Below are 46,488 nucleotides of genomic sequence, written 5' to 3' on the forward strand. Positions count from 1 at the left end.
AGAAAAAGATAAATCCGGCAAGGGATAATCATCTATAAGTTTTATCTCGCGGGAGCTCTGTACTGGCCTGAGATAACACCAATCGCGAACAATTGTTAGTAAGATTTACGTCCGGAGCAAATAAGAGCAAAAGAGGTAAATCCGCCAACCGGAAATCCTGAGCAGGTTTTATCTCCAGACCAAATGAGGCCTAAAGAGATAAATCTGCCAAGCCAAAAACCCTAGTAGGATTTACCCCAGAGCAAGTTAAGTGTAAACAAGAGCAAATCGAGATCCAGCCAGAGCAATAGAGATTCAACGAGACCAAACTCAAATCAAACCAGACAAAATCAAGCTTAAATCAAACACCATCAAGAGAAAAAGCCTTATTCATCCCACCATCACATCAAATAATGGTCAATTATCCTCATAACCTTCTTAATATTCAGCGGTGTCGCAGCCGTTTCCCTGGTTATAATCAACCCATCACCCAGGAAAATTCCACTCTCTTCATACTCATCAATCTTCTTAAGCAAATTCCTCTCAACATAACCCGGATCATCAAGCCGCCCCAGATGCTCCCAGTAAACAACCTTCCTCGAAGGCATCTTCAGAATAGTAAAATCAGGATGCACCTTCACATCACCAAGAAATAGCGGACACTCATACTTGTAGGGAATCCCTGCTTTCATAAGCGCGTTGGCAATCATAACCTCAGACTTTGAGCGCACTTCCTCGCCCAAGTCCGTGTAATGCTTAGCCACACCGGGCTCAATCTCATAGGGCTCATAAGGCTCCTCCAGCCAACCCTTCACAAACTCTGAATCTGGTAAAAAATGCGGAGTGATCAGAACCTTCCTACCCGGATTTAAAGCATCATAAGTTTGCTCGTAAGTCTTGGCCGGCATCTTCTTTTGATAGCTGTGAATTGCCGAAAGCTCTCTGTTGACCGCGTCCAACGTGCGCGCATCGTAGTCGCGCTGAGCAAGCTGCTTAGCCTTGTCGTACTCACTGTTCCGAAGGTACTTTAGACGAGAATCTGCGCCGCCCCCACTAACATAATAGTAAGACTTCCCCTTATAATTTCTCACCTTGAGCCTCCCCGAAGGCGCCTTCTTAAGCTTGCTTTCGCAGACCTTCATAACCTTGCTAAGTTCTGCCTCTCTCCTTGAAAATTCCTTGTTAATATCAACCTCAGACATAAAATCTCCTTTCACTTAAACAACTTATAAATTGAGGAAAATCGCATTTTGAGTACAAAAATCAAACCTTAATGGGCGCAAAAAGGCCGCAAAAAGGGACAGATAAAAGCAAAACACATGCCAATATCTGAAAAAACCATATGTAACGGAATGGAATTTGTGGAATGGAATCCGTTGTCAAAATTTTTAAATGTTTTCAAAATGGAAAACGCAAGATGAAAAATCTTGCAAAAAGACATTCTCTCCGATAGAGATTGCATATTAACATAGAATCATAACAAATGTCAAGCGTGCAAAATTAATGCGCAATATGAGTCAAAATAACTAAATCTCATCACTACAATTCAAACTTCAAGCAGCCTAAGACAAGCTCCATAATCTAATATCCCCAGTATCCTCAATACAATGCCCGGCATCTAATATCACTACAACACCTAACATCACTACAGCCCCTAACATAATCCTCCACAATACTTCACGCCCCTCACACAGAAAAAATCCCACAACCCCGATTTTTCAGTTATTATAGATACAGAAAAAATAAAAAGGGAACCAAGTCAAATCATGACGACAAGTACTATCAACAATAGTAATAACGATAAAAAATCCATACAGCCCAAGCTGCCCATACCGGCAAGGATCACGGAATTCATCCTCACCCTCTACCCGGTCATCGGACTCATTATCGCGGTGACGCTCAGGCTCTGCTCCGTACAGCGCCCGTACTATGCCCTGATGACCATGGCGCTTGCCTTCGTGCTGCTGACCTTTCTGACAAACAAAATCCCGCCGCTCAGGCACCGAAAAACCCCGGAGTCCGGCACCAACCTGCACCTTCGCGAATTCGTAGTAAGGTACTGGATGCTCACCCTGACCGCGATTCTGTGCCTGCTCTACCAGGCCCTGCACCTCGGACGCTCGGCCAGAACCCTGATCAGCGGCCTCACACTCTACCTACTCGTCTACTCCGGCTTTTTATATGGAAAAAAGTATGCTAAAAGACCCGGCAGAACCCTGCAAATACTCGCAGTCCTTCTGGCGGTAACCTCAATCGTCGGCATCATCTGGTGGGTGCAGTGCACCTTCCCGCCCATCGCCATCAGCGAGGAAGCGGCCAAATACTTCATCTCGGCACCGCACCGCATGGTATCGGTGTACATACACCCAATAATAGCGGCCACCTTCATGCTGCTGCTGGTATCCATCGTGATCTTTTCTTTGGGGGAAAAATTCAATAGGTCAATCCCGGATAACATAATAAGGTTCATCCTGCTTTTCATTGGAATCGCCGGAATCTACGCAAGCTTCACAAGATCAGCATATCTTGTCCTCGCTGCGCTCCCGATATTACTGTTACTCAGACTCCGCAACAACAAAAACAGGACAACCAACGCAATCGGAACCACAGCAAACTTATCAATCAACCAGAATACAACCAACCAATCAGGCAAAAAGCCCCTACCCACCGTCACCAAGATCCTCCTGATCGCCATCACCGTAATCCTCGTCCTGACCCTCCTCTACATCACCGGAGTGGCAGGCACGATCTACGAGAGATTCTTCGGAACTAACTGGCGCGAGGACCCCTCCTACACCTTCCGCATCGACACATTAAAAGTCACAGCGGACAGCATGCGCGAAGAGGGAATAGGACGATTCCTCTTTGGAAGAGGCCAGGGCAAAGGCGACAACATCCTGAAGGAAACTACCTGGCTTATTGAAAAATACGAAGTAATACCCGCCATCGACAACTCCTTTAGCACCATGCTGCTGGACCATGGAATCTTCGCCTTCATCCTGTTTGCAGCGCAGCTCCTGATAGTCCTGAAAAACAGCCTGAAATCCAGAAATCTTATCTACTACCTGCTCCTTCCCCAGCTCGTCATGGCCATCACATTTGATGCGCAGACCTGGCCAGGGACGGAATTCATGCTCTTTGTCATGATAGGAATTGAGATGGCAGGCCGCCGCTACCCCCACCCAGGCTTTAGCAAAGATCGCCCGCTCATTATAAGCGGCAGAATCTTCGCGCAGCCTGTCACCGGCGTTCAGCGCTACGGCATCGAGATCATCAAGCAGATCGACAAAATGGTGGAGCCCGGCGAAGCCATCCTCGCGCTCCCGCAAGGCGAACTGGTGACGACGCCTGACTTTAAGAACATTGAGCTGGCAGTCATAGGAAAAGGCAACGGCAACAAGTGGACCCAGATATATCTGCCGCTTTTTGCCTATAAAAAGAGAGGAACCATCCTCACACTCGCCGGAATAGCGCCCGCGATTAAGCCGGATTACGTGGCAACTCACGACATATCCTTCATGCGCTACCCCGACTCCTACGGAAAAGCCTTCCGCCTCATGTACCGTTGGGGCTACCTCATCACCCTCTATAGATGCAAGGGCATCATCACGATCTCGGAATTTAGCCGCGATGAGCTCATAGCTTTCTACGAACTCGATGAGGATAGATTCACAATAGCCGGGAACTCCGCGGAGCAAATACTTGAGAACAGCAGATTACAAAGTACACCTGAAAATAGAGAATCAGACAATTCTCATGAAAATAGCAAGTCACAAAATACTATAGAAGAAAATGCTACAACCCCAATTACCACTGATGATATCAACACCCTCGCAAAATGGGGCCTATCCCCTACTGACCCCTACTACCTCAGCGTCGGCAGCAAGAACCTTCACAAGAACCAGAAATTCATTAAGAAGCTTGCGAAAAAATACCCCGACAGAAAATTCGTGGTAGCAGGCGGCAGCGCAGCAAGATCCTTCGGCTCATCGGGAGATATGACCATAGACGACACAGAAAACAGCGTACCGGCAGGAACAACACCCGGCAAGGTTCCCCACAACCTCATCCTCACCGGTTACATCTCTGACGAAGACCTGCTCACTCTGTATGCCTACGCCCACGCCTTCATCTTCCCTTCATTATATGAAGGCTTCGGCATACCACCCATGGAGGCCATCCTCTCAGGCGTAAAGCACATCGCGTTAGCGGACATACCGGTCCTTCGCGAGATATACACCAAGGGCTGCTACTTCTTTGACCCTAAGAACATCAATGCATTTGACATAGACACACTAAATAATGAAAAAGATTGCATCACAGAAGAGGACAGAAACTTCTATATAAAAACATACTCGTGGAAGAATTCTGCAAAGAGAATTCTTGGGGCAATCAAATAGTTTTTCCAATATCAGGCTGCCTTTACCAGCAGCCTGATATTTTATAGGAATGTAGGGGAATACCTTAGGCACCTCTTTTCAAATTCGTGAAAATGCGCTATGATATTAAATTGTCTAACTATGTAAATTAAGAAGTATCAAAAAACAAAGGAGATAAATAATGAAAAAGGCACTTATCACAGGTATCAACGGTCAGGATGGTTCATATCTTGCAGAGTTCCTTCTTGAGAAGGGCTATGAAGTACACGGCACAGTTCGTCGTTCTTCCATATCTAATACAGCCAAGATCGACCACCTCCTCGCAGAGAACAAGATCAAGGTACATGACGCAGATATGTCTGATTCTTCATCACTTTTCAGACTTATCCACGAGATAGAGCCTGACGAAATATACAACCTTGCTGCTCAGTCTCACGTACAGGTATCATTTGACGCACCTGAGTACACAGGAGAGGTTGACGCTATCGGCGTCCTCAGAATCCTTGAGGCAGTAAGAGCACTCGGACTCACTAAGAAAACAAAGGTATATCAGGCATCCACATCTGAGCTCTATGGTAAAGTTGAGGAGCTTCCTCAGAAGGAGACCACACCTTTCCATCCCTACAGCCCTTACGCTGTAGCTAAGCAGTACGGCTTCTGGATGATCAAGGAGTATCGTGAAGCTTATGACATGTTCGCAGTAAACGGAATCCTCTTCAACCACGAGTCAGAGCGCCGCGGTGAGAACTTCGTTACAAGAAAAATCACACTGGCAGCAGGCCGCATCGCAGAGGGACTTCAGGATCACCTTGAACTCGGCAACCTTGATTCCAAGCGTGACTGGGGCTATGCTAAGGACTATGTAGAGTGCATGTGGCTCATCATGCAGCAGGATACACCTGATGACTTCGTAATCGCAACAGGCGTACAGCACACAGTACGCGACTTCACAGAGAAGGCATTCGCAGCAAACGGCATCAAGCTTCGCTGGGAAGGCACAGGCGCTGATGAGAAGGGCTACGACGCAGAGACAGGCAAAATGCTTGTATGCGTAAACGCAGAGTGGCTCCGTCCCACAGACGTTGACGACCTTTGGGGAGATCCCACTAAGGCTAAGACAACACTTGGTTGGAACCCTCAGAAGACAAGCTACGAGCAGCTCGTAGAGATCATGGCTAAACACGACAGAGAACTCGCTAAGCAGGAAAAGAAAGCAAGGGCGTAATGAGAGTAGCAATCGTACACGACTGGCTTCCCTTCATGGGCGGTGCGGAAAACGTAATAATAAATATGCATGAAGTGTTTCCGGACGCTCCCATCTTCACATCCATGTGCAACAGGATGAACATGACGGGAGCCCTTCGTGACGCCGATATTCGCACAACTCATCTTCAGAAGACGGAGAAAAAGCCGTTAAATCACAGGAAACTCTTCCCGTTCATGCCCACCGCAATGGAGAGCATCAACTTAAACGGCTATGACGTAGTCATAAGCAGCAGCACAAGTGTTGGCAAGAGCGTAATCACAGGTCCCGACACACTTCACATCTGCTACTGCAACACACCCATGAGATACGCTTGGGAGCAGAGATTCAACTACATCGGTCCCCTGACGGGCAAGGGCGCATTCAAACAGAAAATGATCTCATATTTCATGACCTTCATGAGAATGTGGGACTACGTAACGGAAGCGCGCGTTGACGTATTTGTTGCAAACTCCGTCAATGTCGCAAGGCGAATCCACAAACACTACAGAAGAGACGCCTACGTTATCCATTGCCCTGTGCGCATGAGAATGTTCCACACCTCCGAGGAGGACGGCAACTTCTACCTCTGCGTATCAAGACTTCAGGAGTACAAGGGAATCGAGCTCGCAGTCAGAGCGGCTACTAAGGAAAACCTGCCCCTCTACGTAATAGGAACAGGCCCCATGCGTGAGAAACTTGAACAGATGGCAGGACCCACCGTTAAATTCCTCGGCTTCGTTCCGGATGAGGAGCTCCTTGATTACTATGCAAAATGCAAAGCTCTCATATTCCCCGGAGTAGAGGACTTCGGAATCACTCCTCTTGAAGCTCAGGCCAGCGGCAGACCCGTAATAGCCCTTGGTAAGGGCGGAATCCTTGAAACCGTAATCGAGAACGAAACAGGTGTATTCTTCGACGAACCCACACCCGAATCCCTCCTCGATGCGATTCACAGATTCGAGAAGATGAGCTTTGATAAGGAAAAACTCCGCGCCCACGCTATGGAATTCGATGAGAGCGTGTTCAAGGAGAGACTTAAGAGATTTGTCGACGAACAGTACGCTATATTTGTAACCAAGCAGCTCGAAGGTGTTACAGTATATAAATAACATGATGCTATACGGAATAATCAGGATCAATAAATGATTCTGATTATTTTTACATAATTGCATTGCAACGGATGTATAGAGATGAATAAGTTTATAGAGAATATAAATATTTATTTGAAGGAAAGAAAAATTAAAAATGCTTACATTACTCTGGTTACAGGTTGGGAGAAGAGTAAGGTTAGTAGAGTGTTAAGCGGCAAAGCAGATCTTAAAATGGATGATGAATCGCTATTGGCAACATCTCTTGGAAAAGATATGAATTTCTTTCTTGGCTCGCCGGATGATATGGTACTATCAAATGCAAGATGTGAAAGCCTGGCATTTGATGCAGGGAAGTTGGGAAAGAACGATAAAGAGATTGCACACAGTCTGTTCGACATGTTTATGTTTTACGATGCACTTACCAATTTGGAAATATGAGAATACACTACTAATCGGTAGTGGTTTATTTATCACACTTTCCAAAAATTACAAAATAAGTTACAATAGTGTGTCGAACCAAATTTATTACTCGTGAGAGTGTGGAAAATACTCATTGCCTTCCCCTTGGGGGGAAGGTGGCGCGAAGCGCCGGATGAGGGGAAGAAGGTAACTATGAAAAAGGTTCTAATCTTCGGCGTCGGTGGTTTTGTAGGAAGCTACCTCGCAGCAGAATTCAAAAAGAATGGCTATGACGTATACGGAAGCGACCGCATCGGCATACAGGATTCGCCCGACATGGACGGAACCTTTGTTGCGGACCTTTCCGATTCAGACAGAGTTAAATCTATAGTTGCGTCAGTAAGACCTACACATATTGTAAACCTTGCAGCTATCAGTAATGTTGGACTATCCTGGAAGATACCGCGCACTACAGTTGAAGTAAACGTCAGCGGTGCCCTAAATATCCTTGAGGCAGTTCGCGACAACGACCTTGATACCAAGGTCCTTCTTATTGGTTCCAGTGAAGAGTACGACATCACAGATAAACCCATGGATGAGAACACCAAGCTCAATGCATCCAACCCTTATGGAATATCCAAGGTAATGCTTGAACAGTTCTCAGCAGTATACCGTGACTACTATGGTATGAAGGTATACCACGTCCGCGCGTTCAATCACACAGGCGTTGGACAGAGCGATAACTTCGTAATTCCTTCCTGGTGCAAGCAGGCAGCAGAGATATCCTGCAGTGGTAAACCCGGAACCATGAGAGTCGGTAACCTTGAAGTAAGCCGCGACTTCAGTAACGTCAAGGACGTAGTCAGAGCTTACCGTATGATAATAGAGAGTGAGAATTGCAAGGAGATCTACAACGTCGGTAACGGAGAATCCGTTCCGCTTAGAAAACTCCTTGAGTACATAACGAGCCTTTCAGACCAGCCTATCACAATAGAGACTGATCCCAAGCTCGTACGTCCCGTTGAGAACCCCGTTATCTGGTGCGATCACTCCAAGATCACCAGAGATCTCGGCTGGGAACCCGAATACAACATATTCGACACAGCAAAAGAACTTTTCGACTATTATGTTGAGATCGAAAACAACAGAAAATAAAAAAATCCCATCTAGCCTTCCCCTTGGGGGGAAGGTGGCGCGAAGCGCCGGATGAGGGGAAAAAGAGGTACAATTTTGGCAAAAACAATCGACCGTGTCCAGGAATTATATGACTACAGACAGATGATTTTCAGTACTGTCCACAGAGACTTGCGTGGAAGATACAAGGGTTCAGTACTCGGATTTATGTGGACCTTCCTAAACCCGCTGTTCCAGCTCCTTGTATATACCCTCCTCTTCTCAGTAATCATGAGAAGTAACATAGAGGACTATTACCTCCATCTGTTTGTGGCACTTGTTCCGTGGATCTTCTTTAGTACATGTATGAACGAAGGAAGCGGATGCATCCGCGATTCAGAGGGAATAGTTAAGAAAATCTACTTCCCCAGAGAAGTCATACCGATATCCTACGTTACCAGCCAGTTTGTAAACATGCTATTCTGCTTCATAATTGTGTTTCTGGCACTGTGGGTAGACGGACGCTTTACAAACCCCATTGTTTACGTGTATCTTCCCCTTATTATGATAATCGAATACGCCATGGCGCTTGGACTCACATTTATTCTCTGCGCATGGAACGTATACCTTAGAGACGTAAAGTACATCATGGGTATTCTCTGCATGGCATGGCAGTTCATGACTCCTATTATGTATTCCGTAGATCAGTTGCCGCCCAAGCTTATTAAGATCTTTTACTTTAATCCTATGACCTCTGTCATAGTTGCTTACAGAGATATACTGTTCTACCAGCAGACACCTGAACTTGACACCCTGGGAATTGCCTGCTTTATGGGTATCTTTTCTCTGATAGTCGGATGGTTCCTGTTTGACAGACTTCAGCGCGGATTCGCTGAGCAGATGTAATTATAGAAAAGTGGTAAGGATAAAATGAGCGAACAATACGCAATTGAAGTAGAAAACGTAAAAAAGGAATTCAAAATATATCATGACAGAGGACAGACATTAAAGGAGATGTCTCTTTTCAAAAAGAGAAGAGCCTATGATAAAAGAACTGTCCTAAAGAATATCAGCTTTAAAGTCAAAAAGGGCGAGGCCATCGCACTTATCGGACATAACGGCTGCGGTAAGAGTACTACACTAAAGCTATTGACCAAAATCCTCTATCCCGATGAAGGAAGCATCACCATGAGAGGACGTGTATCCAGTCTTCTGGAGCTTGGTGCCGGCTTCCATCCCGACATGACCGGCCGTGAGAACATCTATAACAACGCATCAATCTACGGACTTACGAAGAAGGAGATTGATGAGCGTGTTGATAGTATAATCGCATTTTCAGAGCTTGGAGAATTCATTGACCAGCCGGTAAGATCCTATTCATCAGGTATGTACACAAGACTTGCTTTCGCGGTTTCTGTTAATGTGGATGCCGAGATTCTTCTAGTGGATGAGATTCTGGCGGTAGGTGATGCCAATTTCCAGGCCAAGTGCTATGACTACATGCGCGGACTTAAAGAAAAGGGCGTAACAATAGTAATTGTTACACATGCGCTTGGAACTGTTAGAAGCTTTTGCGAGAGAGCTATCTGGATTCATGGTGGAGAAATTCGTGCAGAAGGTGAGTCCAACCCCGTTGTAGATGAGTATCTTGCTTACATGAATGCTGAGAGGGCCAAGGCAGAGGGCAGACCCGTTGAGCAGTCCGCCGACTCCAATCATTATGGAAGCGGAGAAGTGGCTATAGAAGCCTGCGAGATTATTAATTCCAAGGGTGAGGTTACCAGAGCACTTGATGCAAACGAGAACTACACCATGAGGGTAAAATACAACGTGGTTAAGCCTGTTAAAGGCTTCATCTTTGCCTACAGTATCTTTGACGGTGATCAGAGATGCATTTTTGGTATAGAGTCAACCAACAAGAATCTTCACCTGAATGGAGATAAGGTTGGCAAGGGCACAATTGAGATTGACTGTGCGCCCCTGAACCTCCTTACAGGAAAATACAGGCTTCAGGTTTCCATAACGGACCTTAGCAGAAGTCCCCTTGATTACTATAGGGAGTATTGCAAGATAGATGTGACTAATCCTGTCAGCGAGACCGGAATTATCCACTATGACACCACTTGGAGGATTGTCTGATAGCCGGATATTAGTACCAATGATGATCCGGTCATATCGGATTTATTGAAAGAGATAACTCAATCGGAGAGAACATGAGTCATAAGAAAATAAGCATGGAACAGCTCATACAGGAGCTTGAAAAAAGCGAAGAGCAGCGCGGTTATTCAGATAACATACCCGATTTTAGTGACGTGGTAGTTGATGACATGGTAGTGCTTGATGAAAATTACAGTTTCGACCGTCTCAGACAGCTCATGGAGGATTTGAAGAGAGGCTATAACGTATCTGTGGATACGCCTATTCCCGGAGGTGGAGCAAAGGGTTTTGTGAAAAAAGCTTTGAGAAAGCTCTTTCTTCCCGTTATAAGACCTATGAACGAGCAGCAGGTTGCTTTCAACCTGGCAGTTGTTCAGTGCCTCAATCAGATATTCCTCTACATAGAGCAGAATGGCGGAAGTCTTGCCCCTAATGATGAGAATGTTGTTAATAGCAGGGCAGAGCTTTACAAGAGACTTGATACGATTGAAAAAGCTGAAGAAGAGCTTGCTACCAGATTGCTGGTATTGGAAGAGAATAATAAATGAAAAAGATTTGTTTTGTAATACAAAGATACGGTACAGAGGTCAACGGCGGTGCTGAGACGCTTTGCAAGCAGCTTGCGGAGCGCATGACTGACAGATACGAGGTTCATGTTCTCACCACCAAGGCCATTGACTACATGACCTGGAAGGATGAATATAAGGCGGATGAAGAAGACATAAACGGCGTTAAGGTTCGCCGTTTTTCTGTAAAGAAGTGTAGAAACATCCGCATTTTTAATGCAATAAACTGGGTGTTCCTTCACAGGATGCTCTCTCCTGCTCTGGAGAACAGATGGATAACCGAGCAGGGGCCTTATGTTCCCGAGTTATTAGACTACATAAGGGATCACAAGGATGACTATGAGGCATTCATCTTTATGACCTACCTCTATTATCCTATCGTTAAGGGAATAAGCATTGTACCTGAGAAATCAATAGTGCTTCCCCTTGCTCACGATGAGCCTTTCCTTAGGATGAGGATATTCGATGACGTATTTAAACTTCCTAAGGCATTCCTCTTCGAGACAGATGAAGAGAGAGACCTTGTAAGAAGAAAATATAACAACTACCACATTCCCTACAGACTTGGCGGAGCTGGAGTCGAGGTTCCGGATAGAGTATGCGGGGAGGATTTTAAGAAGAAGTACGGCCTTGATAACTACATAATCTATGCCGGAAGAATTGATGAAGGCAAGAATTGTAAGGAACTATTTGACTTCTTCTTAAAATATAAGAAGGCTCATCCCGATGACTTAAAGCTCGTGCTTATAGGGAAGCCGGTTATAGAGATCCCTAATCACCCGGATATAGTGCCTCTTGGCTTTGTCAGCGAGCAGGATAAATTCGACGGAATGGCAGGCTCCAAATTCCTCGTTCTTCCTTCGAAGTTCGAGAGCTTATCTATAGTTGTGCTTGAGGCATTTAGCCTTGGCAAGCCCGTACTGGTAAACGGTGAGTGCGAAGTACTTAAGGGTCACTGCGACAAGTGCGGTGGCGGCTTCTACTACACCAACTATTATGGCTTTGAATCCAAGAGCCTACAGCTCCTTAGAAATCCTGAACTTCGCGACGAGATGGGCGAAAAGGGCAAAGAATACGTCAACACAAGATTCAGATGGAACATCATCTGCGGCAAACTTGCAGAACTCATCGAGTATGTAGATACTGACATATTGAATGAGGGTGAAGAAAAATAATCTGCCTTCCCCTTGGGGGGAGGTGGCGCGCAGCGCCGGATGAGGGGTCCGGAAATTAAGCATACGGAGAAACGGAATGAGAATAGTACAAATTCTTCCTACAATAACCATGGGTGACGCGGTAAGCAACGAGACCCTTGCTTTCTACCATGCCTTAAAGGAGGCAGGTTACGACACCGCCATCTACGCCCAGAATATAGGAGATAAACTCCCTAAAGGATTCATATATCGAATTGACGAGTACAAGGATGATGCTGACTTTATCATCTATCACCTCTCTATCGGCGGCGAGATCAACAACAGACTCATGGGCTACAAGGCAAAGTGTCTTATCGTCTATCACAACGTCACTCCAGAGGAATTCTTTGCTCCCTACAGCATGCAGAGCCAGATGCTCTGCAGAGAGGGCATAGAAGCGGTCAAAATGCTTTCTCAGACTCCGGTTATGTGTATCGCTGACTCCGAGTTTAACAAGCAGGACCTCATCAGATTGGGTTACACCTGTGACATCAAGGTTCTGCCCATTCTCATGCAGTTCGATGACTACGACAAGAAGCCAAGCCAGAACGTGCTTAAGAGATTTAAGGATGATGGCTATGTGAATATCCTGTTCACCGGCCGTATTGCACCTAATAAGAAGCAGGAGGACATCATCAGATCCTTCTACTACTACAAGACTTACATCAATCCCAAGTCAAGACTTATACTTGCAGGTTCCTACCAGGAACAGGATATCTATGCGAGGAAGCTTCGCAAATATATTAAGCAGCTTGAGCTTGATGATGTGATAATGACAGGCCACATTCCATTCGATGAGATTCTGGCCTACTATCACCTGGCAGATGTATTCCTTGTTCTCAGTGAACATGAGGGCTTCTGTGTACCACTTGTTGAAGCTATGTACTTCGGCAAGCCTATCGTAGCTTACGATTCCACTGCTGTCGGCGAAACCCTTGGCGACGCCGGAATCCTCCTTAAGGACAAGGATTCTAAGCTTGTCGCAGAAGCAATCGACAGAATTGTCAAAGACACCGACCTTCGCGACTACTTCATCCAGGCCGGCAAAGACAGACTTGCTACTTTCGCTCCTGAGAAGGTTAAGAAACAGTTTATCCAGATCGTGGAAGAAGCAATAAAAGCGCTATAATAGGCGCTTTTATTGCTTCTTCTTTACTTTAAGACACTATTTTTCTCATTCTTTGCTTCGCGGAAGCCTTGTTCCGCCCGGAGATAACTCCAATCGTGAAGAATTGTTTCTGAGATTTACGCATGAAAGCAAGTAAAAGAGAAAAGATAAATCCACATAGCTGAAACAATCCATAAGTTTTACCTCGCGGGAATATTGTACGGTCAGATATAAATCTGATTGCGAAGAATTGTTTCCGAGATTTACGCATGGAAGCAAGTAAAAGAAAAATGATAAAACTTCCGCAGGAATTTTCTCTTGTGGATTTACGAATTGAATTAAGTGAAAGAAAAAGGGTAAATCCAGCTAAGCAATAGTCCCCAAAAGTTTTATCCGTGGGATATAGTCATCCAGATAGAGATATATGTCCAATATACTCGACAGAAAGTAAGGATATTTGTCTAATATACTCGACAAAAAGTAAGAATATTTGTACAACATATTAGACAAAATATATGTATTTTTGTCTAATATGTTGTACAAGCGATGAGGCCATTCAGTTCATCGTCAGTCAAGGGACTTTCGCGGCATAAATCCTCGCACATAGGATGTGCCACGGTTTATTCCACGGTTCCCTTGATTGACTTGCTTTCCTGCGTATACAGGCTGTGCCGATAACGGGGAACTGGATATGAGCCATGGATATCCGTTATCGGACATTCATTGTACGCAGGAAAGTCACTTCATTATGTCATCAGAATCCGGAAGGATTATTATGGGGCACGGCCCCATACCCCGGCCTCCTCCAAGGAACTGAATATATGTTTCTACCTGAATCAAAATATACCCGAAAAAGTCAAAATGAAATTGCCGAAAAAAAAATAATAACGCCGAAAAATCTAAAATGAAATTGGGGTAAGGCCAGTAAATATGCGGAAACATGTATTAGAAAAATAAGATAAAAAATAGACCGAAATATAGTAATGAAATTACAAAAATACATATACAAATATACTCTAAAACGGGAACCATCACTCGATGGTTCCCGTTCTCTTAGCAATATATAATCTTACAGAGGCTCTTGAAGCACCCTTACTTGCATCAGGAGCAGCTTTATGTACTTGGTAGTTAGTATCAAGATCCCCATACCTGAATTCAAGATATCTTGTTGTATCTTCCTCTACAACACTGTAATCATCATAGAATCTGACAGCCTTAACTTCGAAGAAGCCGTGCTCGTGGAGTGTGAATCTGATGGCCCTGTCACTCATAAGATGATTATAGTAGCCATCTCCGTGGGTCATGGCATCAAGTTTGTAGACGTCGACACCACTGAGAGTCCAGGAATTGGTTGTAACCTCCAGATCCCTTATAGCAAATCTCACAGGTTCACCTCCTGTGACTTCAGACCTATAAGGCACTCCTATATAGGAGAAGGTAATAGGGTTATAACCGGGCAGCAGGATCATATCAAGACTCATCTCAACGGATGGTTTATCGAGCATTACATCAACCTTATTCTGTGCCTGAGCTATCACAAGCTCAGCATCAATATAGCTTATAATCTTAAAGCTAACACGAGTCCTTACAGTATCGTCAGTATTATTCATTAGATAAATGGCAGCAGTCTCTCCGCCTGTCGAATATCTCTCACAATACATTCCTGTGGGATCAAATCCCCTCCAGTGCTTGTCAAATACTACAGAAACAGGAGCATCTGACCCGGGTAACACAGGCATAGTGAAGAGAAGAGAGTCGCGGATAGACTTAGCTGTTCTGGTCAGTTCCTCTTCGTAAAGTGTAAAGTGTATATCTGAAGGAGATGTAATGAGCACATTCTCATAAGTATCAACCTCATCAACATCGGAGAGGATATCATACATTGCTTTGGAACCTGGCATCATCTCTTCGGCAAAATCCCCGATATGAGCATTCACAGGAGCGGTAGAATCTTCATCATCAGAAGCATTACCAGAGCCATTATCATCACCTGCACCACCACATTTATATTTCCCCTCAAGATACTGTCTCAAAGCATCCATCTGGCAATTATTCAATGAAGAAAACTCTGCATCAAAAGGTGATATCTCCGGTACAGGATACTCTGCATCGCAGGGATATTCAAAACGGAATTCTAAAGGTTTAGAAACAGGTTTCGAATCCTCTTCCGGCGAAATTTTCCTGCCAAGACGCTCAATAAAGCCGGGCGCCTTATGAAGATCACGAAATTCCTCTATATTTGCGATCTGTAGCCCAATACTCTCGCAGCGTTCCTGGCATTCGGGAGAGAGCGCAACAGAGGAAAGATATAGTTTCCTTGCCATTCCTTCTGATAGCAGATTGTCAGCATGAAACAGCTCATTAAGACCAGGTACTCTGCCAAGTAAATCCTTGTAACATGCAACAACAAAATCAGAATCGCTTGAATATATATCAGTATTTAATAGATAATTGAAATCCTTTGTCTCGGACATCTCTAAACTCCTTCAATTAATTATTCAGCATCTCCCACACTCTCTCAAACTCAAATGGAATAAGCACATTGGGGCCTGCATGAAGCTCCTGCTCACCTGCATCAACCGCACGGATAAATTCCTTCAGCTCCTCAGGGTGAAGCGGATAAACACCGGGAATACCCTTTAATTCCTTTAAGTTCTCCTCATCCGGCATAATGCCGTCAAGCAATGCCACCGTAGGAATGCCGCTGTAAGCAGATTCGAAGATAATGGAAGAATTCCCGCTACCAATAACCATATTGTGGGAAGAAATTGCATCATACACAGTGACTGAGGAATCCAGGAAGGTATAGCCCTCCTGAGACAGAATCGGCAAAATGCCATTATCGCCAAAGGCCATCTTGATAGGAATATCAGGCCCTATATTATCCCTGAACCACTGTGCAAACCCTTCCGTACCAAGCTTGTTATAGAAATTAGGCACATTACTTGGGAAAAATACAGGCTTACACCTGCCAAGTCCTGTGGGTACTTTAGTTTCCTGTCGCTTCTTTATCCAGCCCACAACCTCTACCTGCTTGCAGGTCTTACGAAGTTTGTAATACATATTATTCCTATAGGGAACCAGCACCAGATCGAACCTGTCGATAAAAGGAATCTCGCTCTCATGCATGAAAACACCCATATCATGAGGATAATAAACCGTCATGTCAGGGTGGAACTTATCAAGAAACTCCAGGGGAGCAATAATATTCGGATCCGCATGGTGGTTGGAAAACTCATAGGTCCTGGAATCAAACCACAGATGGGATGATGTGATAAGAGTGATGGAATACACCTTGGAGAGCTCCTCCAGGCGAGAAACCATCTCACCTCTCTCATAAGGAATCCTGTGATCATCCACCAAAATAGCAGAAGCACCCTTACTCACAAAATAATCAAAAAGGGGATGGATGGAGTTCTCTCCGCCATATCCCAGAAAAACAAAGTATTTAGGCTTTGTACTCATAAAAGCTCCCTTCAGACCCCACCTCAAAGGTGAAAATCAATAAGTACCTAAGTACTGAAATAATCTAATAATCTATGATATAATATAATGCACAAAAATGACAAGGTTTGGAGAGATTACATCCCAATGGCAGAGATGGAAAATATAAATTCCGAAGAAATTGAAGAGACAGAAGAATACATCATAACCGACAGAGTCAGAGGCATCTGGGCTGCAGAGCTTAATATGCTCCGCATATTCATTGACATATGTGACAGACATGGCCTCACCTATTATATCTGGGCAGGAACCCTTCTTGGAGCAGTAAGGCATAAGGGCTTCATCCCCTGGGATGACGACATCGACGTAGCGATGCCCAGAGCTGACTATGATAAATTCATGGAAATAGCCCAGTCAGAACTTGATAAAGCTGAGAAGGGCAGATACTTCTTACAGAATGACCACACGGATTTAGGTACCTTCATGGGCGGCAAGATGAGAATCCGTGATAATAACACTACGGGAGCTGAGGTCTTAGATCTTACGAGGCGAAGTAACTGGGGGATTTGGATTGACATCCTGTGCCTTGACTACGTATTTGAGGATGAAGCAAGGCGCCGCGAGCAGATCCGCCTCATCGCCAGATATAAGAGACTGTGCAAGACACAGACCTACGGTGAGACAGTTCTAGAATTCCAACAACTAACAAATAAACAGAAACTAATTTATCACTTTTATGTAAAGAAGCAGGGCAGAGACGGACTTCTTAAGGGCTACCGGGATGCATGTACCATGTGCCCCGGGGAAGAGGGTAGACTCCTCTTCCCATTCACAAACGCATTCAATCCTAACTTCTACAGAGTCTACTTTGCGGAGGACTTCAAAGAGACAGTAGAACTGGAATTTGAGGACCTCAAGGTGAAGGCCCCTATAGGCTACGACAGGATCCTTCAGATGTACTACGGAGATTACAACGAGCTTATCCCTGAGAGTCAGAGAAAGCCCAAGCACCTCGGGGTTTTTGACCCGGAGGTACCTTTCTGTGAATACCAACACAGAATGATGGATATGTTCAAGGGCGTTGAGGATAAGACGCTGGTACTATTTGGCGCTGGAAATATGGCCGGGACTTACTTAGGAAGACATAGTAACCACAGACCCGCATTCCTGGTGGACAATGGCGTTAAGACCTGGGGAAGATTTGTAGACGGACTACTTGTCTGTGGCCCCGATAAGCTCCTTGAAATCCCTAAGGATAAGCTACGAGTTATCATTTGTAATATCTACTACCCGGAGATTGCCAAGCAGCTTCAGGAGATGGGAATAGATGACTACTACCTCTTTGCAGAGGACTTAAGCGTTGTCAATCAGACACTTTTTGCTGAAGAGCGAATAAACGCGCAGATCTGGTCCAAATCCAGAAATAATCAATGAGAGGACTGACAAATTGAAAAAAGTTATTACATACGGATCATTTGACCTGTTCCATGAAGGACACTACCGCATACTTCAGAGAGCCAAGGCGCTTGGAGACTACCTTATCGTGGGTGTTACCACAGAGAGCTACGACGCCACAAGAGGAAAGCTCAACATAGTAAACTCACTCATGGAGCGCATAGATGACGTCAGAAAAACCGGCTTTGCCGATGAAATTATAGTTGAGGATCACGTCGGCCAGAAAATAGAAGACATCCAGAAATACCACATAGACGTCTTCGCCATCGGAAGCGACTGGCTCGGCCAGTTCGACCATCTCAAAAAATACTGCGATGTCGTATACCTTGAGAGAACAAAAGGCGTATCCAGCACCCAGAAAAGGGCAAGGAACTACGAAATCGTCCACATGGGAATAATGGGCACCGGAAGAATCGCTGACAGATTTATCCCCGAAGCCAAGTATGTAAGCGGACTCGATGTCAACGCCGTATATAATCCGCATATCGACAGCGCCAGATCCTATGCAGAGCGCCATGAACTCGGAATTTTCACGGATGACGAAGAAGAGTTTTACAAAAACGTAGATGCGGTCAATATTGCGACACCGCATGAGACCCACTATCAATATATCAAAAATGCTTTAGAGCATGGTAAACATGTCCTTTGTGAGAAGCCCATGGTTCTTGAGAAGGCACAGGCAGAGGAACTCTATAACCTTGCAGCAGAAAAGCATCTCATCCTCATGGAAGCCATAAAAACAGCCTATGCACCGGGATTCATAAGACTCCTTAGCCTTGTAGAGACAGGAGTAATAGGTGAGATCAGAGACGTTGAATCCTGCTTTACAAGACTCACACCGGATAATCTCCGTGAGATGAAGGACACAGAATACGGCGGAAGCTTTACCGAATTCGGAAGCTACACACTCCTTCCTATCGTAAAAATCCTCGGATCTAACTACAAAGGCGTGAGATTCGAATACTACTCTGCTCCTAATGGAGTGGATGTATATGCCAAGGCTTTTTTCCGCTATGACAACGCCATGGCGACTTCCAAGACAGGACTTAAGGTCAAATCCGACGGGCACCTTCTCATCTCAGGAACCAAGGGCTACATCTTTGTTCCGGCACCCTGGTGGAAGACCACAGAATTCGAGATCTGTTATGAGGACTTCCAGCAAAACGAGAAGGTCTACACCAAGTTCCTCGGAGACGGGCTTCGCTACGAACTCAGCGACTTCGTATCCGCCATAAACGGATTTGATAAGGGCGAATTCAAACTCACCAAGGAAGACTCCGAAGCTATTGCGGATATCATGGACAGATTCCTCAAGTGGAGAAAAAGAGTCGGAGCGATTAAGAAGAGCGAGATGTAAATACTGCAGATACCACTAATTATCATCATGTTGATATTTTATGGTTGGGAGAAAGAGTATGTTTAATAACATTGAAATTGAAAGCTATAGAGGCTTAAAGAATATAAAACTGGATAATCTTGATAGGGTCAATGTTATTATTGGCGAGAATAATAGTGGTAAAACCTCGGTTCTGGAAGCTATCCAGCTATTTGAGGAGGAAGATGTTATATATAATCTTTCAAGTATTGCGTATAAAAGACAGGTTATGAACAGAGCAGCACTTCGGGTAACGTTAACTAAGTATGAAATGCTGTATTATTCACTACCGATGAATGAATCAGAACCAATGATTAGTATTAGAGGTCAGGGTCACTTCGGTGAATACGATGTTGGAGTAAGAGCGAAGAAACAATATATAGATATAGACAGGCTCGAATTCCGTCGATCAGAAGAGCAGTATATACCATATTATGTTGAAGATAACGGAACAGTACCGATTCTTGTAGGCGAATATTATTATAATTCGAATGGACATCATGATATACGGGAAGGCTTTGAAGTTCCTGTTATAGGTTCATTGCGAGGAGAGGAAGAAAAATACATAGATCGCGGGATCAAGGTGGTGGTTAAAACAAGGTACATTTCGCCAAGAGATATTTATTCCGGCACCTTTGAAGTTGCTTACTATAAAGGGATTTTGATGAATGAGAAACAAGAGCTAATAGAGTTACTTAAACTCTTTGATCCTACAATAGTAAATGTAGAGGCTTCTCTAGAGGGACAAAGTAAAAAAATAATGATAGAAGATGAAACCGGCTCAGTAAGACCCTTATCAGTGTATGGGGAGGGAATGAGAAGAGCCTTTTCTATAGCTAATGCACTTAGAACGATAGGAGAGGGCGTTCTTCTTATCGACGAATTTGAAGTTGGAATTCATAAGAATGCACTTTCAAAATTTGTGGATTTTTTATGTTATATGGCTAAAAAGAATAGAACCCAGCTGTTTCTTACCACCCACAGTGGTGATGCCATTGATGCGCTTATTGATGCACATGAAGCCGGAAATGGGTTTAATGTATATAGGCTGGAAAGCTATGATCATAACATATATTCCAGAAAATACGATGGAAGAGACCTATACAAAATGAGAAGTGAGCAGGGATATGGACTTCTATGAATAAAAAGCATTATTTAATGATAGTTGAAGGTGCACATGACACTTCAATAGTCGGAAATATTTTAAAGTATAAAAAATGGGCAAAAAGGAAAGAGGCGCCTTCAAAAATATCAGATGTATGGAACAGTATAATTCCAGACAAATTTCCATTTAATTCAGACAGATATGACAGAATAACTCCGGTTCCGGATTTCTATGAGAGTGATAACTTATCAATAGCCATAAAAACAGCGGGCGGAGATTCATCGCTTGCAAGTACCTTAGCACAGACAATTTCTGTCATGGAGATAAAGGAGCAAGCGCAGATAGATGGGATTCTTGTTTTGATGGATGCGGATACCTTTTTTGCCAGTAAAAAGACGGAGGCGTTTATTGATGAATTATCTAAAGAAACTACTATTGAGATGCTAGACAACAGTGTTTCTGTGGTAGGATCGCCTGTCAAAATTGAGGTAAAGGAGTTTTGCTTCCCTGACAATAAAAATGTCGGAAATCTCGAGAACCTCTTGATTGATTGTGGTAAGATTCAATATACCGACTTACTGGATTTATCAAATGAATATGTCTCAAAGGCGGATTCGCTTGGGCTCGAAGAGTCCAAGATAGATAAGATTCAGTATAAGAAAAAGGCAATAATCGGATGTATGACAAATATACTTAAACCAGGTAAAGCAAATCAATCATCTATTCTGGATAACAAATGGGTTACGGATGAAACAGCAGAAAATGTTGAGGGGCTAAAGCAATTGATTAATTGCTTGGAAAGCTTTTTGGGGATGTAATGGCTGAGAGTAATTTAAACCAAATAGCAAATATAATTGAAAATGTGTTTGCTGAAGAATTAGATACATTTCTTAGAGACTGTGTTGAGGAAATGGAAGAATATGACTTTCAGATATACTTTCCTGAGAATGTAGTTGAGTTTGCACAGATGGACTATCTTGATTCTATTGAGATTACATCTTGTGATGTGGACGAACAAGAGGATGATTTGCTATATTCCGGTGAAGGGACAGCACAAGTATATGCAGATGGTTCTGTGTATTTTGACAAAGAGTACCATATCGTCGATTCTGCGATTATACCGATAGAGTTTTCATTTAGTTTTATTAAGAGTGAAAATGGACAATATAGTGACGTGGAATTTGGTTGGGAAGAATAAAAAGCACTGGACTGGAATTATTTGATGATAAAAGAATTTCTGAGAAGAATAACAAAAAATTCTCATGACAACCATGCACCTATAACGCCATCTATAACAGCCGACATCACTTCCGCCTACACCCTCATCCCCATCGATTTCCACGGTGGCGGAATAGGAAAGAGAATAAACAGCGAAGACGGAACTCTTGAGGCAGCAGATGGAACTACCATGACAACCTTCAAGGTGTATCACATACAGGAAGGCGATATTGTAGAAGTCATAAATAAAAACTACGAGTTCAAGCTTGCAACTTATAGAGAAGGCCCAGCTGATCATCTAATCTACACCTACTGCTATCAGAGCGAGGAGAACTGGACCATTTACAACAATGACTTTATTGAAGATGATAACTACCTTCAGACATACACATCTAAGAAAGATACCTACATCCGCATCCAACTAAGAAGATGTGACAAGGGCACAATCAATATAAATCTTGATACAGAGCCTGTAATCCATATAAAAAGTCCTAAAACAGCCAGGATAACTAAGGCAGCAGTGCCCTACCCATGTAAAACCTTCTTCGCAGATGAGATAAGAAAAACCGCAACCGCGATATTAAAAGAAAAAGAGGCAATTAGAGCTGAGGGAAAAGATACAATAACCCTTGCACTTCTCGCTGATACTCATTATGTAATGGGTGGTACCTTCGAGGATACTCTAAGTAATCTCAAAGCAGTGCATAGCCAGGCGCCCTTCGATGCGGTACTTCACTTGGGAGACCTCACAGATGGCATGAGTACGAAGGCTGTCGCAAGAGACTTCTCTCAAATCGTTCTTGACGGTTTACGGGAGCTCGGAACACCCGTATATCCTGTAATAGGTAATCATGACACCAATTATTTCAAGGGTAATCCTGATGTCCTCACTGAGGAGGAACAGGCTGCAATGTATTTGCAGGATATAGGGCAGGCTAATCCAAGATATTATGTTGACTTCGAAGATATAGGACTACGCCTTATTATTTTCAATTCCTTTGATTCCAAGGAAAAAGTCAGATATGGCTTTAACGACAGAGATGTCTCATTCCTTGAAGATACCTTGAGCAAAACACCAAAGACCACTAAGGTCCTCGTATGTGCCCATGTGCCTCTTCTTCCGAAGATGCACTACTGGAGTAAGGAAATCAGGAATCATGAGAAGATTTTGGCACTCATTCAAAAGCACAATGAGAAACATGGTACCATTCTTGGATACGTCCATGGTCACAACCACTCAGACCAGATAAACACAGAATATGGCTTCCCGATAGTATCAATCGGCTGCAACAAGTTAGAGTACTTCACCGACTACAAGCCGGAGGGATCTGTGACCTATGAGAGAAAGATGTGCGACGAGACACAGGATCTGTGGGATGCACTTATCATAACCCCTTCAAGGAACAGATTGGCGTTTATTCGCTTTGGAGCAGGTGAGGACAGGGTAGTAGAAAACCCACTATGACACAACATTAAAAACGGAGCATATACATGAAAATATGGGCACATCGCGGAGCATCGGGCTATGCGCCGGAAAATACAATACCTGCCTTCAAAATGGCAGTAGACATGAAAGCAGACGGAGTGGAACTGGACGTCCAGATGACACGCGACGGACACCTCGTAGTCATCCATGATGAGAAGATAGACAGGACCAGCAACGGAACCGGTTTTGTGAGGGATTACACCCTCGAGGAACTTAGGCAGTTCGACTTTAGTAAGACACATCCAGAATGTGGCAGAGCAGATATTCCCTTACTTGAAGAAGTCTACGACCTTCTAAAGGACACAGGGATGACAATAAATGTAGAGTTCAAAACCGGAATAATATTCTACGAAGGCATAGAGGAACGTGTCCTTGAACTTACAGAGCGCATGGGCATGCAGGACAGAGTATGGTACTCATCTTTCAACCACTACACAATAAAGCGCCTGAATCAGATGAGAAACAACCTCAAGACCGGAATTCTGTATGTTGACGGCATATATGAACCATACAATTATGCAGAGACAGTAGGCGCAATAGCGCTTCACCCTTCAGTCAATAACCTTAAATACCCAGAAGTAGTGCAGAAAGCTCACGAAAAAGGGCAGAAAGTTCATGTTTGGACGGTAAACACAGAGGATCAGATGAAACTATGTGCTGAGCTTGGGGTAGACGCGGTTATAGGTAATTATCCGAATAAGGCAAGGGAGTATTTTGCAGAATAGGACATATACAATCAATCCTGAAAAAGCGAAGGAGTTTCTTTGAGAAGCTTTCAAAAAGTGCGCCAAGCAAAAGCGATTGGGAACGAATCAAAAATAATAGATAAGCAAAAGCTGGATGCCTTATTTGAAAAAATAAGCAAATAATATTTTATGATGATTAGAATCCAGAAATGACAGATTATAAATTTTAAGTCAAGCAATTTGCGCATTTTATGCAAATCGTTTGGCTTAAATTTGGTTATATGATATTAAGAGGGGGGGCGATGATTATGAAGGATAATAATCTTTTGAGTCAATATAAAGAATCCAAACGAATTATCAGACAGGCTATGAATGATAATCAGCTTGTGCTGTTTGTGGGAGCTGGAGCTTCTATTGCATCAGGAATGCCATCTTGGTCAGAGGCCATAGAAAAAATAGCTGAAAGGCTTTCTATAACTGATACGCCATTAGACTATCTGCGTATACCGCAAAATTACTACAATGCCCGAGGGAAAAAAGAATATACGCAGTTGATGCGAAACATATTTAAACATGGAGATTTTCTTAAACCGAACGAAATACATAATAAAATTGTTGAGTTTAATGCAGAGACAATAATAACAACTAATTATGATCATTTGATAGAACAGGCAGCAGAGGATAACAGTCAAGTTATTTCAGTTGTTAGCAAAGATGCGGATTTGCCATATCGCAAAGCTGGAAAAGAATTAATAAAAATGCACGGTGATTTCGAAAATGACAATTTCGTACTCAAAGAAGAGGATTATCTGGACTATAGCAAAAACTTCAAACTGATAGAGAATTACGTTAAGTCATTGATTGGTACCAAAGTGGTTCTATTTATTGGATATTCATTCAATGATCCGGATATGAAACTTATTTTTTCTTGGGTTAAAGATATTTTGGGAGGCGATTTTCAACGTGCATATCTTATAGAAGCGGTGAAATCTTACGACATTAATGAAGCAGAGTATTTTAAGAACTTTGGGATTAATATATTGTATGCATCTGTTGAGCTTTCTCTTAATCCTAAAAAGGGGATCGATCCTGCGTACAACTTGTTATCTATGCTTAAATGGCTACTTGTGCCAGACGATACAAACAAGATAGATTATTTATTAAATAATCTTAAGCCATTTAAGGGGATGTATTATGCAAGTCAGAAGTATTTAAAGGGAATTTTTGGTGACGCTGGTATAAGGCTAGAGAATGGTGTTCTAAGTATTATTGATACAATAAAAGAAGCTGACGTAGATACACAGTTAATTTTTAACTCTTTAGCGTATGAACAGTGGATAAGAATAGAGAAGCATATTGAGCTTCCTGAAGAATTGTTTTTTACTTGGGAAGATTCTGTTAAAAATGATGAAAAAAGGATTAGAGAAATTCAGGATAATAATAATAGATGGGCGGAAGAGTATTTCAAGGACTTTAAACCAATGAAACTGAAACAGAAAGAAATTTCAGACATCCTTGATATTATTAGCAAATCAAATATTCTTTGCTTTGAATGCCATTTGGTAAGTAATAAAAGTCAAACTACATGGAATGTAGTAAGAATACCAATAAAAAAATCCAATAATCCAGAATGGATGTCATATGTCAATTCTTTCGATTTTGGTAAATTGGAAGAAATAGCTAATACAAATAGAACTCAACTCGCAGAGACGAGACCTGATTTGTTTATGGAACAAGGGTATATTCACTTTGTGTTGGGAGAATTTCTTTTATCATATAATTGCTATAAGAATGCAAAAAGTATTTTTTATAAGCAACAAAAATATATACAGTTCTTTATCGCGGAATTTAATAGATATATCGTAGGTAATATGATATCGAAGGGACTAATATACGGTATAGATTCATCAAATGCAAAAAAGGTTAAAGAAGAATGTGATGCTATTGTTTTAGATAAAATGTTTAATAGTTTACCGGATTTGGGTGAATCAAATAAGGCGCTTAAGGATATTTATACCTTTAATGTAGCTTATACGTTGTTTCAGGATGCATATAAAACGTCGGAAAAAGTAGATGAGCAGGCGAAAACAAAATATTTATTGTTCAGTGGAACATATGCTTTTGCCAGTATGAGGGAGAGTATATCAGATTATTATGATTATATTACTCTTAATTATCTTCCGGTAAATCATTATAGTGAGCATGTGAGTATTTTTAGAATGTATTTTCAGAGTATTGTTAATTCTGCTTCGATCCGAGATGATAATAATGTTGATGAGCTATACTCAGGTAAGAGGGTTCATGCTAGTGAATTGGTGCCATTCGACGTAATGGTTGCGTTGAGGTTTGTAGACACCAAAAATATTGAGAAACTTTTAATGGGTAATACGATAACTCTCAATATGTCTGCGGTAAATTATTTATGTTTAGTTATTAATAACTACAACAAAAGGACGATGTCTAGACCGCTTGTGAATGAAGATATATTCTGGAAATGTATAGTTATTCTAGGGCATTGTACTCTTTCTGAGGAACTGGTAACAGTTGCTATAAAGAAAATGGTTAGTACTATATGCACAAGTGATTACGGATTCCAGGCCAATAGAATAATAAGCTTTTTAAATAATGCCAACAGACAAAAGGTTATTTCTGCAGATGTCATCACTAATATGGAACTATTATTGGAAGGAGAACTTGAAACTTTAGCACAAAATAAAGGAGAGGCTCAATTCCACAGGGATATTGTTTATTCACAATTGTGGATTATGCAAGAAAATGGGGGCATCTTTGATAAACCTAAATTAATAACTCCATTATTGATTGATGATTCACGATTATTATGCGCATACATATATAAACTGTTAGGAAAAAAGAGTCAGAAGGTTATTTATGATGCGTATTGCAATTGGACATTTGAAATGAGTGATTTTGGATTTGAGTTTTATTATTTATTAGTTAATTCCAAAATAATTCAGCCGAATAACGATGCCGAAAAAAGTATTATTGAATATTATGGTAAAATAAAAACAAATGAGATACAGGCAAAAGGAATCATTGTTGTGCCAGCCCAAGATGAAGATCGATTTTTATACAACTTATTGGATTTGTACATGAAGGATTTAATCATAAATAAAGATGCATGTAAGAAGCTTATATTGGAACATGATCTTCCCGGAGTGGAATGGCTAATCGATTATAGAAATTATGATTATGATAAATTTGATCCTAATTGGCTGAGGCTATGCACTAAAGGTCTTATTACGGAAATATGTAGAGAAGCAGATGTTAGAAAAAAGATAAGAAGAGCAGTTGAAAACCAATATAGGAAGGGGAAGGTGATCCCGGAGATCATAGATATTTATTTCAATACATTGGTTTCGTAAAAGGTGATAAGAGAAAAAGTTGGGAGCAGACATTATGGTAACGTTGGATAGTTCGCAGTGCAAGTGCGGAAGATGTGGCAAAATACTGGATATAAGTTGGGAAATAGATTCTGTAGACTCACGAGAAAAGAATATGGGAAGTGAGTCGTATTATTCTGCAAGTACAAATGTGATATGTCCTGAATGTGGGAACGAGATAAATTGTTCTATTCAGTTTGTTGAATATCCGGATGGCGTGCTGGAGGTACCTCCTAAAGTAATAGAGATAAGCGATGACAGATCAGAATTGGAAACTCCCAGGGTTAGCTTCGGAGATTATTGAGGTGACAAGCTATGATTATAACTATTGATAATTGGGGACCTATTGCCCATTGTGAATATGATTTATCTAAGAGGCTCATAGTAACATATGGTGATAATAATATAGGAAAATCATATGCTATGCAGGTAATGTATTTGCTATTAAAAAGTGTCCTTTCGGTAGAGCCATACTATAAAATTATGTATTTGTATGGAGGGCAACGAGACGACATTGCTCAAAAGATCCGTAAGCTTGTGTTGTCGTTTGCCGATGGATCAGATCAGGATGTAGATATAACAGATGACGTTACTGAGATTTCAGGAGAATATTTGCGGGAACTGATATTACCGCAATTTAACGAATCGCTAAGAAATTCTTTTGGGCAATATGAGAACTTAGTTGATAAGAATCCCATAATAAGGCTCAGTGTTAATGAAGGGTATTTTGAAATACGACTTAAAGATTATATTGTAAATTACAAGTTTACAAATAAGAAAATCTGTTTAAAAAGGACACAATCTTCATATCATAAATCCAGAGAATTAAAGAACGAATATGATATATATGTTGTTGAAAATACTGATGGATCCAAATTAACTGATAGTGCAGCAAGGTTGGTAATGGATAAAATATATGAGTCGGCACATCAGTTTATTAAAGAGATTACAACACAGATTACAGAAGTTCATTACTTACCGGCATCAAAAGCCGGATTGGCAATTGGCATGAATTCGCTTGGACCCATTATGGCTCAGCTTTCCAGGAATAGAGAGCGGTTTACGAAGGGATTCCAAATATCAAGTATTCCTGAGCCGTTTTCGGATTATTATTTGGAACTTTGCTCAATAGAATCAAGAAAAAGGGGAAAATATAACGATTCTGCAGAGGCGATTGAAAATAATATTCTTGGAGGAAAAGTTATTTTTGATGCAAAGACCAAGGAACTTTTATATAACAGGCAGGGAACCGATGAGAAAATATCCATGACGGATGCATCATCTATGGTAGCGGAAGTTTCCCCACTGGCAGCATTTTTTAAGTATATTGTTTCTGGTACAGCAATTAAGCAGGATAGTAAGGCTTTGATTTTTATAGAGGAGCCGGAAGCACATTTACACCCGCGCAATCAGGTTAAGCTTGCTAGAGAATTGGTCGAGATTGCAAAAAATGGTGCAACTTTAGTAGTAGCTTCACACAGTAACTATATGTTTTATGCTTATAATAATATGGTTCTGGGTGGCAGCTTATCAGGTGAGGTATATTGTCCTGTTTTAATGAGGATTATTGGAAATTATAGTTCTGCCATCAAAATGCCAATGGATGAATTTGGAGTCGATGATTTGAACTTTATTGAGACAGCAGACTCACTTTCAGAAGAGCGAGAAGAATATATTATCAAGGCTATGGAAGAATTAGATGATAAAACGAATTGAAAATGATAAGATACTTTCTAGCTACGCCACAAGGACAATAGAGGACGAAGGTATTAGTGCGGAGGTATCACCGAAGTTATCAAAGGATCAGTATATAGGTGTAAAAGTAGATGATTACTTTAATAATAAGAAGTCAAATGAACCATGTCCTAAATCAGTGGATTTTGTGGTGTCCGTTGACTGTTCATGTGATACATATGTTTTATATATATTGGAAATGAAAAGCGAACAAGCTGTTCCGGAAGAAGTTAACAAAAAGTTTGAAAATACGATAAGTATTTTTCTAGAGCAAGATTTTCGAGATATATATTGCAATCCGTCATATAAATATGATGATATAAGACTATACCTTATTTCGAAGAAACCAAAACAGGCTTTACGATATGAGAACTATGAGAAATATGTATATGTATTCAATAGACTTAAAGAAAAGGATGGTTTACATAAGGATATTACTCTATCCGGAAAACTTTTTAAATTCAGAAATAAAATATGTCAGATAAAAAAAGAGATACCTGGTGCACTGGTAATTGATAAGTGATATTTTCTGTGACATTGAATTATATAGATAATTTAGGATATGAAAAAAGCAGGTGAAACACCTGCTAATATGGACGACGGGATTCGAACCCGCAAGTCATAAGACAATGGATTGGCAATCCACAGCGTTTACCATTTTGCCACATGATTATATATTACTGGTTTTGAAAAATATAGTCAATAGAGTACAAATTGATATATACTATTATAATGATATGCTGTAAGGATTTATTCCACCACGTTAAACAATAATGAGGAAATAATGATCGAAGTAACAACGGAAGATTTAAAAAAACTTCAGGCATTTGAACTGGAAATGTTAGAAGAAGTAGATAGAATTTGTAAAAAACACAATATTAATTATACAATAATAGGAGGCACGCTATTAGGTGCAGTCAGACATGGTGGCTTTATACCATGGGATGATGATGCCGATGTGGCGATGCTTAGACCTGAGTATGATAGATTCTGCGAAGTATGTCAGAAAGAACTTGATCAGGACAGATTCTACTTCCAAAATATGGACATAACCCCCGGTTACAGATGGGGATATGCTAAGATAAGAAGAAAAGGAACCATTTTTTTACGTGAGAACCAGGAAAAGATGCCCTACGAACAGGGCATTTTTCTTGATGTCTTCCCACAGGATGCAGTTCCGGATAACAAGATATTAAGAGATATCCATTCCTTCAGATGCTTTCTAGTAAGAAAGTTCCTGTGGTCTGAGATAGGTAAGGGAAGCGATAAGAGCAAAGGAATGCGCTTGCTATTCACTATAATGAGTTTGGTTCCGCTAAAAGTTATTCGTAAGTGGTACAAAGGCCTTATCATCAATGATGATAAAACAAATCTTGTCAGAACCCTTACATTTCCGGCACCTAAAGGTAAGTTTGGATATAAGAGATACTGGATTAGAGATACAGCAGATATCAAATTCGAAGATAAAGTATTTAGCGGTGTTAAGGACTATGATGGATGGCTTAAATGGGAGTTTGGCGATTACATGAAGATGCCGCCAAAGGATAAACAGAAGGTTCATCCTGTTACAAAGCTAAAACTGGACTTATAAAATGAAAGGTTAATCAATAAATGGCAAATGTTGCACTTATTATAGCCGGAGGAACCGGTGCCAGAATGCATCAGGACATACCCAAGCAGTTTCTAACGGTTAATGATAAACCCATAATAGTTTATACAATGGAAGCCTTCGAGCGCCATCCGGATATAGACGGAATAGTAATAGCGTGTTTGGATGGCTGGCAAAAAGCACTTGAAGCTTACATTAACCAGTTCAACATAAAGAAAGTAAGCAAGGTGGTTGTTGCCGGGAAAAACGGACAGGACTCTATTAGAAATGGCGTTTTTGCAATCTCTGAATTATACAATGAAGATGACCTGATACTGGTTCATGACGCAATACGTCCCATGTTATCGGAAGAAGTAATAACCAATAACATAGATATATGCAAGAAATATGGCAATGCCATTACTGTGATTCCCTGCATGGAAGCAATGCTCAGATCTGATGATGAAGTCGAATCCGAAGAGAGTATTCTTAGAAACTCCCTATTCAGAGCACAGACACCACAGACTATTAGCGTTGGAGATGCAGTTAAGCTTCACAAAGAAGCCTTGGAAAAAGGAATAACTAATTCAGTAGCGACATGTACATTGTTACTTGAACTTGGTAATAAGACATATTTTGCCAAGGGCTCTGAATTAAATATAAAAATAACGACACTAGAGGACATAAAAATTTTTAAAGCGCTGTTAGCTACTAAGGATAGCGCATGGATGAAACAATCATGAACGTATCAGAATACATAGTTAATTATCTTGAGAAAAAAGGAATAGATCGACTCTTCGGTATTGTAGGCGGAGCATCATTATGGCTTTGTAAGGCATTTGCTGATAGCAAAAAGATCAAGCCGGTATTTACTAACCATGAGCAGGCAGCAGTCATGGCTGCTGAAGGATGGGCGAGAATAACAGGCAAGCCCGGAGTGGTCCTGACTATTAATGGACCGGGTATGACAAATGCTGTTACGGGTATAGCGCAGGCGTGGACAGATTCTGCACCTATCATACTTATAACAGGAAATTCAAATCTTAAAAGTGTAAAGTTCGAAAGAGATAATAATCTTAGACAGTATGGAACTCAGGATGTAAGAACAGACCTTATAATGCAAGGCATAACGAAGAAAACATTTCTGTTAGAATCTTCTGCAGATGTTAAGAAGTGCCTGGATGAAGCTTATGAGCTAGCGCTTGAAGGAAGACCCGGACCTGTTGTAATAGAGGTTCCGATAAATGTTCAGTCAGCAGAGGTTCTTGATGGAATAGATACTCAGGATATTCCTAAGAACAATAGCGCCAAGAACGTTAATGAAGAGTTATTTGATAAAGTATTAGATAAGATATCTAAAGCTAAGAGACCGCTCATCATGGCTGGACAGGGTGTCAGACTTTCTGGCGCAGTTAAGGAGTTCAGAGAGTTTATTGCTAATTATGACATTCCGGTTGTTAATACCAGAATGGGAATAGACAGTATAGCAACAGATGATGTCCACTATGTAGGAAGATGTGGTAATCATGGAGACAGAGCATCACACTTTGCGCTTCAGACCTGTGACGTACTTTTAGTATTTGGATGCCGCCTTGCACCTAATGCAACAGGTTATGATGTTAGCAAGTTTTCTCAGCAGTCATATAAGATAATGATAGAAGTTGATGAGACCGAGAAAGTAAAGAATGGTATCAAGATTGATGATACTATTATCGCTAATCTTGCAGATTTCTTAAAGTATGCAGTTTCAAAGAAGACAAATGCGCAGAACTCCCATGAAGCATGGACAAAGTGCTGCGCAGACTGGAAGAAAAAATATCCAATAATGCTTCCTGAGTATTATAACGATGAGAGCATATCTACATATAGGGTTGTTGATATTGCCTCTGACCTTGCAAAGGATAATGATTATATCCTATCCGATACAGGATCCTGCTGCAGCATAGTTGCACAAGCCTGGAAGGTCAAGAAGGATCAGAGGGTATTTATTTCCGGGGGCTTATCCGCAATGGGATATTATGCTACCACAATGGGAATAGCACTTGCCAATAATCAGGATAGAAATGTTATCTGCTTTGTGGGTGATGGAAGCTTCCAGATGAATATTCAGGAGCTTGCTACTATAAAAAAGTACAACATGCCGGTCAAATTCATAATAATTAGCAATCGTGGATATCAATTTGTCAGAATGTCGCAGGGCGCTTATGGAATTAATCCGCCATTTGGTACGGATATTGAATATGGCGTACCGATTCCTGATATTGGAAAAATCGTTGAGGCGTATGGATTACATTACACATCATGTGCAGAAACAAAGGATCTAGAGAAGAGCATAGGTGACATTCTTGAATCAGATGAGCCTGAGGTGCTCGAAATCTTTGTTGATGCTAATCAGGAAGTAAGACCAAGGCTTAAATCCGTGGCGAAGGATGATGGCACATTTGTGTCACCGGAATTTGCTAATTTATTTCCATTTCTGGATGAAGAAGAACTAGCAAACGAGATTAACAAAGCGTTAATGATTAAATAAGGAGCGAATAGATTGATGGATGTTCTTGTGTGGGGCACAGGTCAATTGAGTTGGCATATTATAAATGATTATACTAATGGTGAAATAGTTGGCTTTATTGACACATATAAGAAGGAAGAGACATTTTCGGGCAAACCTATATATTCCCCGAACAAGCTTGAAGGAGTGGAATATGACGCAATAATTGTCGCTATATCGCAGACACAAGGCGTTATAGAATCTATTGCTAAATATAATATTGATGCATCAAGAGTTATTTTTGCATACGGAAATGTGCGAATAAATGATTATAATCATGATTATGAGTTTGTGGAAAAAGTATGTGGAAGTAAATTACGCAAAAGGATAGAGACAAGACATCATTTGGTTCGTAGTATAGATAGTAATCTTGATGAGTATGAGCTTTTTGATGGTAATTGCACAGAATACAAGAATGATTATGTAAGAATTAAAACGTTTGAACTTCTTGTGAAAGAAATACAAAGAAGTGACATAACTGGAAATGTTGCAGAATTGGGAGTATATAGAGGTGATTTTGCAAAGTATATAAATTATGCATTTCCTGAAAGGAAACTATATTTGTTTGATACATTTGATGGCTTTGACGAGGAGGAACTGAAAAGAGAGGTTTCTGACGATTTATTTATATCTGGACAACAAGTATTTAAAAAGACTTCTAAAGAAATAGTAGAAGAAAAGATGCATAATATAGATTCATGTATTTTTAAAGTGGGTTTCTTCCCTGAAACAGCAAAGGATATTGAAGATACGTTTGCTTTTGTTTCAATTGATTGTGATTGGGAACAGTCAATATATGAAGGAATCAAGTATTTTTACCCGAGATTGTCAGGTGGAGGGTATATAATGATTCACGATTATAATAATTATTTGGGATGTGCACAAAAGGCTTTAAGTAGATATGAAGAAAGTCAAAATATTAAGATTCCTAAAGTCCCAATCTGTGACAATCAAGGAAGTCTGATATTAACAAAATGAGGATGAAAAATGGCAAAGATAATCAATTGTGATATGGAGTATGTTATAAATAATGTTTTTTCGCATGATGAAAAAACGTTAATTGTTTTTGGAACTGGAAGGAAGTTCCAGCAAATTGTAGATATTTATGGTATAGAAAAGAAGATTCTATATGCAATTGACAATGCGATCGATAAGCAAGATACAGTAGTTAGCGTTAAAGGAGAAAACGTACCAGTATATGGGCTTACAAAATTATTGAGTGATAAGAATAATTCACATTATAAGTTGCTCATTACTAGTGCATATGCAATTAGCGCTATTTTACAACAGATTAATAGTTATGAAGAATTAAGTAATATTGAAGTATATCCTTTAGCACTTATACAGGATAACTGTAAAAATGAGAAAGTCACCTATACTAAGGGCAAAATCCTAATTCCCAAGGTGATTCATTATTGTTGGTTCGGGGGGAGCCCGATTCCAGATAGATTGAAAATTATTATGGAGTCTTGGAAGAAGTATTGTCCGGATTACGAAATAGTTAGATGGGATGAGTCTAACTATGACGTGAGGAAAAATGATTATATGTGGGAAGCATATAAAAATAAAAAATGGGGATTTGTTCCGGACTATGCTCGATTAGATATTATATATAATAACGGAGGCGTATATTTAGATACAGATGTTGAATTACTCAAGCCGTTAGATGATTTACTATGCGATGAAGGCTTTTTTGGCTTTGCAACTTATTCGTTAATAGCTGCAGGCCTTGGATTTGGTGGAATAAAAGGAAATAAAACAATTAAAAAACTCAGGGATTATTATGATGATAAGCATTTTGAAATAGGCGATGGGAAACTTGATTTAAGACCATGTACAGATCATCAGAGAGATGTTTTTATTAATGAGGGGTTTGTTCTTAATAATAAGCAGCAAATGATATCCGGAACGGTATTATATCCGATGGAAGTATTTAATCCCAAAGGACTCTTGCATATTGTTGATAAATCAAGTATAAATACACACTCTATACATAGAGTTACTGGTAGCTGGGAAAGTGCAGATAATATGAAGGATTTTTATAATAGTATAAATTTTGACTATTCTAAGCTTATTATGGAAAATGCAAATTAATTAAGTGAAATATATTGTAATAATTTTTTTACTGTGGAGAAATTGATATTATTTCCACAGTTATGTTTCAAGCAGAGATAATGATAATAAGAGTGGATATCTCCATCTATTATCTCTACAGATAATAGATGGATTTGCTTTGTTTCTTATAGGTGTATAGGACTCCAAAGGAAAATCAGAGAGGAACTCGGAATTTGCTGAAAAATGCACAGTAGACATCGTTTTGGTGAGAGTTGGTTGATTACGACCAGTGCAGTATTAACTAGTATAGCATCAGATAATGTTGGAAGGATTAAAAATGCATATAGTTTTTGTGACAGTAGAACTAGCAACAAGGGAGAATCCATCAGGGGGATTGGCAACATTTACGGCAAACATGGCAAGGCTCTTTCACAGACATGGACACGATGTTGATATTATACTTGTTACCACAAAGGAACAGAATTTGATATTTGATACAGGTATAAAAGTACATAATATTTATGTCCCCAAAAATGAATGGGAAGTTTATGATTATATAGCAGGATTAGATAGTTCATCAGAAGAAGAGAGAAGAGATAAGCGGTTAGGACTCATGTATATGTATAAATCGCATATGGTTAAAGCACTGATAGATAGAATGCATGAGCATAATCCTATAGATATTGTTCATCTATGCAACCATGGGGCTTGCTCGTTGTTTTTTGATAATACGATCCCTTATGTTATAAGAATTTCAGGATTTTTAAATATATGGTTTTTTGGTGGAGATACAATAAATGGAAGTTTGAAATATAAAGATAATCCAGAGTCATATAGGCAGAAACTTGAAATTCTTTCAATGAAAAATGCCCCAAATGTTATTGCTCCAAGTAATCTTCTTGCTAAGATAGCTGGTGAAGAATTGAGAATCCCGACAGATGTTATTGAAAGTCCGTTTGTGTTTGACCATGATTCATGGAACTATGATGCTTATGAAAAAATTATTAGAGATGCTAATGGTAGATATATCTTATTTTATGGGACTATGAGTATATTAAAGGGAATAAGTGTTATAGCAGAATTGGCGGAGAAATTATTGAGGAGAAATCGAGATCTTAGGCTCGTATTATGTGGAAGGGATACAGTCATTAATGTTGGTGATGGCATTTTGGCTTCTGATTATGTAAAAGAAAAGGCGGCTGATTTTTCAGATAGGGTTATTTATGCAGGTCAACTTACACGTGAGTATCTGTATCCGGTTATAAATGGTGCTGAGCTGGTAATTTTGCCGTCAAGGATTGAGAACCTCTCAAATGCATGCATAGAAGCAATGGCAATGGGAAAGATAGTGGTTGCAACTGATGGCGCGAGTTATGAGCAGCTGATTGATGATGGCGTTAGTGGTTTTTTGTGTAAGAGGGATAATCCTGATGACTATTTGGATGCAATTGAAAGGGGGCTTAATCTTAATAAAGATGAAAAGGACAGAATGATTCAAGAAGCAAAGAATAGGATAAGTGAGCTGGAGCCTAATAAGGTATATCAAAGATTTTATGATTACTACAAGAAGGTAATTGCTGAGTGGAATTTCTGAGGTTTTCGTATGCAAGATGTAACCAAGAGAATGCACGAAATATCTGAGTATTACAGGGAACTAGCTTTTCAAAGATGCTTTATAAATCTAGGATATACAGATGATGAACGAGTAAATATAATATATTATGTTCGAAAAAAGCGAAGATATCAGAAATCAATTAAGCGGAAATAATTTTGAAGATACAACATTTTCTGTAAAGGAAGTGCGTGGAATAGTTAATTATTTTGCTTCGGAATTGATAGAAAAAATATGCAAATGATATGAGGATGAAGAAAAAATAACAATTATTTTTGAAGGTCAGCATGACAATAATTATAATTGGGATGGAGAGTGTCTGATATGTGCGTATAAGGATGATAAACTGTTGTATACGACATTAGATACATATCATAATGGTGAACTATTATCATACAAGAGAATATTATATAGATAATAAACAAACAGAAAGCAGTGACGATGATAGATGGATGTATACCGAAAAAGACAATAATAGATGATAACACTGCAATTGGAGATACTCGGGGGACAAATAACAAGAAATATTTGGTAAAAGAATTAATAAGAATGAACTCAAAGAAGATGATGCATATACTCCAAATAGTATTAGAGAATTATTAAAAGATATCATTATCAACCATTATCATGGAATTACCATAAATACTATATCAAAAGATGATAGTAGAGATGCATACATGATTAGGTACGAGACAGGAGAAATTACTAAAATATTCAAAGCAACCTTCGTAAAAGATGACTTTCATTATGGCGAGGGCTGGTTGATTCAGTTAATATGAGGAGGTCAAAATCGATATTCTAATGCATTATTTCATGCTAAAGAAGGAAAAGCTGTAAAAAACGGAATTAGTGAGAAAATTATATAGAAAAACAAGTACTTAAAGATAAACTTCGTGGTGAGGTATTGGGGAATGAATTATCTATACTTTTAATGGGGCTTGATTTGATTATAAAATTTGGCGATATAAATTAAATATATATTATCTATGTAATTAAGAACAGCCCTATCTTATAAGAAAAGGAGCCAATTTGAAAAGAATACTAATCGATTTTACATTTTACCAGTCACGCTTTATTGCAGGAAGTACATTTCATGGTGGCGGCGAATACGGAAATGTAATAATTAATGAACTGTTACAACTGAATTCAGATGACTATGAATTCGGTCTTTTTTTGTGGGCTGAAAGAAATACCGATGTAGAAATGCTAGGTAAGTGTAAACAGAAGGGGTGGAAAATTCACCCCATTATGGATTATAGGAATATTGTACACATAGTTCGTGAAAATAATTATGATACTATTTATTCAGCACTTCCGTATAATGAAGTTTGGGTGCAAGTAGGCAAAGTTCTTGAAGATACGCGCTTCGTATGTACCATTCATGGCTTGAGAATGATGGAGCTATCTACTATTGAGGCGGATGAGAAGGCATTCTATGAAGGAAATGACTATGAAGAAAAAGGTAGTTATGTATATGCGTTTTATGAAGAAGATAATGACCCGTATAGAAAGCTATACGGAGCTACAATGACATCTTTCAAAAACTGTGAGATAGTAGCAGTTTCTGAATTTACAAAATCAGGAATTTTGTTTCATTTTCCGGAGATTTCTGAAGAAAAAGTTCATGTGCTTTTTTCCCCACAAAAATCAAGAACTACAATTGATGAAGAAGATGAATTACTATGGTCTAAAAAAGGGATAACAAAAGGTAAATATGCACTACTGATTAGTGCCGGTATATGGTACAAAAACCCGCTAAGAGGAGTTCTTGCTTATGATAGGATGTTCTCTGTTAATAGTGGAATATTTTGCAATGATTATAAAGTTGTTGTTTGTGGCGTAGTTAATGACTCTGTTTTTTTGTCTAAGATAGAGCATCCCGAAAGATTTATATTTTTGGATTATGTTTCATCAGATGAACTGGAGCTGCTATATAAATATGCCCATCTTTTTTTCTATCCATCACTTAATGAGGGGTTTGGATATCCTCCAGTTGAAGCTATGAAATACGGGACTATATGTGCATGTTCAACCGGAACATCAATTACTGAGGTTTGTAAGGATACGGTTTTATATTTTAATCCATATAGTATGGATGAAATGTGCTATAGAATTAGGCAGAGTTTTATAGAGGATATCAGGGAAGCTAAGAGAAAAAATATGCAAAAAGTACTACCTGAACTTTACAAAAAACAAGATGAAGATCTTTCAAAACTGATAAGACTTATTTTGGAATGAGTGGAGATTTATTTAATGACTAAGAAAGAACCAAGATATGAGATGATAGAAAGTATGTATAAAATATTAAACGCGTGGCTTTCACTAAAAGAAAACGATAGAACGATTTCTGACATATTGCTGGAAAATGATATACATTCAGTATATATTTATGGTGCCGGAGCTATGATGGTTCATCTTATGGAGGATTTAAAACGTTCTACCGTTAATGTGTTAGGAATAATTGATAAAGTAGACGGATTTTTATATGACGGAACAAATGTGTTGAAAATAGAGGGCATCACAGATAAAGCAGATGCAATTATATATACGAATCCCAAAGAGAATAATAATGTGGTTATAAAATTGAAAGATTATTGTAGAAAAGTATTGAGTATTGAAGATATAGTATTTGATGTTCTAAGCGAGTAATAGGCTAATAACTTGATGAATATTAAAATGGTATTAAGAAGACTTTCGGAAAATATATGAAAATGGATACACAAAACATGAACAAACCAAAAGTAAGCATAATTATTCCGGTATATAATGTTGAGCAATATGTAGAGCAATGTATTTCTAGCGCGTGTAATCAAACATACAAGGATATAGAAATAATTGTTGTTGACGATGGCTCTACTGATAATTCAGGGATAATATGTGATAGACTATCGCAGAACGATAGTAGGATAAAAGTAATTCATAAGAAAAATGGAGGGTTGGTTTCTGCTAGAAAGGCAGGGCTTGATAATTCAACCGGAGATTTTATATATCCACTGGACGGGGACGACTGGATAGATTCTGAAACTATACAGGTTTTACTTGAAGATGCGTACAAATATGATTCAGACGTTGTACTGTCTGGTTTGATTCAGGAATATCATGACCATCGGATAGAAATCAAAGAATTTTTTAATGGAGCATTTGACTTATCAGATTATAATAGCAAAATATATAAGAATTTTTTTGTAAAAGAAGATAGCAATTTGGAGAGAGGCCTTAGATGTAATCTGTGTTCAAGACTATTTAAAAAAGAAGTTATATTTCACGCCCAAATGAATGTGGATGATAATATAGTAAACGGTGAGGATGATGCATGCTTTTTTGAAGCGTTACTTTCAAGCCAAAGAATCTATTTTGATGATGGAGTATATTATCATTATAGAATGAGAGACACATCTCTTTCAAAACAAAATAGAAAAGAGAATCTAGATCAATTGGCAATTCTAGAGCAAACTATTTCCGATTCGGTCAAGCAGCACAAAATGTATTCTGTTTTGGGAAATCAGTTAAGCAGATATATGCTTATCAGGTTCAATAGCTATTTATCTAGAAAATATGGCAACTCATTTAGGCCTCATTATTATTTTCCATATGATTTGATTAAACCTAACAGTAAAATAATTATATATGGAATGGGGGCAGTTGGAACTAGTTATTTAAGGCAGATTCTTGAAAATGAATATTGTGATGTTGTAGCTGTTGTCGACAAAAATAGACAGGGATCGTTATGGGGAAAAGAAATACATAAGATAAATACAATTAAAGATGTTCATTTTGATTATATTGTTTTAGCAGCATATTATGATGAAGTATTAAATCAGATGATGGATGAGGTTATAGATTTAGTCGGAACAGAAAAAATAATCTGCAGAAAGGCAAAAAAGTCGGAGTTCTTTTATCAGTTATCATAACCCTTTAAGGTTATGTTGTAGATGGTGTATTCTGCAGAATAGTAATTGGAATCAGCATTGTTGAGAATGGAAACTAAATTTATTTTGTTAACTATAACATCATAAGATGCTGATAAACCAATTCTCTATATAGCCATTACCGATAAATTTATAAAAAGGAGATATTGTAGAAATTGCGTCGTACAAATAATGTAGAGCGATATGGACTATAAGATATCCTTTAACAATAATTCCAATTTATGGTAATGAATGAGTGGTGGAGAACTAACAGATTTTGTTCGTGATTTATATATTCTAACGGGGATTTTTATGATTAAGGTAAGCGTTATCATTCCAGTATATAATATGGAAAAGTATATTGAAGAATGTCTTGATAGCATAGAAAAACAGACATTGTTTGAGTTAGAAATACTATGTATTGATGATGGGTCAACGGATAATTCGTGCTACATTCTTGAACAATATTCCAAAAGATTTCATAATATTCGAGTTCTGAGGCAAGAAAGAAAAGGTCCAGGGGCTGCAAGAAATCTAGGCCTCGAAGTTGCTAAGGGAGAATTTGTAGCTTTTATGGATGCTGATGATTTTTACGCTTCGGAAGATGTTCTACAGAATTTATATGATGGTGCAAAAGAAAATGGAGTAAAAGCGGCGGCAGGAGGTCTGGTTCGATTAATTGAAGGGAAAATTAATGATTATTCGAGAGATCCTTTTTATAACAAGATAAATTTTCAGGAAGAAAAGGTTATAAACTTTTCGGAATATCAATATCCATTTTACTATACGCGATTTATTTTCTTGCGGTCGGATTTGATAAAGGGTCATATTTCCTTTCCTGCATATACTAGATTTGAAGATCCAGTTTTTTTGGTCAAGGCACTAGACTATTTAGGATCATTTTTGGTGATACCTGAATATGTGTATGTGGCTAGAACAGTAAATAAAAGGCTAAATTTCTATAGCAAAAATGTAATCAATGATATTGCTAGAGGCATTCTTGATATAATTAGTATTGCAAGCAAACGAAATTACTATGATTTAATGAAATTAATGTTGGATCATCTTAAAACTTGGAAGAAACCATTTTTAATTCAAAAATATAAGGGGAATACTGATATTATCAGTATATTATGTGATATTGATAAATTGGTAGATATGTCACTTAAAGACGATGGGTATTATCTGAGAATGACGAAATCAGAAATGACATATTATATCGAATCATACAAAGCGAAAGTGAATAGTATTATTCAACAAATGGAAACTGCAAATGAAGTAGTTATCTATGGAGCAGGTAAATACGGAACATCTGTCTATGATGTTATATCAGAAAACAAAAAAATAAGATTTATAGGATTTGCTGTTACAAACATAGATCCTGAGAATCAATATCTCTGTGATCATAAAATTAAAAGAATTAATGAGTATAATAAGGATGTGCTTGTTGTTATTGCAGCTCATGTAAGGCATCAGGAGGCAATGATAAAAAATGCTAAGTCATTAGGTTTTCATAATGTGGTTTCATTTGACGATGAAATGATTGATGTTGATGCATATGAGATTAATAATGAGTCCTTTGCAATTTAATGTGTCAGACAAAATGTGAAAAAGGAGCAAAATGCGTAAATATTTCATTTGGGGGGGCGGAATAGAGGGAGTCCGAGCCGAATATAACTTGCGAAACATGGTTGAGATCAGTGGATTTATAGACAGCTATGTAACTGGTACGACAGGATCAAAATCGTTCGATATCATGAAGCCTTTCGATGTATTGGGACAAAAAAAGAATTACTATATTGTTGCGGTTTCCGAGAGTAAGTATTTTGAAATAAGAGATCAACTTTGCGCAGAAGGGCTAGTTGAATTCGAGGACTTTATCTATTGGAGGCTATTTAAAAAAGAAGTGGTTTTTCTGCATGGAAATTGTCATATGGCAGTTGTAAGGGATATGCTTTATACTTCGCAAGTATTTACTTCAAAGTATGGGATATATCCATTAGTTTTTATTCAAAATATGAAGTCGGAGATATCCGAGAGCCTTTTAAGAAATGTGGATGTGTTAATATCAGAAGACATTCAGGAAGATAATAGGTTTGGTTATGAATATAGTGTAGCTTATTTACAAGGAAAGATACATAGGCAAAAGCTGATAGTAATACCCAACTTATTCGGTATGGGAAAATGTTTTTTTCCTCAATTTGAATGGGATTTGAATCATCCAATTGGTAAAGATAGTAATGGACTATTTCCACATGGTGATCAATTTATAAATAAACAGTTGAAGAATGGCAGATCAATCGATGATATTGGTGAACAAATAAAGAATGGAGCACCATTTTCTAAAGAAGAAGTGATTGATAACTTTAATGATAATGTTAGGAAGTATAGAGACAGAGAGAAGTATTGTGATATAAAAATAATTGATTTTATCATTTGTAATTATAAGATACATCAATTATTCTGGGATCAAGGACATCCCACCAATTTTGTGATGAATGAGATAGTTACTAGACTATTGAAGAAAATTGGTATAGAAGATGAGTTGCTTAGTGTAGATGAGATGAATACTCATGAAGAGTTTGTGTATCCATGTGTTGCACAAGCACTAGAGCTTGAATGGAGACAAGAAAGAATACGATGCACAAAGAATGCTAAAAAGTGTACTGCTTATATGGATTTAGATGAGTATATTAATGAGTATGTCTGGTGGAATTCTGAAAATATAAGGAAAATATGAAAATACTAACTATGTACCTCCCACAGTTTCATAGGACTAAAGAGAATGATAAGTGGTGGGGAGAAGGATTTACAGAATGGACAGCGGTTAAACAGGCAGAATCACTGTTTGAAGATCATTATCAGCCGAAAGTTCCATTAGCGGAAAAATATTACAATTTATTAGATTATTCAACGATGAAATGGCAAGCGCTGTTAATGAAAAAATACGGAGTGGATGGACAGTGCTTTTATCACTATTACTTTAAAGACGGAAGAAAAGTCTTGGAAAAACCAGCTGAGAATTTACTTGAGTGGAAGGACATAGAGATGCCCTTTTGTTTTTCGTGGGCTAATGAGTCGTGGATAAGATCGTGGAGTAAATATTCAGGTAAAGAAGGAAATAATGCATGGTTTGAGAAGTTTGATAATGCTACGAATAGTGAGAATCTACCGGAAATTCTTCTGGAACAAGACTATGGTTCTTTGAAGGATTGGGAGGAACATTTTTATTATTTACTTCCTTTCTTTAGAGATGACAGGTACATAAAGTATAATGGACATCCTGTATTCATGATTTACAGACCGGAACTTATTGATTGTCTTGATGATATGCTTAAGTGCTGGGACAATCTTGCTAACGAAAACGATATCAAGACTCCATATATTATCGGATCTCCAAGAATGAGAATGAATAGATTTGATAATGTTTATTGTAGAGAACCTTCGACTGCACTGGGTGCATTGGCAGATAAGAAATACAAAAATATGTCAATTAAGAATTGTTATAAATACGAAGATGCCTGGGATGAAATAATTCACGAATTGCATGAAAAAGGTGATATTTTGAGTGGATTTGTAAATTATGATGATACCCCTAGAAGGGGAAGCAAAGGGATGGTTGTCACAGAATCATCCCCAGAATTATTTGCGATATATTTTGAGAAATTATTAGAAAAAGCTAAGGCATTAGAAGCACCCTTTGTATTTTTAAATGCTTGGAATGAATGGGGAGAGGGCAATTATCTGGAACCTGATGCTAAGGATAAATACGCATATCTTGAAGCAGTCAGGAGTGCAAGGATAATATCTCAGCAGAAGAGAGATATTGGTGGAGAGGATTTTAGGGATTACAAAACTGCTTTGCAGCGAGCCAATGAAAAAACTGAAAGATATGGTGGGTATTGGAAGATGCTTGATAAGTGGTTGGAAATAAATGAATCAGGAGCTAGTGTCTCGCAATATCTTCTGGATAAAGGGCACAAGGAAATCGCAATTTATGGATATGGTCTTTTAGGAAGGCATTTACTCAGGGATTGCGAGAAAAATGGTCTTAAAGTCAAGTATGTTATTGATAATCGGAAGGAATTAGATATTCCATATGATGTATATAAACTTGAGGATCAGATACCTGATGTGGACACTATAGTGGTTGCAGTTTCGTATGATTTGGAGTCTATAGAGACTCAGATAAAGGATAAGATAAAATCAAGTTCTATCTTAAGGATAGAAAGTATTCTTGGGGGAATGGTAGAGCAATTCGAAAATGGATAACTACTTGAGGATAATTGAAATTGTAAGAACTAAAAAAGAAAAACTTATATTATATATTATTGTTTTTATGATCATACATGGGGAGATGGTATTTAATAAGTTTTCCTGGCATGATGATGCGTGTGATATAGCAGGATGGAGCGACGGTATAGGGCATGGCAGGTATACGCAGACACTAATGGCACATCTTCTAGAAAGAGTAGCGGGGATAGAGTCCTTACCGGTAGTTAATGCGTTGATAGCGGCTTTATGTATCTCGTTAATGCTTATAATCTCTATAGAGATGCTAAAGATAGATAAACAGTATAGGGTTGGCTTGGTTCTGGCATTTTTATCTATTCCTGCAATCGCTGGTCACATGGGGTATATGGGTGCATTTTGGTGCAATATGATTGGCGAGCTTTTGGCAATTGTAGGCGCCTATTATGTTGCGGAATACTCTGATATCAAGACAGGCATTTTAGGGAGTGTTCTTTTTGCTTTTGCTATTGGTGAATATCAATGTTATATCACACTGTGGATAGCGATTCTTTTTTGCTACTATGTGAAATGTATTATAGATGACAATTGTGATAATAGATTTATTTATGACATTACGAAACGGTTAATGTGGACCACAATTGTAGGAGTCATTCTTTATCTCATTTTATTGTTTTTTTTCTTAAGGATTTACCATGCTTCATTAACGTCGTACGCTGGAACTGATTCATTTGGAATTGTATCTGTAGAAGGCTATATTAGTAGATGCGTTGTAGCTTATAAGGATTTTATTATTGCACCAACTACATTTAGCGCATGTATGTTTCCGTTCCATTGGAAAGGATGGATATGTCTATTTCTAATTTTGTTTCTGGCTTGTGCAATAGTAAATATATATATCTTAATTAGAAAAAGAGAAATAATAAAATGTATAGTATTTCTATTTTGCATAATAATCGCACCCATTGTTTTCAATTTTAATTACATAATGTACTCTAAAGAGGCTACTCATTCATTACATGTCTACCATATGGTATATGCCTTTGTTTTGATATGTATTAGGTAATTGCGAAACTCAGTAAAAGTATATGCGCAACTTTAACATAAGCATTACGGAATGTATTTTTTGAAAGCCATGCAATTTAACTTAGAAAAAATCTGGTTTTAGGCGCACTTGAATAAAGCTAAAACATTATTAAGTTGGTAAGTCCTATGCTATAAGAGGCTTAAGGCTTCTGATGTATTCATGATGATGAATCTTGTCGGCAAGCACAACGGAGATAAGCTGTGTGATACCAGCAAGTATCAAGTCAGCATGCAGAGTTTTCTCGTTTCGTGTACGACGATTTGCTAAGCAAAAGTTATCCTTCATGTGATTGATTTCTCGCTCA

General features: G+C 39.3%; 38 protein-coding genes and 1 pseudogene. 35 read left to right on the plus strand and 4 right to left on the minus strand.

The window, feature by feature from the left end:
• Window positions 1–380: 380 nt before the first annotated feature.
• Window positions 381–1,181 (minus strand): hypothetical protein, encoded by an 801-nt coding sequence (locus tag G630_RS0115055; protein WP_026499051.1) that lies wholly within the window; start codon window positions 1,179–1,181, stop codon window positions 381–383.
• A 564-nt stretch (window positions 1,182–1,745) separates the two neighbouring features.
• Here G630_RS0115055 and G630_RS0115075 point away from each other — a divergent pair.
• The 10 genes from G630_RS0115075 to G630_RS0115120 all read left to right on the plus strand — a co-directional run bounded on the left by G630_RS0115075 (window position 1,746) and on the right by G630_RS0115120 (window position 13,252).
• Window positions 1,746–4,379: a glycosyltransferase family 4 protein gene (locus G630_RS0115075; protein WP_081667984.1), complete on the plus strand. Its 2,634-nt coding sequence runs from the start codon at window positions 1,746–1,748 to the stop codon at window positions 4,377–4,379.
• Window positions 4,380–4,536: 157 nt separating this feature from the next.
• Window positions 4,537–5,583 carry a GDP-mannose 4,6-dehydratase gene (gmd, locus tag G630_RS0115080; protein ID WP_334291324.1) on the plus strand — a complete coding sequence of 349 codons (1,047 nt, stop codon included), beginning with the start codon at window positions 4,537–4,539 and terminating at the stop codon, window positions 5,581–5,583.
• Entirely contained in the window at window positions 5,583–6,713 is a 1,131-nt protein-coding gene (locus G630_RS0115085) for a glycosyltransferase (protein WP_026499056.1), read from the plus strand. The genes gmd and G630_RS0115085 overlap by 1 nt, the downstream gene beginning before the upstream one ends.
• Window positions 6,714–6,794: 81 nt before the next feature.
• Window positions 6,795–7,133, plus strand: a complete 339-nt coding sequence (locus G630_RS0115090; RefSeq protein WP_026499057.1) for a hypothetical protein — start codon at window positions 6,795–6,797, stop codon at window positions 7,131–7,133.
• A gap of 174 nt (window positions 7,134–7,307) precedes the next feature.
• Window positions 7,308–8,249 (plus strand): GDP-mannose 4,6-dehydratase, encoded by a 942-nt coding sequence (locus tag G630_RS0115095; RefSeq protein WP_026499058.1) that lies wholly within the window; start codon window positions 7,308–7,310, stop codon window positions 8,247–8,249.
• 75 nt (window positions 8,250–8,324) lie between these two features.
• Window positions 8,325–9,113 (plus strand): ABC transporter permease, encoded by a 789-nt coding sequence (locus G630_RS0115100; protein ID WP_330363816.1) that lies wholly within the window; start codon window positions 8,325–8,327, stop codon window positions 9,111–9,113.
• 24 nt (window positions 9,114–9,137) lie between these two features.
• Window positions 9,138–10,346 carry an ABC transporter ATP-binding protein gene (locus G630_RS0115105; protein WP_026499060.1) on the plus strand — a complete coding sequence of 403 codons (1,209 nt, stop codon included), beginning with the start codon at window positions 9,138–9,140 and terminating at the stop codon, window positions 10,344–10,346.
• A 74-nt stretch (window positions 10,347–10,420) separates the two neighbouring features.
• Window positions 10,421–10,912 carry a hypothetical protein gene (locus tag G630_RS0115110; protein ID WP_026499061.1) on the plus strand — a complete coding sequence of 164 codons (492 nt, stop codon included), beginning with the start codon at window positions 10,421–10,423 and terminating at the stop codon, window positions 10,910–10,912.
• Window positions 10,909–12,105 (plus strand): glycosyltransferase family 4 protein, encoded by a 1,197-nt coding sequence (locus tag G630_RS0115115; protein WP_026499062.1) that lies wholly within the window; start codon window positions 10,909–10,911, stop codon window positions 12,103–12,105. The genes G630_RS0115110 and G630_RS0115115 overlap by 4 nt, the downstream gene beginning before the upstream one ends.
• A 76-nt stretch (window positions 12,106–12,181) precedes the next feature.
• The gene (locus G630_RS0115120) at window positions 12,182–13,252 is read left to right on the plus strand and encodes a glycosyltransferase family 4 protein (protein ID WP_026499063.1); all 1,071 of its coding nucleotides are present in this window, start codon (window positions 12,182–12,184) and stop codon (window positions 13,250–13,252) included.
• A 1,010-nt stretch (window positions 13,253–14,262) separates the two neighbouring features.
• On the opposite strand, the gene G630_RS0115125 is transcribed toward G630_RS0115120, so the two are convergent.
• Together G630_RS0115125 and G630_RS0115130 are read right to left on the minus strand one after the other, a co-directional pair.
• On the minus strand, window positions 14,263–15,705 hold the full coding sequence (locus G630_RS0115125) for a hypothetical protein (protein ID WP_026499064.1): 1,443 nt from the start codon (window positions 15,703–15,705) through the stop codon (window positions 14,263–14,265).
• A gap of 16 nt (window positions 15,706–15,721) precedes the next feature.
• Window positions 15,722–16,696, minus strand: a complete 975-nt coding sequence (locus G630_RS0115130; protein WP_026499065.1) for a hypothetical protein — start codon at window positions 16,694–16,696, stop codon at window positions 15,722–15,724.
• An 87-nt stretch (window positions 16,697–16,783) separates the two neighbouring features.
• Here G630_RS0115130 and G630_RS23815 point away from each other — a divergent pair, with 87 nt between their 5' ends.
• The 25 genes from G630_RS23815 to G630_RS0115270 all read left to right on the plus strand — a co-directional run bounded on the left by G630_RS23815 (window position 16,784) and on the right by G630_RS0115270 (window position 46,163).
• Complete coding sequence (locus tag G630_RS23815) at window positions 16,784–18,109, plus strand: LicD family protein (protein ID WP_081667985.1); 1,326 nt, start codon at window positions 16,784–16,786, stop codon at window positions 18,107–18,109.
• Between the two features lie 13 nt (window positions 18,110–18,122).
• On the plus strand, window positions 18,123–19,487 hold the full coding sequence (locus G630_RS0115140; protein WP_026499066.1) for a Gfo/Idh/MocA family oxidoreductase: 1,365 nt from the start codon (window positions 18,123–18,125) through the stop codon (window positions 19,485–19,487).
• 58 nt (window positions 19,488–19,545) lie between these two features.
• Window positions 19,546–20,646 carry an AAA family ATPase gene (locus G630_RS0115145; RefSeq protein ID WP_026499067.1) on the plus strand — a complete coding sequence of 367 codons (1,101 nt, stop codon included), beginning with the start codon at window positions 19,546–19,548 and terminating at the stop codon, window positions 20,644–20,646.
• Entirely contained in the window at window positions 20,643–21,428 is a 786-nt protein-coding gene (locus G630_RS23820) for a DUF3226 domain-containing protein (protein ID WP_026499068.1), read from the plus strand. The genes G630_RS0115145 and G630_RS23820 overlap by 4 nt, the downstream gene beginning before the upstream one ends.
• Window positions 21,428–21,808 (plus strand): hypothetical protein, encoded by a 381-nt coding sequence (locus G630_RS0115155; RefSeq protein ID WP_026499069.1) that lies wholly within the window; start codon window positions 21,428–21,430, stop codon window positions 21,806–21,808. The genes G630_RS23820 and G630_RS0115155 overlap by 1 nt, the downstream gene beginning before the upstream one ends.
• A 24-nt stretch (window positions 21,809–21,832) precedes the next feature.
• Complete coding sequence (locus G630_RS0115160; RefSeq protein ID WP_026499070.1) at window positions 21,833–23,293, plus strand: metallophosphoesterase family protein; 1,461 nt, start codon at window positions 21,833–21,835, stop codon at window positions 23,291–23,293.
• Window positions 23,294–23,319: 26 nt separating this feature from the next.
• Window positions 23,320–24,039 (plus strand): glycerophosphodiester phosphodiesterase, encoded by a 720-nt coding sequence (locus G630_RS0115165; RefSeq protein ID WP_026499071.1) that lies wholly within the window; start codon window positions 23,320–23,322, stop codon window positions 24,037–24,039.
• A 269-nt stretch (window positions 24,040–24,308) separates the two neighbouring features.
• A complete protein-coding gene (locus tag G630_RS0115170) occupies window positions 24,309–27,383 on the plus strand; it encodes an SIR2 family protein (RefSeq protein ID WP_196805804.1) in 3,075 nt (1,024 codons plus the stop codon).
• Window positions 27,384–27,417: 34 nt separating this feature from the next.
• A complete protein-coding gene (locus tag G630_RS0115175) occupies window positions 27,418–27,705 on the plus strand; it encodes a hypothetical protein (protein ID WP_155832002.1) in 288 nt (95 codons plus the stop codon).
• Window positions 27,706–27,716: 11 nt separating this feature from the next.
• Window positions 27,717–29,117, plus strand: coding sequence for an AAA family ATPase (locus G630_RS0115180; RefSeq protein WP_026499074.1), 1,401 nt, complete (start codon window positions 27,717–27,719; stop codon window positions 29,115–29,117).
• Complete coding sequence (locus G630_RS0115185; RefSeq protein ID WP_026499075.1) at window positions 29,101–29,658, plus strand: hypothetical protein; 558 nt, start codon at window positions 29,101–29,103, stop codon at window positions 29,656–29,658. Before G630_RS0115180 ends, G630_RS0115185 begins: the two co-directional genes overlap by 17 nt.
• Before the next feature lie 261 nt (window positions 29,659–29,919).
• Window positions 29,920–30,726 (plus strand): LicD family protein, encoded by an 807-nt coding sequence (locus G630_RS0115195; protein WP_026499076.1) that lies wholly within the window; start codon window positions 29,920–29,922, stop codon window positions 30,724–30,726.
• Window positions 30,727–30,746: 20 nt separating this feature from the next.
• Window positions 30,747–31,466: an IspD/TarI family cytidylyltransferase gene (locus G630_RS0115200; RefSeq protein ID WP_026499077.1), complete on the plus strand. Its 720-nt coding sequence runs from the start codon at window positions 30,747–30,749 to the stop codon at window positions 31,464–31,466.
• Entirely contained in the window at window positions 31,448–33,253 is a 1,806-nt protein-coding gene (locus G630_RS0115205) for a thiamine pyrophosphate-binding protein (protein WP_026499078.1), read from the plus strand. Before G630_RS0115200 ends, G630_RS0115205 begins: the two co-directional genes overlap by 19 nt.
• A 15-nt stretch (window positions 33,254–33,268) precedes the next feature.
• Window positions 33,269–34,249, plus strand: a complete 981-nt coding sequence (locus G630_RS23825) for a TylF/MycF/NovP-related O-methyltransferase (protein WP_049946248.1) — start codon at window positions 33,269–33,271, stop codon at window positions 34,247–34,249.
• 9 nt (window positions 34,250–34,258) lie between these two features.
• A complete protein-coding gene (locus tag G630_RS23830; protein WP_049946249.1) occupies window positions 34,259–35,365 on the plus strand; it encodes a glycosyltransferase family 32 protein in 1,107 nt (368 codons plus the stop codon).
• Window positions 35,366–35,663: 298 nt separating this feature from the next.
• Complete coding sequence (locus G630_RS0115220; protein ID WP_026499080.1) at window positions 35,664–36,920, plus strand: glycosyltransferase family 4 protein; 1,257 nt, start codon at window positions 35,664–35,666, stop codon at window positions 36,918–36,920.
• 127 nt (window positions 36,921–37,047) lie between these two features.
• Window positions 37,048–37,182, plus strand: coding sequence for a hypothetical protein (locus G630_RS25625; protein WP_256379753.1), 135 nt, complete (start codon window positions 37,048–37,050; stop codon window positions 37,180–37,182).
• A 785-nt stretch (window positions 37,183–37,967) separates the two neighbouring features.
• Window positions 37,968–39,176, plus strand: a complete 1,209-nt coding sequence (locus tag G630_RS0115240) for a glycosyltransferase (RefSeq protein WP_026499081.1) — start codon at window positions 37,968–37,970, stop codon at window positions 39,174–39,176.
• A 15-nt stretch (window positions 39,177–39,191) separates the two neighbouring features.
• A complete protein-coding gene (locus tag G630_RS0115245; RefSeq protein WP_026499082.1) occupies window positions 39,192–39,587 on the plus strand; it encodes a hypothetical protein in 396 nt (131 codons plus the stop codon).
• 56 nt (window positions 39,588–39,643) lie between these two features.
• Complete coding sequence (locus G630_RS22195; protein WP_044959486.1) at window positions 39,644–40,849, plus strand: glycosyltransferase family 2 protein; 1,206 nt, start codon at window positions 39,644–39,646, stop codon at window positions 40,847–40,849.
• Between the two features lie 309 nt (window positions 40,850–41,158).
• Complete coding sequence (locus G630_RS23835) at window positions 41,159–42,436, plus strand: glycosyltransferase family 2 protein (RefSeq protein ID WP_049946250.1); 1,278 nt, start codon at window positions 41,159–41,161, stop codon at window positions 42,434–42,436.
• Window positions 42,437–42,533: 97 nt separating this feature from the next.
• Entirely contained in the window at window positions 42,534–43,586 is a 1,053-nt protein-coding gene (locus tag G630_RS0115260) for a WcbI family polysaccharide biosynthesis putative acetyltransferase (protein ID WP_196805805.1), read from the plus strand.
• Window positions 43,583–45,118, plus strand: a complete 1,536-nt coding sequence (locus tag G630_RS22205; RefSeq protein WP_049946251.1) for a glycosyltransferase WbsX family protein — start codon at window positions 43,583–43,585, stop codon at window positions 45,116–45,118. Before G630_RS0115260 ends, G630_RS22205 begins: the two co-directional genes overlap by 4 nt.
• On the plus strand, window positions 45,111–46,163 hold the full coding sequence (locus tag G630_RS0115270; protein ID WP_026499084.1) for a glucosyltransferase domain-containing protein: 1,053 nt from the start codon (window positions 45,111–45,113) through the stop codon (window positions 46,161–46,163). The genes G630_RS22205 and G630_RS0115270 overlap by 8 nt, the downstream gene beginning before the upstream one ends.
• A gap of 144 nt (window positions 46,164–46,307) precedes the next feature.
• Here the strand turns inward: G630_RS0115270 and G630_RS24360 are convergent.
• Window positions 46,308–46,488, minus strand: a pseudogene (locus tag G630_RS24360) (ISNCY family transposase); the annotation flags it as partial.

The sequence above is a fragment of the Butyrivibrio sp. WCD2001 genome, assembly GCF_000424485.1.
Classification (GTDB): domain Bacteria; phylum Bacillota; class Clostridia; order Lachnospirales; family Lachnospiraceae; genus Butyrivibrio.

Excerpts from the sequence above, each read along its gene's own strand:
- G630_RS0115195 (WP_026499076.1), top strand. The coding sequence starts at position 29,920 with ATGATCGAAGTAACAACGGAAGATTTAAAAAAACTTCAGGCATTTGAA.
- G630_RS0115155 (WP_026499069.1), top strand. The coding sequence starts at position 21,428 with ATGGCTGAGAGTAATTTAAACCAAATAGCAAATATAATTGAAAATGTG.
- G630_RS0115175 (WP_155832002.1), top strand. The coding sequence starts at position 27,418 with ATGGTAACGTTGGATAGTTCGCAGTGCAAGTGCGGAAGATGTGGCAAA.
- G630_RS0115095 (WP_026499058.1), top strand. The coding sequence starts at position 7,308 with ATGAAAAAGGTTCTAATCTTCGGCGTCGGTGGTTTTGTAGGAAGCTAC.
- G630_RS0115170 (WP_196805804.1), top strand. The coding sequence starts at position 24,309 with ATGAAGGATAATAATCTTTTGAGTCAATATAAAGAATCCAAACGAATT.
- G630_RS0115205 (WP_026499078.1), top strand. The coding sequence starts at position 31,448 with ATGGATGAAACAATCATGAACGTATCAGAATACATAGTTAATTATCTT.
- G630_RS23820 (WP_026499068.1), top strand. The coding sequence starts at position 20,643 with ATGAATAAAAAGCATTATTTAATGATAGTTGAAGGTGCACATGACACT.
- G630_RS0115220 (WP_026499080.1), top strand. The coding sequence starts at position 35,664 with ATGCATATAGTTTTTGTGACAGTAGAACTAGCAACAAGGGAGAATCCA.
- G630_RS0115120 (WP_026499063.1), top strand. The coding sequence starts at position 12,182 with ATGAGAATAGTACAAATTCTTCCTACAATAACCATGGGTGACGCGGTA.
- G630_RS0115115 (WP_026499062.1), top strand. The coding sequence starts at position 10,909 with ATGAAAAAGATTTGTTTTGTAATACAAAGATACGGTACAGAGGTCAAC.
- G630_RS0115260 (WP_196805805.1), top strand. The coding sequence starts at position 42,534 with ATGGTTGAGATCAGTGGATTTATAGACAGCTATGTAACTGGTACGACA.
- G630_RS0115055 (WP_026499051.1), bottom strand. The coding sequence starts at position 1,181 with ATGTCTGAGGTTGATATTAACAAGGAATTTTCAAGGAGAGAGGCAGAA.
- G630_RS0115090 (WP_026499057.1), top strand. The coding sequence starts at position 6,795 with ATGAATAAGTTTATAGAGAATATAAATATTTATTTGAAGGAAAGAAAA.
- G630_RS0115180 (WP_026499074.1), top strand. The coding sequence starts at position 27,717 with ATGATTATAACTATTGATAATTGGGGACCTATTGCCCATTGTGAATAT.
- G630_RS0115185 (WP_026499075.1), top strand. The coding sequence starts at position 29,101 with ATGATAAAACGAATTGAAAATGATAAGATACTTTCTAGCTACGCCACA.
- G630_RS0115200 (WP_026499077.1), top strand. The coding sequence starts at position 30,747 with ATGGCAAATGTTGCACTTATTATAGCCGGAGGAACCGGTGCCAGAATG.
- G630_RS0115075 (WP_081667984.1), top strand. The coding sequence starts at position 1,746 with ATGACGACAAGTACTATCAACAATAGTAATAACGATAAAAAATCCATA.
- G630_RS0115085 (WP_026499056.1), top strand. The coding sequence starts at position 5,583 with ATGAGAGTAGCAATCGTACACGACTGGCTTCCCTTCATGGGCGGTGCG.
- G630_RS0115110 (WP_026499061.1), top strand. The coding sequence starts at position 10,421 with ATGAGTCATAAGAAAATAAGCATGGAACAGCTCATACAGGAGCTTGAA.
- G630_RS0115165 (WP_026499071.1), top strand. The coding sequence starts at position 23,320 with ATGAAAATATGGGCACATCGCGGAGCATCGGGCTATGCGCCGGAAAAT.
- G630_RS22205 (WP_049946251.1), top strand. The coding sequence starts at position 43,583 with ATGAAAATACTAACTATGTACCTCCCACAGTTTCATAGGACTAAAGAG.
- G630_RS23825 (WP_049946248.1), top strand. The coding sequence starts at position 33,269 with ATGGATGTTCTTGTGTGGGGCACAGGTCAATTGAGTTGGCATATTATA.
- G630_RS0115270 (WP_026499084.1), top strand. The coding sequence starts at position 45,111 with ATGGATAACTACTTGAGGATAATTGAAATTGTAAGAACTAAAAAAGAA.
- G630_RS23815 (WP_081667985.1), top strand. The coding sequence starts at position 16,784 with ATGCACAAAAATGACAAGGTTTGGAGAGATTACATCCCAATGGCAGAG.
- G630_RS0115145 (WP_026499067.1), top strand. The coding sequence starts at position 19,546 with ATGTTTAATAACATTGAAATTGAAAGCTATAGAGGCTTAAAGAATATA.
- G630_RS22195 (WP_044959486.1), top strand. The coding sequence starts at position 39,644 with ATGAAAATGGATACACAAAACATGAACAAACCAAAAGTAAGCATAATT.
- G630_RS0115125 (WP_026499064.1), bottom strand. The coding sequence starts at position 15,705 with ATGTCCGAGACAAAGGATTTCAATTATCTATTAAATACTGATATATAT.
- G630_RS0115130 (WP_026499065.1), bottom strand. The coding sequence starts at position 16,696 with ATGAGTACAAAGCCTAAATACTTTGTTTTTCTGGGATATGGCGGAGAG.
- G630_RS0115245 (WP_026499082.1), top strand. The coding sequence starts at position 39,192 with ATGACTAAGAAAGAACCAAGATATGAGATGATAGAAAGTATGTATAAA.
- G630_RS0115160 (WP_026499070.1), top strand. The coding sequence starts at position 21,833 with ATGATAAAAGAATTTCTGAGAAGAATAACAAAAAATTCTCATGACAAC.
- G630_RS23830 (WP_049946249.1), top strand. The coding sequence starts at position 34,259 with ATGGCAAAGATAATCAATTGTGATATGGAGTATGTTATAAATAATGTT.
- G630_RS25625 (WP_256379753.1), top strand. The coding sequence starts at position 37,048 with ATGTTCGAAAAAAGCGAAGATATCAGAAATCAATTAAGCGGAAATAAT.
- G630_RS23835 (WP_049946250.1), top strand. The coding sequence starts at position 41,159 with ATGATTAAGGTAAGCGTTATCATTCCAGTATATAATATGGAAAAGTAT.
- G630_RS0115105 (WP_026499060.1), top strand. The coding sequence starts at position 9,138 with ATGAGCGAACAATACGCAATTGAAGTAGAAAACGTAAAAAAGGAATTC.